This window comes from Macrococcus bovicus (genome assembly GCF_004359575.1).
In the GTDB taxonomy this organism is placed as follows: Bacteria; Bacillota; Bacilli; order Staphylococcales; family Staphylococcaceae; genus Macrococcus; species Macrococcus bovicus.
The window spans coordinates 281721-339391 of record NZ_SCWF01000001.1 but is presented as its reverse complement, the minus strand read 5'-3'; the positions used below and the strand labels follow the sequence as shown (position 1 = coordinate 339391).

55 protein-coding genes, 1 other RNA gene and 2 other annotated features (2 of these 58 cut by a window edge) are annotated in these 57671 nt (G+C 46.4%); of the genes, 53 read left to right on the top strand and 3 right to left on the bottom strand.

Features of this window, described 5'->3' with window-relative positions:
• The 49 genes from ERX55_RS01925 to ERX55_RS01685 form a co-directional block, all read left to right on the top strand.
• Positions 1-469, top strand: the 3' portion of a protein-coding gene (locus ERX55_RS01925; protein ID WP_133450888.1) for a hypothetical protein. The gene continues 188 nt to the left of window position 1, outside the view; the window shows 469 of its 657 coding nt (coding positions 189-657); the start codon falls outside the window, past its left edge; its stop codon occupies positions 467-469.
• A gap of 91 nt (positions 470-560) precedes the next feature.
• Positions 561-824 carry a hypothetical protein gene (locus ERX55_RS01920; protein ID WP_133450887.1) on the top strand — a complete coding sequence of 88 codons (264 nt, stop codon included), beginning with the start codon at positions 561-563 and terminating at the stop codon, positions 822-824.
• Between the two features lie 70 nt (positions 825-894).
• A complete protein-coding gene (locus ERX55_RS01915; protein WP_133450886.1) occupies positions 895-1767 on the top strand; it encodes a hypothetical protein in 873 nt (290 codons plus the stop codon).
• Positions 1768-2012: 245 nt separating this feature from the next.
• The gene (locus ERX55_RS01910) at positions 2013-2633 is read left to right on the top strand and encodes an NUDIX domain-containing protein (protein ID WP_133450885.1); all 621 of its coding nucleotides are present in this window, start codon (positions 2013-2015) and stop codon (positions 2631-2633) included.
• Entirely contained in the window at positions 2633-3583 is a 951-nt protein-coding gene (locus ERX55_RS01905) for a hypothetical protein (RefSeq protein WP_133450884.1), read from the top strand. Before ERX55_RS01910 ends, ERX55_RS01905 begins: the two co-directional genes overlap by 1 nt.
• Before the next feature lie 74 nt (positions 3584-3657).
• Entirely contained in the window at positions 3658-4941 is a 1284-nt protein-coding gene (gene tig, locus ERX55_RS01900) for a trigger factor (protein ID WP_133450883.1), read from the top strand.
• Between the two features lie 123 nt (positions 4942-5064).
• Positions 5065-6318: an ATP-dependent Clp protease ATP-binding subunit ClpX gene (gene clpX / locus ERX55_RS01895; RefSeq protein WP_133450882.1), complete on the top strand. Its 1254-nt coding sequence runs from the start codon at positions 5065-5067 to the stop codon at positions 6316-6318.
• Positions 6319-6371: 53 nt separating this feature from the next.
• Positions 6372-6959 (top strand): ribosome biogenesis GTP-binding protein YihA/YsxC, encoded by a 588-nt coding sequence (gene yihA / locus ERX55_RS01890; protein ID WP_133450881.1) that lies wholly within the window; start codon positions 6372-6374, stop codon positions 6957-6959.
• Between the two features lie 69 nt (positions 6960-7028).
• Positions 7029-8360: a glutamyl-tRNA reductase gene (gene hemA / locus ERX55_RS01885; RefSeq protein WP_133450880.1), complete on the top strand. Its 1332-nt coding sequence runs from the start codon at positions 7029-7031 to the stop codon at positions 8358-8360.
• 4 nt (positions 8361-8364) lie between these two features.
• Positions 8365-9198 (top strand): cytochrome C assembly family protein, encoded by an 834-nt coding sequence (locus tag ERX55_RS01880; protein ID WP_133450879.1) that lies wholly within the window; start codon positions 8365-8367, stop codon positions 9196-9198.
• Positions 9199-9208: 10 nt separating this feature from the next.
• A complete protein-coding gene (hemC, locus tag ERX55_RS01875; RefSeq protein ID WP_133450878.1) occupies positions 9209-10141 on the top strand; it encodes a hydroxymethylbilane synthase in 933 nt (310 codons plus the stop codon).
• The gene (locus ERX55_RS01870) at positions 10141-10818 is read left to right on the top strand and encodes a uroporphyrinogen-III synthase (RefSeq protein WP_133450877.1); all 678 of its coding nucleotides are present in this window, start codon (positions 10141-10143) and stop codon (positions 10816-10818) included. The genes hemC and ERX55_RS01870 overlap by 1 nt, the downstream gene beginning before the upstream one ends.
• The gene (gene hemB / locus ERX55_RS01865; RefSeq protein WP_133450876.1) at positions 10808-11788 is read left to right on the top strand and encodes a porphobilinogen synthase; all 981 of its coding nucleotides are present in this window, start codon (positions 10808-10810) and stop codon (positions 11786-11788) included. The genes ERX55_RS01870 and hemB overlap by 11 nt, the downstream gene beginning before the upstream one ends.
• Positions 11788-13062: a glutamate-1-semialdehyde 2,1-aminomutase gene (gene hemL, locus ERX55_RS01860; protein ID WP_133450875.1), complete on the top strand. Its 1275-nt coding sequence runs from the start codon at positions 11788-11790 to the stop codon at positions 13060-13062. The genes hemB and hemL overlap by 1 nt, the downstream gene beginning before the upstream one ends.
• 142 nt (positions 13063-13204) lie before the next feature.
• Positions 13205-13630 carry a hypothetical protein gene (locus ERX55_RS01855; protein WP_133450874.1) on the top strand — a complete coding sequence of 142 codons (426 nt, stop codon included), beginning with the start codon at positions 13205-13207 and terminating at the stop codon, positions 13628-13630.
• 278 nt (positions 13631-13908) lie between these two features.
• Positions 13909-14940, top strand: a complete 1032-nt coding sequence (locus ERX55_RS01850; RefSeq protein WP_243721426.1) for an AbrB family transcriptional regulator — start codon at positions 13909-13911, stop codon at positions 14938-14940.
• A 23-nt stretch (positions 14941-14963) separates the two neighbouring features.
• Positions 14964-15166: a binding site (T-box leader), on the top strand.
• A gap of 44 nt (positions 15167-15210) precedes the next feature.
• Positions 15211-17841, top strand: coding sequence for a valine--tRNA ligase (locus ERX55_RS01845; protein WP_133451060.1), 2631 nt, complete (start codon positions 15211-15213; stop codon positions 17839-17841).
• A gap of 8 nt (positions 17842-17849) precedes the next feature.
• The gene (locus ERX55_RS01840) at positions 17850-19112 is read left to right on the top strand and encodes a bifunctional folylpolyglutamate synthase/dihydrofolate synthase (RefSeq protein ID WP_133450873.1); all 1263 of its coding nucleotides are present in this window, start codon (positions 17850-17852) and stop codon (positions 19110-19112) included.
• A 106-nt stretch (positions 19113-19218) separates the two neighbouring features.
• Positions 19219-20598 carry a YfcC family protein gene (locus tag ERX55_RS01835; RefSeq protein WP_208001493.1) on the top strand — a complete coding sequence of 460 codons (1380 nt, stop codon included), beginning with the start codon at positions 19219-19221 and terminating at the stop codon, positions 20596-20598.
• Between the two features lie 709 nt (positions 20599-21307).
• Entirely contained in the window at positions 21308-21646 is a 339-nt protein-coding gene (locus ERX55_RS01830) for a PadR family transcriptional regulator (RefSeq protein WP_133450871.1), read from the top strand.
• The gene (locus ERX55_RS01825) at positions 21636-22403 is read left to right on the top strand and encodes a DUF1129 family protein (protein ID WP_133450870.1); all 768 of its coding nucleotides are present in this window, start codon (positions 21636-21638) and stop codon (positions 22401-22403) included. The genes ERX55_RS01830 and ERX55_RS01825 overlap by 11 nt, the downstream gene beginning before the upstream one ends.
• 162 nt (positions 22404-22565) lie before the next feature.
• The gene (locus ERX55_RS01820) at positions 22566-23426 is read left to right on the top strand and encodes an NAD(P)-dependent oxidoreductase (protein WP_133450869.1); all 861 of its coding nucleotides are present in this window, start codon (positions 22566-22568) and stop codon (positions 23424-23426) included.
• Positions 23427-23603: 177 nt separating this feature from the next.
• On the top strand, positions 23604-24302 hold the full coding sequence (locus tag ERX55_RS01815; RefSeq protein WP_133450868.1) for a prepilin peptidase: 699 nt from the start codon (positions 23604-23606) through the stop codon (positions 24300-24302).
• Entirely contained in the window at positions 24302-24970 is a 669-nt protein-coding gene (radC, locus tag ERX55_RS01810) for a RadC family protein (protein ID WP_279512545.1), read from the top strand. The genes ERX55_RS01815 and radC overlap by 1 nt, the downstream gene beginning before the upstream one ends.
• A gap of 269 nt (positions 24971-25239) precedes the next feature.
• A complete protein-coding gene (locus tag ERX55_RS01805; protein ID WP_133450866.1) occupies positions 25240-26979 on the top strand; it encodes an ABC transporter ATP-binding protein in 1740 nt (579 codons plus the stop codon).
• Complete coding sequence (locus ERX55_RS01800; RefSeq protein WP_133450865.1) at positions 26979-28718, top strand: ABC transporter ATP-binding protein; 1740 nt, start codon at positions 26979-26981, stop codon at positions 28716-28718. The genes ERX55_RS01805 and ERX55_RS01800 overlap by 1 nt, the downstream gene beginning before the upstream one ends.
• A gap of 204 nt (positions 28719-28922) precedes the next feature.
• Positions 28923-29768, top strand: coding sequence for a rod shape-determining protein MreC (gene mreC / locus ERX55_RS01795; RefSeq protein WP_133450864.1), 846 nt, complete (start codon positions 28923-28925; stop codon positions 29766-29768).
• On the top strand, positions 29768-30259 hold the full coding sequence (gene mreD, locus ERX55_RS01790) for a rod shape-determining protein MreD (RefSeq protein WP_133450863.1): 492 nt from the start codon (positions 29768-29770) through the stop codon (positions 30257-30259). The genes mreC and mreD overlap by 1 nt, the downstream gene beginning before the upstream one ends.
• A 51-nt stretch (positions 30260-30310) precedes the next feature.
• Positions 30311-30382: a sequence feature (ribosomal protein L21 leader region), on the top strand.
• Between the two features lie 14 nt (positions 30383-30396).
• Positions 30397-30705 (top strand): 50S ribosomal protein L21, encoded by a 309-nt coding sequence (rplU, locus tag ERX55_RS01785; RefSeq protein WP_133431692.1) that lies wholly within the window; start codon positions 30397-30399, stop codon positions 30703-30705.
• Positions 30705-31025 (top strand): ribosomal-processing cysteine protease Prp, encoded by a 321-nt coding sequence (locus ERX55_RS01780; protein ID WP_133450862.1) that lies wholly within the window; start codon positions 30705-30707, stop codon positions 31023-31025. Before rplU ends, ERX55_RS01780 begins: the two co-directional genes overlap by 1 nt.
• A 10-nt stretch (positions 31026-31035) precedes the next feature.
• A complete protein-coding gene (rpmA, locus tag ERX55_RS01775) occupies positions 31036-31320 on the top strand; it encodes a 50S ribosomal protein L27 (protein WP_133417306.1) in 285 nt (94 codons plus the stop codon).
• Between the two features lie 100 nt (positions 31321-31420).
• The gene (locus ERX55_RS01770; protein ID WP_133450861.1) at positions 31421-31822 is read left to right on the top strand and encodes a Spo0B domain-containing protein; all 402 of its coding nucleotides are present in this window, start codon (positions 31421-31423) and stop codon (positions 31820-31822) included.
• Between the two features lie 13 nt (positions 31823-31835).
• A complete protein-coding gene (gene obgE / locus ERX55_RS01765; RefSeq protein ID WP_133450860.1) occupies positions 31836-33125 on the top strand; it encodes a GTPase ObgE in 1290 nt (429 codons plus the stop codon).
• An 8-nt stretch (positions 33126-33133) separates the two neighbouring features.
• On the top strand, positions 33134-33580 hold the full coding sequence (locus ERX55_RS01760) for an ACT domain-containing protein (RefSeq protein WP_133450859.1): 447 nt from the start codon (positions 33134-33136) through the stop codon (positions 33578-33580).
• An 8-nt stretch (positions 33581-33588) separates the two neighbouring features.
• Positions 33589-34173, top strand: coding sequence for a Holliday junction branch migration protein RuvA (ruvA, locus tag ERX55_RS01755; RefSeq protein ID WP_133450858.1), 585 nt, complete (start codon positions 33589-33591; stop codon positions 34171-34173).
• A 12-nt stretch (positions 34174-34185) separates the two neighbouring features.
• Positions 34186-35199 (top strand): Holliday junction branch migration DNA helicase RuvB, encoded by a 1014-nt coding sequence (ruvB, locus tag ERX55_RS01750; RefSeq protein WP_133450857.1) that lies wholly within the window; start codon positions 34186-34188, stop codon positions 35197-35199.
• 1 nt (position 35200) lies between these two features.
• A complete protein-coding gene (gene queA, locus ERX55_RS01745; RefSeq protein WP_133450856.1) occupies positions 35201-36226 on the top strand; it encodes a tRNA preQ1(34) S-adenosylmethionine ribosyltransferase-isomerase QueA in 1026 nt (341 codons plus the stop codon).
• 11 nt (positions 36227-36237) lie between these two features.
• Positions 36238-37377, top strand: a complete 1140-nt coding sequence (gene tgt, locus ERX55_RS01740) for a tRNA guanosine(34) transglycosylase Tgt (protein ID WP_133450855.1) — start codon at positions 36238-36240, stop codon at positions 37375-37377.
• A gap of 10 nt (positions 37378-37387) precedes the next feature.
• Positions 37388-37663: a preprotein translocase subunit YajC gene (yajC, locus tag ERX55_RS01735; protein WP_133450854.1), complete on the top strand. Its 276-nt coding sequence runs from the start codon at positions 37388-37390 to the stop codon at positions 37661-37663.
• A 44-nt stretch (positions 37664-37707) separates the two neighbouring features.
• Entirely contained in the window at positions 37708-39999 is a 2292-nt protein-coding gene (gene secDF, locus ERX55_RS01730; RefSeq protein WP_133450853.1) for a protein translocase subunit SecDF, read from the top strand.
• Positions 40000-40099: 100 nt separating this feature from the next.
• On the top strand, positions 40100-42337 hold the full coding sequence (gene recJ, locus ERX55_RS01725; protein WP_133450852.1) for a single-stranded-DNA-specific exonuclease RecJ: 2238 nt from the start codon (positions 40100-40102) through the stop codon (positions 42335-42337).
• A gap of 15 nt (positions 42338-42352) precedes the next feature.
• Entirely contained in the window at positions 42353-42874 is a 522-nt protein-coding gene (locus ERX55_RS01720) for an adenine phosphoribosyltransferase (RefSeq protein ID WP_133450851.1), read from the top strand.
• 93 nt (positions 42875-42967) lie between these two features.
• Entirely contained in the window at positions 42968-45160 is a 2193-nt protein-coding gene (locus ERX55_RS01715) for a RelA/SpoT family protein (protein WP_133450850.1), read from the top strand.
• 9 nt (positions 45161-45169) lie between these two features.
• Positions 45170-45622, top strand: coding sequence for a D-aminoacyl-tRNA deacylase (gene dtd / locus ERX55_RS01710; protein ID WP_133450849.1), 453 nt, complete (start codon positions 45170-45172; stop codon positions 45620-45622).
• Complete coding sequence (locus ERX55_RS01705; protein WP_133450848.1) at positions 45619-46452, top strand: N-acetylmuramoyl-L-alanine amidase family protein; 834 nt, start codon at positions 45619-45621, stop codon at positions 46450-46452. The genes dtd and ERX55_RS01705 overlap by 4 nt, the downstream gene beginning before the upstream one ends.
• Before the next feature lie 290 nt (positions 46453-46742).
• Complete coding sequence (hisS, locus tag ERX55_RS01700; protein ID WP_133450847.1) at positions 46743-48005, top strand: histidine--tRNA ligase; 1263 nt, start codon at positions 46743-46745, stop codon at positions 48003-48005.
• The gene (gene aspS, locus ERX55_RS01695) at positions 48005-49780 is read left to right on the top strand and encodes an aspartate--tRNA ligase (RefSeq protein ID WP_133450846.1); all 1776 of its coding nucleotides are present in this window, start codon (positions 48005-48007) and stop codon (positions 49778-49780) included. Before hisS ends, aspS begins: the two co-directional genes overlap by 1 nt.
• A 42-nt stretch (positions 49781-49822) precedes the next feature.
• Positions 49823-50010, top strand: a non-coding RNA gene (gene ssrS, locus ERX55_RS01690) — 6S RNA.
• A gap of 96 nt (positions 50011-50106) precedes the next feature.
• Positions 50107-50880, top strand: coding sequence for a tRNA threonylcarbamoyladenosine dehydratase (locus tag ERX55_RS01685; RefSeq protein ID WP_133450845.1), 774 nt, complete (start codon positions 50107-50109; stop codon positions 50878-50880).
• A gap of 78 nt (positions 50881-50958) precedes the next feature.
• On the opposite strand, the gene ERX55_RS01680 is transcribed toward ERX55_RS01685, so the two are convergent.
• Positions 50959-52218 (bottom strand): replication-associated recombination protein A, encoded by a 1260-nt coding sequence (locus ERX55_RS01680; RefSeq protein WP_133450844.1) that lies wholly within the window; start codon positions 52216-52218, stop codon positions 50959-50961.
• A gap of 84 nt (positions 52219-52302) precedes the next feature.
• On the opposite strand from ERX55_RS01680, the gene cymR reads away from it, so the two are divergent.
• A complete protein-coding gene (gene cymR, locus ERX55_RS01675) occupies positions 52303-52722 on the top strand; it encodes a cysteine metabolism transcriptional regulator CymR (RefSeq protein WP_133450843.1) in 420 nt (139 codons plus the stop codon).
• A 28-nt stretch (positions 52723-52750) separates the two neighbouring features.
• Here the strand turns inward: cymR and ERX55_RS01670 are convergent, their stop codons facing one another.
• Positions 52751-53746, bottom strand: a complete 996-nt coding sequence (locus ERX55_RS01670) for an LLM class flavin-dependent oxidoreductase (RefSeq protein WP_133450842.1) — start codon at positions 53744-53746, stop codon at positions 52751-52753.
• A gap of 206 nt (positions 53747-53952) precedes the next feature.
• Positions 53953-54840 carry a nuclease-related domain-containing protein gene (locus ERX55_RS01665; RefSeq protein WP_133450841.1) on the bottom strand — a complete coding sequence of 296 codons (888 nt, stop codon included), beginning with the start codon at positions 54838-54840 and terminating at the stop codon, positions 53953-53955.
• A gap of 131 nt (positions 54841-54971) precedes the next feature.
• Here ERX55_RS01665 and ERX55_RS01660 point away from each other — a divergent pair, with 131 nt between their 5' ends.
• The 3 genes in view from ERX55_RS01660 to ERX55_RS01650 are tightly spaced (at most 50 nt apart) and all read left to right on the top strand, a layout consistent with a single transcriptional unit that may run on beyond the window.
• On the top strand, positions 54972-56117 hold the full coding sequence (locus tag ERX55_RS01660; protein WP_133450840.1) for a cysteine desulfurase family protein: 1146 nt from the start codon (positions 54972-54974) through the stop codon (positions 56115-56117).
• A 2-nt stretch (positions 56118-56119) separates the two neighbouring features.
• The gene (gene mnmA, locus ERX55_RS01655) at positions 56120-57232 is read left to right on the top strand and encodes a tRNA 2-thiouridine(34) synthase MnmA (RefSeq protein WP_133450839.1); all 1113 of its coding nucleotides are present in this window, start codon (positions 56120-56122) and stop codon (positions 57230-57232) included.
• Positions 57233-57282: 50 nt separating this feature from the next.
• A protein-coding gene (locus ERX55_RS01650) for a tetratricopeptide repeat protein (protein ID WP_208001498.1) crosses the window boundary here: on the top strand, positions 57283-57671 show its 5' portion. It continues 274 nt past the right edge of the window; the window shows 389 of its 663 coding nt (coding positions 1-389); it begins with the start codon at positions 57283-57285; the stop codon falls past the right edge of the window.

Below are 57671 nucleotides of genomic sequence, written 5' to 3'. Positions count from 1 at the left end.
GATCACTTTAACTGCAATCGAAGAAGGTACAGTACAATCACAGGAGACGTTTAAGGACTTCGCAGCACTCAAACAGCACTTACTCACTACTGATTACTTTAGTTGGATTAATGACGACGAGCCGGACCGAGAGCTGCCAGACTTTAAAGATGTCAAGACGCTTGAAGAAGTACAGGCTATTCTTGATGAGTACGATTACAGCTGGTGGACGCTTACCACTGATAAAGTTAACGTATGGATTAAGTGGACAGGCAAAACAACTGACGGCCGTAAAGCCTATACTGCAGAGGCGCAGACATACAAGGATTTATATGCAGAGATTAATGACAAGTATGGTTACGGAAATATTATAGACGAAGAGTATGAGGACGCAGATCGTAGCAAGTGGACCGAAGAAGATTACAAAGAAGCAATTGAAGAGAGCAGAAGCGAAGCATACTATCACGATTTTGAAATTACAGTAGATTAAAAGATAGCCACCTTAAATGGGTGGCTTTTTACATAAACTTATAACAATCAACAGTTGTTTACATATATAATAACTTAAAGGGGAGATGAAGATGCGACTAAGTTACGATTACAATGATCTGATTCACGAGCTACACGCTGATGTTAAAGAGGGATTAATTGATGGTAATGGCACGATACGTGTTGAAAGAGGAGAGACTATTATAACCGGTCATAAGTCCTATGCACCAGTGATTGATTATTTTTATGACACTGACGACATTGAGCATCTGGAGGAAGTGGATCAAGAACGTATACAGACCATCAAAGTAAACGAACTGATGATTGAGATGTTAAAGATGAATGATATAATTTAAGCTACCTATCAAAAAGAGATAGGTAGCTTATTTAGTTTCTGATATAGTTGATTAAAAAGTGGAGGAGTCAATGAAAATATCTAAGTATGAGCAATGGCTAATTTTAGGTAGCTTATTGTATGTCATTTATTTCGGAAGTATATTGATTATCTGTTTTCCTGGTAAAGTAATTGAAATTGTAGCTGCAATGATTGGTTTATTAAGTGTTGTTTCAACGGGTTATGGTGCTTATCTTGGGGCAAAAATTGCTGGGGATAATGCAACAAAATTAATGAAAGAACAAGTAATAATGTCAGATTTAAACGCAAAAACTAATAAAAATTTAGAGTTTTTAAACGAATTTCAGGTATTTACAAAAAATCCACTTTTAAATGTAAATCCCTCTGACAATTTTCTTGGAAAAAAATTAATGTCATATGAGTTCTTTATGAGAGAAAATGTAAATTTAAATTCAAGATTGATTGAACTTAATAGTAAAGACTATGACGTTTCTTCAATTATTAAGTTTCCATTTGAATCTTGGTTAAAAATTTCTAATACGATTTATAATCAAATTAGTAGAATAGATAAAATGATTCCGATTATATTAAGTAATTACATTTTGCAAAAGGAAAAAATAAATAAAGAATTATATATCATTGAGACCGCTGAATTAAGCTTGTCTAACTTGACTTTAGCTATGGAAGAAAATAAAGTACTAGAATTTAGATACCATATCCTGTATAAACCAAAAAAACCTTTTGACTTAAAAAGGTATTACAATAGAGATTGTATAATAAACATTGATTCTAAGGATTTATATAATCATTACGAAAATGAGTTGTATAATGTAATAAAAGAATATTTGAAGTTATTGGTAATATTCTTAAAACATTATGAAAAAATGAAGTTTAAAGAACCTACTGACTTAATTAAGTATAGTTCTGAGTACTACTCGTTATAACTTCCTAAATAGGTCTATTTGACTTATAACTCTATCTTCTTTATCATTAGTAACTGTGTTTCCGGAGCGTTTGGTCAAGTTACAGACAAGAAACGCTCAAAACCGCGTCCTGACTGGGCTGAAATCGCCCTCCCAGGACGCTAACAAAAGGAAATGTGAAACTTCACATTTCCTTTTTTATTTGTCTACTGACAGCATTTCGTATAAACTTTAGATATTATTAAAAAACAGACAGGGGCAGAATGATGAATAAATATGATGAACAGATTATTGTGGTTGATCGCGAATCTATATTTAGCCACGAAAAAAATGCCTTTAATGGTTTTATTACGATAGAAGATCAGCGTGCACTTGAGATCTTTGAGACGTTATCAAAATATGAAGTCAGACGTCGCGGGGATATGGAGGAAACGCCTGAATATAAACAGCTTATCTCTTATTGTGTTCTCGAGAATGAAGAAGGCGAGATCTTGGTCTACAAGCGTCTGACAGGCGGAGGAGAGGAACGTCTGCACGGCTTAAGCTCTATCGGTGTTGGCGGGCATATGAATCAGCTGGCAGGCGACGACATTGAACGCATCCTGATTGAAAATGCCCGGCGTGAACTCGAAGAAGAAGTAGGGCTTACGGATATTCCGGACAGCGATCTTGAACTGATCGGGCTCATCAATGATGACGGTCATGAGGTAGGACGTGTCCATATCGGTCTTGTCTTCAAAATCTGTGTCAATCGCGCTGATGTGCGAGCGGTTGAAACGGACACACTTTCTATTCAATGGGTGGATAAAAATAGATTGATGGATGTCCCGGCATATGAAACATGGAGCCGCCTCATTATTGAAGCAATGTACACGCCAGGCCATTAATGACTGACATCATTCCTTTTCCGGGTCTGCCGGACAAACTGAATCGTCAGCTGCAGACATTTCTGGCACAAGAAGAATTTGAGCAGGCCTATGATACAATCACTGAACTGGAGCGCCATGTAGAACTGAATCATCGCCAGCAGCTGCAGAAGCTGGAGGTTCTCTATGCCCTTGAGTCCTTTCTGGAACTGCGCGAAGAAGCGAGCATCCTGCTGAATATGGGCCATCCGAGCTATGAAGTGACCGTCTATTATTTCCTGCTCAGTCTCTATGAGCTGGGCCAGTACCAGACAGTGATTGAACTGATTGATTCTCTGCGTACAGAAGAAGTGGATCATCGACTGAAAATGAAGCTTCTGCCACTCTATGACCAGGCCCGACATCGTAAAAATATGCGTGACCGTCAGACGGCGGATGAACTCTCAGATTTCACGGACTGGACTGCGGCGCGTCAGGTACATTTTATTCATCAGCTGATAGCGGATGAAAATATGACCTATAGCGGGACTTTCCTTGAACTTCTGAAATCACCGCTGCACCCTGTTGTCCAGACCGCCCTTATCCAATATATCCGGCTGGCCGGTGAAAGAGAGATCATTCACTTGAGCAAACTTGAGACGACTGTCTCATTCCTGTCGTCTGAAGTCGTGCCGCTTGAGCGCTATTTTCTTATGCAGGATGTTCTGCCGCTTGTCAGAGAGTGGTTTGAGTCCAATATGCCGGATATGATACCAGCCATTGACTCATGGCTGGAGCGCCAGGCACTGGTTCTTTATCCGCTGAACTTCACTAGCGGGGAGCAGATGATCGAGACGGAGGTCATCGCAGACTGCTATATTCATTTCGCTCTCTCGATGTTCCAGCTGGCGGACATCTACCCGCTCGTCCAGACAGAGGAGCATGCCCGGGTGCTGGCCCTGATCGATGAGGCAGTGAAATATGAACTTTAAGACTTAGTATTGTTGTACAACACTAAGATTATGCTATAATAAATGAGTTGAAAAAATTCTGGAGGTTATCACACATGACAGCAAAATGGGAAAAACAAGAAGGGAATGTAGGCGTCTTAACGGTTACAGTTCCTGCTGAAGAAGTAAAATCAGGATTAGATAAAGCATTCAAAAAAGTAGTTAAGCAAGTTAATGTACCAGGTTTCCGTAAAGGTAAAATGCCTCGTCCATTATTTGAACAACGCTTTGGCGTAGAATCTTTATATCAGGATGCACTTGACTTCATCTTACCGGATGCATATGCAAACGCAGTAGAAGAAGCAGGTATCAATCCGGTCGATCGTCCTGAAATCGATATCGAACAAATGGAAAAAGACAAAGAACTGATCTTCACAGCTAAAGTGACAGTAGAACCAGAAGTTAAGCTGGGAGACTACAAAGGTCTTGAAGTTGAAGCACAGGATACTGAATTATCAGATGAAGAATTCCAAAGCGCTTTAGATGCTGAACTTTCTCGTAAAGCTGAATTAACAGTTAAAGAAGACGGTGAAGTTGCTGAAGGTGATGTTGTTAACTTAGACTTCGATGGCTATGTCAACGATGAACAGTTCGAAGGCGGTAAAGCTGAAGGTTACGATCTTGAAATCGGTTCAGGTCAGTTCATCCCAGGTTTCGAAGAACAGTTAGTCGGCACTAAAGTCGGTGAAGAAAAAGATGTGAACGTAAAATTCCCTGAAGAATACCACGCTGAAGAATTAGCGGGTAAAGATGCAGTATTCAAAGTAAAAATCAACGAAATCAAGACGAAGGAAGTTCCTGAGCTTGATGACGAGTTAGCGAAAGAATTAGATGCATCAGCTGAATCAGCAGATGCATACAAAGAGAAATTCCGTAGCGACTTAGCTGAACAGAAGAAAGTTCAGGCTGAAAATATGCTGAAAGAAGAGCTTATCAACTTAGCGACAGACAACGCTGAAATCGATATCCCACAAGCAATGATCGACACTGAACTGGGTCGTATGATGCAGGAATTCGAACAACGTATCGCACAGCAAGGTCTGAACTTAGACCTTTACTACCAGTTCTCAGGTCAGACTGAAGAACAGTTGAAAGAAAGCATGTCAGAAGATGCGGCGAAACGTGTGAAAACAAACTTGACGCTTGCAGCTATCGCTAACGCTGAAAACATCGAAATCTCAGATGAAGATGTTGAAGCAGAACTCACTAAAATGAGCGAACAGTTCGGTTTATCAGTAGAAGATATCCGTGCTGCTTTAGGTAACGCTGAAGTATTAAAAGATGATCTTCGCATCCAAAAAGCAATCGACGTATTAGTAGCAGAATCAAAAACAAAATAAGGTTCTGACAACCATAATAACGGAAGAGAATCTGTAGCTTTTACTACAGATTCTCTTTCAGTTTAATCATTTGCATTCGCTCAGACACTTTAGTATATTTTTGATTAAGATAGGGGTGTAGAAATGTTTAAATTTGATGAAGATGAAAACAATTTAAAATGTTCGTTCTGCGGCAAAGACCAGGATCAGGTCAAGAAACTAGTCGCAGGCAGCGGCGTTTATATATGTAATGAATGTATCGAGCTCTGCTCAGAAATCGTAGAAGAAGAACTGCGGACGACTGAGACAGAGGAACTCACAGAAGTGCCTAAACCTAAAGAGATGCTTGCACTGCTCGATGAATATGTCATCGGTCAGACAAAAGCCAAGAAAGCCCTTGCGGTAGCGGTCTATAACCACTACAAGCGTATTGTTCAGCCGGCAGCATCAGAAGAAGATAGTGTCGAACTGCAGAAAAGTAACATCGCACTTATCGGTCCGACGGGTAGCGGTAAGACGCTACTTGCGCAGACGCTTGCCCGTTCACTGAACGTGCCGTTTGCGATTGCAGATGCAACGAGTCTGACTGAAGCAGGCTATGTAGGTGAAGATGTAGAGAATATCCTGCTGCGTCTGATCCAGGCTGCTGACTTCGATATCGAGCGCGCTGAAAAAGGGATTATCTATGTCGATGAGATTGATAAGATTGCCCGTAAATCAGAGAATACTTCGATTACACGGGACGTTTCGGGTGAAGGTGTACAGCAGGCGCTCTTAAAGATTCTTGAAGGCACTGTTGCTTCAGTGCCGCCTCAAGGTGGACGTAAACATCCTAACCAGGAGTTCATTCAGATTGATACGACGAATATTCTTTTCATTCTGGGTGGTGCTTTTGACGGTATCGATGAAGTCATCAAACGCCGTCTCGGTGAGAAAGTCATCGGTTTCACGGGTACCAAGGACCGTGATTTTGATGAATCGACACTGCTGTCACAGATCAAGCCTGAGGATTTACAGGCCTATGGTCTGATTCCTGAATTTATCGGCCGTATTCCAGTGGTCGCTAATCTAGAGCAGCTGGATGTAGACGCACTGAAAAACATCCTGACTCAGCCGAAGAACGCATTAGTCAAGCAGTTCAGAAAGATGCTTGAACTGGACGGTGTGGAGCTGGAATTCACGGATGAGGCGTTAACAGCGATCAGTGAACTGGCGATTGAACGTAAAACAGGGGCTCGCGGTCTGCGCTCTATTATTGAGGAGAGCATGATGGATATTATGTTTGATATCCCATCAGAAGACAAGGTGAAGAAAGTGGTCATCACTGAAGAGACAATCCGTGAATCAGTGGGACCTGAACTCTATGACGAGAACAGCGAACGTATTAAAACAGCTTAATGGACAAGCCTCATGGGTTAAGACCTGTGGGGCTTTTTTGAAGGAGGAGCAATATGAATATCAATCCAAATAATGTGGAGATTCTGATCAGTGCTGTCAGGCCGGAACAGTATCCTGATACCGGCCTTAAGGAAATCGCACTTGCCGGTCGTTCCAATGTCGGTAAGTCATCATTCATCAATACGATGATCAACCGGAAAAGTATGGCGAGAATTTCCTCGAAGCCCGGCAAGACGCAGACCCTGAACTTCTTTAACATCGATGAGCAGCTGGTGTTTGTCGATGTGCCGGGATACGGCTATGCCAAAGTCTCGAAGACTGAGCGGGAACGCTGGGGTAAGATGATTGAAACCTATTTAACGACACGCGAAAATCTGGCAGCAGTCATCCAGCTTGTCGATATCCGCCATGAACCCTCGCAGGATGACGTACTGATGTATGACTTTCTGAAGCATTACGATATACCGACGATTATCATCGCGACAAAGGAAGATAAGATTCCAAAAGGGAAAATCCAGAAGCATCTGAAAATCATCAGACAGGCCTTGGAGATCGATCAGAACGATACATTGATCAGCTACTCCTCATTATCTAAGGAAAAGAACCCGGTCATCTGGCAGGCCATTGAACGTTATTTATAAACACATCCTGTTACAGCGGGGCGAGTTAGTGCTATAATAGGAGTAATGGCTATATTGGGGGCGACAGAAATGCATATTGTTGTGGTGAGTGTCAATCACAGAACAGCAGACGTCAGCTTACGGGAACAGCTGACTTTTTCAGAAATGAATATTGAACAGGCACATTCAGCACTGATTAATCAGAAATCAGTACTGGAGGGTGTCATCGTATCGACTTGCAACCGGACAGAAGTCTATGCAGTGGTCGATCAGATTCATACAGGACGTTACTATGTGAAAGCATTCCTTGCTGAGTGGTTTGATGTGTCTATGGAGACCGTCAAAAGTGTGACAAGTGTTAAAGTTGATGATGAAGCAGTGAGACATTTATATAGAGTGACAGCTGGCCTTGATTCGATCGTCTTAGGTGAGACACAGATTCTCGGGCAGATCCGTGACAGTTTCCTCCTGGCACAGAGTGAAGGAACGACGGGCACTATTTTTAATAAGCTGTTTAAAGAAGCGGTTACTCTGGCAAAACGTGCGCATTCTGAAACAGATATCTCTTCCAAGGCGGTCTCAGTTTCGTATGCGGCAGTTGAACTGTCGAAGAAAATACTGGGTTCTCTGCAAGGCAAACGCATTCTGATTATCGGTGCGGGTGAGATGGCAGAGCTTGCGCTTGAAAATCTGGCGGGCAGCGGTGCCAAGGATATCACCGTGATGAACCGGACGGTAGAAAAAGCAGAAACATTAGCAGGCCGTTTCGGTGGCAGACATCTGCTGATGGAAGAACTTCAGTGTGCACTTCTTGAGAATGATATCGTTATCTCTTCGACAAGTGCACGTGATTATATTATTACAGCGGACATGATGGCTCACGTCATGAATTTACGTCCTGCTCATCCGCTGGTGCTGATAGATATCGCTGTACCCCGTGATATTGATCCGGCAGTCGGCGAACTGGACCTTGTCTTCAACTATGATGTCGATGACTTGAAAGGTCTGGTTGATGCCAATCTCGCTGAACGTGAAAAAGCCGCTGATAAGATCACAGGTATGATAGAGACAGCAATCATCCAGTTCCTTGACTGGGTCAATATGCTCGGCGTGGTTCCGGTCATCACTGCATTGCGTGAGAAAGCACTGCGCATCCAGGAGACGACGATGGACAGCATCGACCGTAAGATGCCGGACTTGTCTGAACGTGACCGCAAAGTGATTTCCAAGCATATGAAGAGTATCATCAATCAGATGCTGAAAGATCCGATTCAGCAGGCGAAGGAACTGAGCGGTAGTGCCAATCGCGAAGAGCAGCTGCAGTTTTTCCAGGAAATCTTCAACATTACAAACGAAGTAGAAACACATAGACGCTTAGACAGTAAACCGATGCAAGGACAGCTGGAACCAGGAAATGGGTGATTAGATGTCTGAGTTACTGACAGTCAGAATTAATGAGGCAATACTCTTCATTTACATGATGAGTATTGCCTGTTATTTGATAGATTTTATCGACAAGAATAACCGTATCAAGAAAATAGGTTTTGTGCTCCTGATCGTTGTGCTGGTGATGCAGACCTTGATGATCGGTCAGTTCTATCTGACAACTGGCCGTTTTCCGGTGCAGACGATTACAGAAGGCTTCTATTTCTTTACGTGGCTGATCATCATCGCCTCGATCGTTATGTCAGAGACGACCCGGACTGAATTCTTAGGGTTTATGATGAACTTGATCGGCTTCATCTTTATGTCGATCCATACGTTTCAGCCGGTGGAATATCAGTCTCATACCACAGTCTCGCATATGATGAACGAGCTGCTGATGGTACACGTGACGCTGGCAATAGCGGCGTACGTGACTTTTCTAATCGCTGCGATACAGGCCGGGCTTTATCTCTATCAGATGCGCAATCTGAAAAATAAGAGATTCACCCAGAAGTTCTTCAGGATGAATGATCTTGCCTCTATCAGCCGCTCCGTCAATCATTTCAGCATCATCGGCTTTATCCTGCTGCTTATCTCACTGGTGCTCGGTGTCCAGTGGGGACTGATACTGATCGGGCCATCCATCTGGCTGGACAGTAAAGTAGTCGGTTCAGCGATTGTGCTCTTGATATACGGGATTTATATTTATTTCTTCACATACAAAAAAATGAAGTTGAACAGACTGATGGAAATCAATATCATGTTCTTTCTGATCTGTATGGTCAATTATCTGATCATCAGCAGATATTCAGAGTTTCATCAGCTGATTAATTAGGAGGATTATTATGGTGAAAATCGTAGTGGGAACGAGAAGAAGTCAACTGGCTTTAACGCAAAGCAAGCAGTTCACAGATTCTCTGCAGGCGAAGTTTCCTGAGCTGGAAATTGAGTTCAAGGAAATCGTCACACAAGGAGATAAAATCGTCGATGTACAGCTCTCTAAAGTGGGAGGGAAAGGACTGTTCGTCAAAGAGATTGAACAGGCTCTGCTCAACAAGGAGATCGATATTGCGATTCACTCACTGAAAGATGTCCCTAGTGTCCTGCCGGAAGGATTGATACTCGGCTGTATTCCAGACCGTGAAGATCCTCGAGATGCCTTTATCTCTAAAAATCATACGAAACTCAAAGACTTACCGGCAGGCAGTGTGGTCGGTACGAGTTCACTCCGCCGCGGCGCTCAGATTCTGAATCAGTATCCGCATCTGAAAATTGAGTGGATACGGGGTAATATCGATACGCGTCTGAACAAGCTGAAGAACGATGCCTACGACGCGATCATTCTTGCGGCAGCCGGTCTGAAACGCATGGGCTGGAATGCAGACACGGTGACGGAATATCTTGAGCCTGAAGTCATGCTGCCGGCGATCGGGCAGGGTGCGCTGGGAATCGAATGCCGTGCAGACGATGAAGTTGTCCTCAACATATTGAAAGCCGTGCATAATGACGATGTGGCACGCTGCACACAAGTTGAACGCGATTTTCTGCGCCTGATGGACGGCAGCTGTCAAGTACCGATTGCGGGACACGCAGTTGTTGAGAACGATGAAATACACTTCCGCGGACTCATCATGTCACCGGACGGCAGACAGCGTTTTGCGAGCGATATCCGCAGTAACGATACGGCGTCAATGGGTGAAGAGGCGGCGGCTGAAATGAAAGAAAACGGTGCTTATGCGATTATTGAGGCATTAAATATAGAAGGAAGTCGATCATAATGAAGCCAGTTGTAGTGATGACTGATAGTGGACAAACACAGACAGACGAAGTTGAGCTCGTTCATATACCGCTTATCGGTATAGAAGTGCTCCCCGTACGCAGTGACTATCATCAGCACTATGACTGGCTTATTTTTACGAGTCAGAACGCGGTGGAGCTGTTCAGTCAGCTTTATGACATCACAGCAGATCACATCGCGGCGATAGGTGTTAAGACGCAGGCAGCCCTTGAAGAGCAGGGCTATACGGTAGACTACCTTCCAAGCGAGTATAATCAGGAGTCATTCATCGCTGAAGCGGGGCGTCGCTTTGATAACAAGCGAATCTGTCTCCCCGCCAGTACGCAGGCCAGGCCGGCACTGAGCCGGTTTCTCGGCACTCGTGGTCAAGTGGACCGTATTGATCTGTACAGGCCGGCGCCTTCTCGTTCGGCTGCAGAACAGATTCATGCTATGATTGAAGCGCAGAAAGTAGACGTTCTGACTTTTATGAGTCCGTCAGCTGTAGATGCGTATTACAGTTTATACGCGCCTGTTGAGATTACAGTGGTCGCAATCGGTCCTGTGACACGTAACAGGCTGTCCGACTACGGACAAGAATGTGTGATGCCTGAAGAAGCGACTAAAGAACAGATGATTATCAAAATACTGGAAATGAGGGAACAGAATGAATTTTGACCGACATAGACGTTTAAGAAGTTCAGCAGTGATGCGTGATATGGTGAGAGAGACTACTTTATCCAAGAAAGATCTCATCTATCCGATCTTTGTGATTGAACAGGATAATATCAGAAATGAAGTCCCATCCATGCCTGGTGTCTATCAACTGAGCTTGAATATGCTGCATGAAGAGCTGAAGACGACGTACGATGCGGGCATCAGAGCAGTGATGTTCTTCGGTATCCCGAATGAAAAGGATGCCTGCGGAACGGGTGCCTTTATCGATGATGGTATCATCCAGAAAGCCACACGATTATCGAAGGAACTTTATCCGGATATGCTTGTACTCGCTGATACGTGTCTCTGTGAGTATACCGATCATGGTCACTGCGGTGTGCTGGACGACCATGGCCATGTCCTCAATGATGAAACGTTGCCGCTGCTTGTCAAGACAGCAGTATCACAGGCGAAAGCAGGAGCAGATATCATTGCACCGAGCAATATGATGGATGGTTTTGTGCAGGCGATTCGGGCGGGGCTCGATGAAGCAGGCTTCTATCATATACCGATCATGAGTTACGGCATCAAATATGCCTCTGCTTTCTATGGCCCGTTCCGTGATGCAGCAGAGAGTACGCCTGGTCAGGGCGACCGTAAAGGTTACCAGATGGATCCGGCCAACCGCTTAGAAGCGATGCGTGAACTGGAAAGTGATCTTGCGGAAGGCTGTGACATGATGATTGTCAAACCGGCCCTGAGCTATCTTGACATCATCCGTGACGTCCGCAACCATTCAAATATACCGGTCGTGGCCTATAATGTCAGCGGGGAATACGCGATGACTAAAGCAGCTGCACTTAACGGCTGGATTGATGAGGAACGTATCGTCATGGAACAGATGATTTCAATGAAGCGCGCGGGCGCAGATATGATCATCACCTATTTCGCAAAAGATATCTGTCATTACTTAGATAAAGGAGTATACTAATGAGATCAGAGCAAGCATTCAAAGAAGCAGTGAAAGTGATGCCGGGTGGCGTCAACAGCCCGGTGCGTGCATTTAAGAGTGTGGATATGGATCCGATATTCATGGACCACGGTAAAGGTTCTAAAATCTATGATATAGACGGCAATGAATATATTGACTATGTACTCAGCTGGGGTCCCCTGATTTTAGGGCATGCGGATGATAAGGTGACAGCAGAACTGGCAAAAGCCATCCAGAAAGGAACGAGTTTCGGCGCGCCGACAGAACTTGAAACGAAGATGGCTGAGCTCGTGATTGAACGTGTGCCGTCAATCGAGATGGTACGGATGGTCTCAAGCGGTACTGAAGCGACGCTTGCGGCACTCCGTCTAGCGCGTGGCTATACAGGGCGTAACAAGATCCTGAAATTTATCGGTTGCTATCATGGTCATAGCGACAGTTTACTCATTAAAGCAGGTTCAGGTGTGGCGACTCTAGGTCTGCCTGACTCACCGGGCGTGCCTAAAGGGACCGCTGAAAATACCATTACCGTGCATTACAATGACTTAGAAGCGGTTAAGACTGCATTCGAGAAATTCGGCGATGATATTGCCTGTGTGATAGTAGAGCCTGTGGCAGGTAATATGGGCGTGGTGCCGCCGGGAGAAGGTTTTCTCCAAGGACTGCGGGACATCACAAATGAATATGGTTCACTGCTGATCTTTGATGAGGTGATGACAGGCTTCCGGGTAGGCTACAACTGTGCCCAAGGTTACTTCAATGTGACGCCGGATTTAACTTGCTTGGGGAAAGTGATCGGCGGAGGTCTGCCGGTAGGCGCATTTGGCGGACGGAAAGACATCATGGAGCACATCGCGCCGGCAGGTGATATTTATCAGGCCGGGACATTAAGTGGTAATCCGCTCGCGATGACAGGGGGCTATTATACGCTGAGTCAGTTAACGCCAGACAGTTATGCGCATTTCAATCAATTAGGCGATCAGCTGGAAGCAGGACTCACAGAAATATTTGCCAAGCACGGTGTGCCTATTACGATTAACCGCGCGGGCAGTATGATCGGCTACTTCCTGAATGAGGAAAAAGTAACGAATTTTGAAGTTGCATCTAGATCAGATCTTAAATTATTTGCGGCCATGTATAAAGAAATGGCGGCACAGGGCGTCTTCTTGCCACCGTCACAATTTGAAGGGATGTTCCTGTCAACCCAGCATACTGCTGAAGATATTGACAAAACGTTAGACGCATTCGATAAAGCGCTAAGTGCCGTCAAATAAGGGTTTTAGCCTACTCTGATTATACGAAATATAAAATTATCAATATTTTTTGACGATTTATGTTTATAACTCTGCATTCAGGCAATATTATTCATGTAAATAAAATTTACAAAAAAACATAACCTATGTGGAGGTAAGTCAAATGGCTAATAACAACAATAACAGAAATGACAAAGATGTTATCTATGATTCAGAGCGTGATCGTCACGTAACACACACAGTGGACAGCACTACTCATCGTGATGGTGTAGCTGGAGACCGTGTTAAAGAAACAACTACAACTCGTGAAACTCGCCATGTTGCTCACGAAGAACCTAAAAAGAAAAGTCCATGGCCATGGTTAATTCCATTATTACTTCTTCTTTTAGCTATTCCATTCTTATTAAATCTTTGTAACAATGATAAAGATGACAAAAAAGAAGAAAACAAAACAGAAGAAACTACAACTGAAAATGCAACTACTGAAGAAGCGACTACTGAAGAAACAACTACAGAAGAAGCTACAACTGAAGCAAACGCTGGTGGTTTTGACTTAGCTTCAATCATCAACTTTGATTTAGCTGCATAATAACAGTTAACCGTGAACATTGTTCACGGTTTTTTTTGATTTTAAGGATATAAAAATGACAGTTTCTGTAGAGAAACTGTCATTTTACTAGAAGATAAATTTTACTAGAAGATAAAGTTAAGAATAAGATTGAGAATGATAGTGAGAATAATAGATGCGATGATAGAGAACATGCATCCTGTCGTCCCGCCGAAGTATCTGATCACTTTTTTGCCCTCCCTTTCGTTATAATGAATTATACCCGTTTCTATAGTCTTAAACATAGGAGGTGAGAGGAGTTGTTATTATTAATCATTTTTTTGGCGGTGCTGTTCGGGTTATGCCTGATGATGATACATATGATTCTTCCCTGGCTGTTCGGACCGATGATCGCTGCAGCGGCCATCAGCAAAATAAGTGGCAGAACAATCATATGGCCGAAATCGCTGGCAGATTCAGGTCTATTTATTTTAGGGGCGCAGATCGGGACCACTTTTACCTTGCAGGTCCTGACAGATATCCGCAAGGACTTGTTCCATATCATCCTGCTGAATATCCTCATCATTGGTGCAGCTATTCTGCTGTCGTTCATCTACAGAAAAATGACGCGCTGCAGCTATGAGACAGCATTGCTCAGTGCTGTGCCCGGGGCGCTGAGTCAGATGATCGTCATGGCCGAGGAGAATAAACGGGCGGATCTTCTTGCCGTTACCTTGTCACAGACCTCGCGTCTGTTGTTTGTAGTGATGATTGTCCCGTTTATTGCATCGTTCGGCAGAGGCGGAAATACAGGGGGCGTGATGCACAGTGACGCCATTTTTCAGGTGCTGTCCTTTGACCGTCTTTTATTCATCATCAGTTTGACGGGTTTATTCTTTCTGCTGCTCCGGCGTATTCATTTTCCGGTTCCCCAGCTGCTGGCGCCCATCTTTATCGTTTCAGGATGGAATATAGCGACAGGGGTCAGTTTTTCCATCCCTTATGTCTGGATTGCAGCCGCTCAGCTGTTATTTGGGGTCCGCATCGGCCTGCAGCTGGTGGAGTTATCCAGCAGTCTGTCGCTGAGACTCTTTTTCGGTATCGCTGTCCAGAACATCCTGCTGATCTTAGTGACCTTCATCGCTGCTGTATTGATGACGGGCCATCCCTTTAACGATGTCTTTTTAAGTCTGGCACCAGGCGGTATGGCTCAGATTATTATCGTTGCAATGGAGACAGGCGGCAATATTGCCATGATATCCAGCTATCATATCTTCCGTATTTTCTTTATTCTTCTGATCGTTGCACCCTTGATGCAGGTTATGCTGAAGCGATTTGACAAGACAATTTAAATCCGCTAATATGAGATTATTCAATAAGGTTTCGGGAAGAGTAGGTCCGTGATGACTGGAAAGAGAGCATAGGGTTGGTGAAACTATGCAGCATCTAAGACTGAAGGTAGCCCGCATATGGTCTTATACTGAACGCGAGTAGGTATAAGCGTGTACGAGCGTTAATCGTTTGAGTGCAGCTGCGGCTGAATTTAGGTGGTACCACGAGATTATTCCCGTCCTATTCTTATAGGGCGGTTTTTTTATTGAGTAAAATTGATTACTGGAGGTATTTTGATGGATACTAAATATAATCCCAAGTTAGTGGAAGAAGGACGCTACCAAAAGTGGCTGGATGCAGAACTGTTCAAGGCAGAAGATAATGATGACAAGCAACCCTTTACGATTGTGATTCCGCCGCCGAACGTCACAGGTAAGCTGCATATCGGTCATGCATGGGATACGACTTTACAGGATATCATCACACGTATGAAGCGTATGCAAGGCTATAATACACTTTACCTGCCCGGGATGGACCATGCAGGGATCGCGACACAGGCAAAAGTAGAGGCGAAGTTAAGAGAAGAAGGCATCAGCCGACACGATATCGGCCGTGCGAAATTCTTGGAACATACGATGGCGTGGAAAGAGGAATATGCGGAGACTATCCGTTCTCAATGGGCGAAGATGGGACTCGGCTTAGACTATTCACGTGAGCGTTTCACACTGGACGAAGGCTTAAGCGACGCCGTCAAACGAGTCTTTGTCGATATGTACAACAAAGGTCTGATCTACCGCGGCGAACGTATCATCAACTGGGACCCTGCAGCACGTACAGCGCTCAGTGATATCGAGGTCGTGCACGAAGAAGTTGAAGGTGCGTTCTACCATATGAACTATCCGCTGACAGATGGTTCAGGCGTCATTGAGATTGCGACTACACGGCCGGAGACGATGCTCGGGGATACAGCGGTCGTCGTTCATCCGGAAGACGAACGCTACAAGGAGATGATCGGCAAGACAGTCCTGCTGCCTATTTTAGAACGTGAGATTCCGATCATCGGTGATGACTACGTTGAAATGGACTTCGGTACGGGTGCGATGAAAGTAACACCTGCCCATGACCCGAATGACTTTGAAATCGGGAACCGTCATGATCTGCCGCGTATCAACGTTATGAACGAAGACGGTACGATGAATGACAAGGCAGGTAAATACGCAGGTCTTGACCGCTTTGACTGCCGGAAGCAGCTCGTTAAGGACCTTGAAGACAGTGGCATTTTAGTTAAAATTGAAAAACACGTCCATCAGGTCGGTCACTCAGAACGGAGTGGTGCAGTCGTTGAGCCTTATCTGTCCACACAGTGGTTCGTTAAGATGGCCCCTCTCGCTGAACAGGCCCTTAACAACCAGGAGACAGATGACCGCATTGATTTTGTGCCGCCACGCTTTGAGAATACCTTTAACCGCTGGATGGAAGGCATCCATGACTGGTGTATCTCCCGTCAGCTGTGGTGGGGGCATCAGATTCCTGCCTGGTACCATAAGGAAACAGGTGAAGTATACGTCGGTGAGACAGCACCTGAAGACAGCGAGAACTGGGTACAGGACGAAGATGTACTCGACACCTGGTTCTCAAGTGCACTCTGGCCGTTCTCAACGCTCGGCTGGCCGGATACAGATGCCGCAGATTTCAAGCGTTTCTATCCGACCAATGTGCTTGTCACAGGCTATGACATCATCTTCTTCTGGGTGGCGCGAATGATCTTCCAGGGACTTGAATTTACAGACCGTCGTCCATTCAATGAAGTGCTGATTCACGGCTTAGTACGTGCTGAAGACGGCCGCAAGATGAGTAAATCACTCGGCAACGGTGTAGACCCGATGGATGTCATCGATGAGTACGGTGCCGATGCACTGCGCTATTTCCTTGCGACCGGTTCAACACCAGGTCAGGATTTACGTTATTCCACAGAGAAAGTAGAAGCCAACTGGAACTTTATCAATAAAATCTGGAATGCCTCTCGCTTCAGTCTCATGAATATCGGTGACGACTTCACAGTAGAGGATATTCATCTGGACGGTAAGAAATCAGTAGCGGATAAATGGATTCTGACACGTCTGAATGAAACAATCGAAGAAGTGACACGTCTAGCTGATAAATATGAATTCGGTGAAGTCGGCCGCAGTCTCTACAACTTTATCTGGGATGATTTCTGTGACTGGTATATTGAGATGAGTAAGATTCCGATGAACGGCGACGATGCAGAGGCTAAGCAGATGACGCGTTCAGTCCTTGCTTATACGCTGGATCAGATTATGCGCATGATGCATCCATTTATGCCGTTTGTCACGGAAGCAATCTGGCAGAACCTGCCGCATGAAGGGGAATCCATCGTGACAGCAAGCTGGCCGGTTGTGCGTCCAGAACTATCGGATGCTGCCTCTAAACACGAGATGGAGCAGCTTATGGAGATTATCCGTGCGGTGCGGACATCACGTAATGAAGTGAATACACCGATGTCTAAGGCCATTCCGATGCTGATTAAAGCCAACAACGATGACCATCTGAACCACATCGAGGCGAACCGTCACTACCTTGAACGCTTCTGTAACCCGTCGACACTGGAAATCTCACTGTCACCGGACGTGCCTGAGAAAGCGATGACGACAGCCGTCTACGGAGCAGAAGTCATTCTGCCGCTTGAAGGTTTGATTGACATGGACAAAGAACGTGAACGTCTGACTAAAGAACTTGAAAAATGGCAGAAAGAACTCGACCGTGTCAACGGGAAACTTGCCAATGAGAAGTTCGTATCAAAGGCACCTGAGAAAGTCATCAATGAAGAGAAAGAAAAGCAGGCCCTATATACAGAGCGCTATAATGCAGTGAAAGAAAGACTTGAACAGTTGAAAGCGTAGGGATGATGATGGACTATTTAGAGAGTTTATACTGGATACACGAACGGACAAAGTTTGGCATTAAACCAGGTGTCAGACGCATGGAATGGATGCTTGAGCGCATGGGTAACCCGGAGAGAAATATTAAAGGTATCCATGTCGTCGGCACGAACGGCAAAGGTTCGACTGTCAGCTATCTGAAAAACGCATTGATGGCGAATGGCTATGAAGTGGGAACCTTCACTTCACCGTATATTGAAACATTTAATGAACGGATCAGTCTGAATGGCAGCCCGATTACTGATGATGAGATTGTGACACTTGTAGAAAAAGTGAAACCGGTCAGTGAAGCATTGGCAGAAGAGACAGACTTGGGTCCTGCTACGGAATTCGAAGTGATGACGATGATGATGTTTGTCTATTTTGGTGAGGTTCATCCTGTCGATTTCGCCGTGATAGAAGCAGGCCTCGGAGCCAAGCACGATTCAACGAATGTGTTTCAGCCGATTATGACCTTACTGACCAGCATCGGTCTCGATCATACGAATATTATGGGTGATACTTATTTAGATATCGCACGAGAAAAAGCAGGCGTCATCAAACCGGGCGTCACGCTGGTCTATGCAATTAAAAACGACGATGCGAAGCAATATGTCAATGAAGCGGTAGCAGAAGCAGGTGCTAAAGGCATTAAGCTGGACCGGGATATTCAGTGTGTCTCGGCAGGTGAAGAGTTCACTTTCCGTTATAAAGATTATGAACTGGAAGACATCCGTCTGAAGATGCTCGGTCATCATCAGCAGGAGAATGCATCACTTGCCATTGCAGCGCTGATTGATATGTACGAGCAGGGCATGCTGCATCTCGATTTCAATAAAATGGTGTCGGCGATTGAAGAGACCACCTGGACTGGACGAATTGAAACAGTGCAGGAGGAACCGACCATCATCCTCGACGGTGCACATAACCGTGAATCCATCGACGTACTCGTTGAGACGATGAAGACGTATTACAGCGACCGCAGAATCGATGTCTTATTTTCAGCGATCGATGGTAAGCCGATCGGCAGTATGCTCTATTCACTGGAAGCAATCGCTGATCGGTTCTACGTCACTGAATTTGATTTTCCGAAAGCATTGCCGGTCGATACCCTTTATGAATCCGTTGAGCATGACCAGAAGATGAAAATCAAGGATTACGGTGAATTCATCAAGAATTACAATGGAGACCTTCTACTCGTAACAGGCAGTCTCTACTTTATCAGTGCAGTGAAAGCTTATCTTAAAAAATAAATTTAGGGGGATACCAGGCGGAAGCCTGGTATTTTCTTTATATTATTTAAATATTCAGAATTAGGGAAAAGGGAAAGGATAAGAGACAAAGGGGTTGGTTTTTAAGATGAAAAAGACTTTGAAGATGCCGCATACATATGCACTGCTGTTAATTCTAGTAGCCTTTGCCTGTGTCATGACTTATATCATTCCGGCAGGTATTTATGACAGGGAGAATGTGGACGGAAGAAAGCAGGTTGTTAATGATTCATATCATCATGTAGCTCAGCAGCCGGTAAGTCCGATAGAGATATTCAGGGCAGTACCGACTGGACTTGTAGAAGCAGGGGAGATTGTATTCTATATCTTTTTGGTTGGTGGTGCATTCGGGATTATACATAGAACAGGAGCCATCAATGCAGGTGTAGGCGCCATGATGGAGAAAGTCGGCAAAAAGGGGAATATGCTGATACCTGTCACGATGATTGTCTTCAGTATACTGGGTTTTTCCATAGGGCTTAGTGAGGAAGCGATTGTTTTTGTACCAATCGGTATTCTGCTTGCCAAAGCACTTGGTTATGATGCGATGGTCGGGACTGCCATGATTATACTTGGTAGTGGCATCGGTTTTCTAGGCGGCATGATCAATCTGTTTACGGTAGGAATTGCGCAGAAAATAGCCGAGATACCATTATTTTCAGGGATTATTTTCAGAACGATTGTCTACTTGATTGTCCTGTTAACAGGCATTCTCTACGTGCTGAATTATGCAAAAAAAGTAAAGAAAGATAAGAATCATAGCTTAATTGCTGCAGATATGCGTGCAGCAAATGATGCACGCTTTGAGGAACAGATTAAAGGGATTGAAGCCTTCACATTGAGACATGCGCTGATTCTGTTATGCCTCGCTGTCGCGGTCATCTTCAATGTATACGGCATCTTTAAATTTGAGTGGTTTCTCATGCAGATGAGTGCTAACTTCTTGATCATGGGCATTATTGCAGGGCTCATCGGCGGACTCGGTCTGAACGGGACATTTGATGCACTGATTGAAGGCATGAAGGATATTTTGTACGGTGCTATTATCGTCGGATTCGCGAGGGCAATCGTCCTGGTGCTGGAATCAGGGAAAATCATTGATACAATTGTGCACCATATGACAGCTGTTATTGATCACTTGCCTGCAGTATTTTCAGTCATTGCTATGTTTGTGACACAGCTATTCCTGAATTTCTTTATACCATCTGGTTCAGGTCAGGCCATGACGACAATGCCGATTATGGTACCTGTCTCTGACTTGCTGGGTGTTAATCGACAATTAGCTGTATTGGCATTCCAGTACGGAGATGCCATCAGTAACAATATCATTCCGACATCAGCTTCATTGATGGGTGCACTCGCCGTTGCACGTATTCCATATACGACATGGATTAAGTTTGTATGGAAAATCGTCACAATATGGGCAGTCATCTGTATCGGAGCAATGATTATTTATATGAATATATAAGTGAGTGAGCGGAGACTACTAAAGTCTCTGTTTTTTTTGGGGATGAGTGTGAGAACCTGAGAAACGGGAGCAGAAGAGTGAGTAACGTCCCGCAAAAGGGATCTGCGGGACGATACGCTTGGGAAACGGGAGCAGGAGAGTGAGAAACGTCCCGCAAAAGGGATCTGCGGGACGATACGCTCGGGAAACGGGAGCAGGAGAGTGAGAAACGTCCCGCAAAGTGGATCTGCGGGACGATACGCTCGGGAAACGGGAGCAGGAGAGTGAGAAACGTCCCGCAAAAGGGATCTGCGGGACGATACGCTCGGGAAACGGGAGCAGGAGAGTGAGAAACGTCCCGCAAAGTGGATCTGCGGGACGATACGCTCGGGAAACGGGAGCAGGAGAGTGAGAAACGTCCCGCAAAAGGGATCTGCGGGACGATACGCTCGGGAAACGGGAGCAGGAGAGTGAGAAACGTCCCGCAAAGTGGATCTGCGGGACGATACGCTCGGGAAACGGGAGCAGGAGAGTGAGAAACGTCCCGCAAAGTGGATCTGCGGGACGATACGCTCGGGAAACGGGAGCAGGAGAGTGAGAAACGTCCCGCAAAAGGCATCTGCGGGACGATACATATCAAAGTCTCACTCTCATTTTATAAAAGATAGTTGATTTTATTCTTATCATGTACTATAGTAGATTACAAGATAGTTATGAGGGGGCATGGATTGTGGCGGTGTATGATCAGATGATGAAGGGACTGCTGGACGGGGCTATTCTGGGATTGATTGCCCAGGGTGAGACCTATGGTTACGAAATTTTAGAGAAGCTGAAATTGAATGACTTTCCGGAAATCAGTGACGGCAGTATTTATCCCGTATTGCTCAGGCTGGATAAAAAAGGCTATGTGACCACACGGATGGTCAAGTCGGATAATGGGGGGCCGAAGCGGAAGTACTATACCATCACAGCAAGTGGAGTGGAGCAGCTGATTATTTTCAAGCGGAAATGGACAGCTTTGAATCATGGCATGAACAATTTAATGAGGAGTGTGGAAGATGTTAAGTAAAAAATCAGAGCAGTTTTTAAACAGTGTCAGAATGGAACTGATGAAACAGGGTAAGAAAGATGAAGATATCGAAGCGGTGACTGATGAATTAAGAGATCATCTGACTCAGGCTGAAAAACGTGGAAAGAGTGTGGAGAGTATCACAGGGGGTTCGCCGGATGCATACATCAATTCAATCTCGAAGGAAATGCCCTTTGACCATTCATTCATTAAGACAATGATCGGCGCATTGTTCGCAATCCTGGCATTCTTTACTATCCCGAGGCTCGTTGCAGGCCAGTTTGAGATGTCAGTCGAACGGTTGATCTTCTACGGTATATTAATAGTCATCTTGCTGCCTCTGGAATTCTGGTTACTGATGACGATGTTAAAGAAATACGGTCATACGAGACAAGGTTATTTTGCGCCTCTTCTGATTGCATTTTTAGGCTTTGCTGTTATTTTAGCGGGGGAGTTCTATCTACGTGCCAATGAAGGAGCATCCATCATCAACTTAGATATGCATATGAGTCTATGGCTGGGGCTGATTCTGCTGCTTCTTTTCATCGGTTTCTGCGCGATGCATAAAGCGTGGTTCTATATCGGTGTCATGGTCTATCTTGTATTGCCGGATCTAGTCGCTCGGATCTTGACGGACCAACCCGCCGGCAGTAAAGAATTCGTCAACATTTCATCATCCATCTTTCTCATGCTGAGTGTCGTCGCATTAGTCGGAGCTATGGCCTTCTATTCCAGATTTAAGAAAAATAGCCATTAAGTCATGAATCATCAGCGTGTCAATAGGAGGAAACTTCCTGAGATAAGTAGTACACTCATAATGACTGCTAAATGGAGCTGGACGGGACGATGAATTTTAAAGGCATAATAAGTTCTCTCTTCTTCTATCATTGCAGATATTGTAACACAGGGGGTATGATTCATGAAAATTGGTTTTATCGGGACCGGCGTCATGGGCGCGAGCATGGCAGGTTATCTGACAGGGGATCTGTATGTATATAATCGCACGAAGCATAAAGCACGGGGACTTCTTGATAAGGGTGCTATCTGGTGCGACAGTCCTGCTGCATTGGTGCAGGAGGTCGACATCGTTTTCACGATGCTGGGGTATCCGGATGATGTGCGCGAGATGTATTTAGGGGAGACAGGTTTAATCGCGAATGGTAAGAGCGGTCAGATCATGATTGACTGTACGACGTCAAGCCCGGAACTTGCAGCTCGGATTGCAGAGGAAGCTCTAGAGAAAGGCATCGCCATACTGGATGCACCTGTCAGCGGTGGTGACATCGGTGCAAAAAATGGTACCCTTTCCACGATGGTCGGTGGCGACGCTGCAGCATTTCTGACAGTAGAGCCGCTGCTTCAAGCTTTCAGTAGCAGCGTCAGTTACTTCGGTCTCGCCGGCAGTGGTCAGCACACGAAGATGGCGAATCAGATTGCGATAGCATCCGGCATGATCGGTGTGGCCGAGAGCCTTCACTATGCTAAGTCAGCGGGTCTTGATGTGGAGCGTGTACTTGAGACGATTGCTAAAGGCGCAGCCGGCAGCTGGTCACTTTCTAATTTAGCCCCGCGTATGCTGTCCGGTGATTTCAAACCCGGCTTTTATACGCATCATTTCCTGAAGGACATGAAAATAGCGCTGCAGGAAGCGGAGAAGATGGAGATCAAACTTCCCGGCCTCGCGTTAGCGTACAGCCTTTATGAGGCGTTATCCGACGACGAGAAAATGGAGGACGGCACCCATACGATCATTCATTATTATGAAAATGATAAAGAGTAGACGATGTCTGCTCTTTTTTGCTGTTTTTCTTTAAATGAGGTGACTTTGCTGCAGAATTTCATCAAAGTGAGTGTTTTGATGAAAAACTGCAGGCATTGCTGGCCCTTTTTATCTTTTTCTGCTTTTTTACACGGAGCAGTCTATCCTTTAAAGTGAAGTTAAGAAAAGAGGTGACTTATGGTTGTAGCAGTACTCGGCAGTTTCATCGGCTCTTTTATGCTCTGTCTCACTTATTATGAAGGTTCTTTATTCAGGCGCTCACAGTGTGACAGCTGTCATGCTGAGCTGTCATGGTATGAATTAATGCCGCTCGTCAGTTTTATCATACAAAACGGGAGATGCCGCAGATGTGGAAACCGGATACCGGTTTATATCTTTCTGACAGAGCTGCTGTTTTTCGTGCTCTTTTTTCTTTTCATTTCAGAGAGCAGTTCAGCGCTGTATGCCGCCTGTATCTCATTTCTGGTTCCGCTCGCAATTTATGATATTTATCATTTCAAAGTGCCTGATCATATGCTCCTGCTATTCGCCTGCGTTCTACTGATGATTTGTTTTCCGCTCTTGCTGGACAGCCGGCATTTAATCTCTTCAGGCATGCTGATCATGCTGCTTCATCTATTTTATCTGCTGACCGGTAGTATCGGTTACGGTGATATCAAGCTGCTGTCCTTATTTGCTCTCTTTCTGCCGCTTACCTATTTTCTGCTGATCTTTATGCTCACTTATTTCATCGGAGGTATGGCTGTCATCTGCTTCTTGTTCTACAAGCATAATCTCAGAAAAATACCGCTTATCCCTTTTATCACAGCTAGTACGCTGCTCGTATTCAAATTCTACGATGAACTTTATACTATATACTTTGGAGGATTTCTATAATGCTAGCGATGTTAAAACAAGATCAGCCGCGTGAACGGCTGATGACGTACGGGCCGGAACAGCTGACCAATCAGGAGCTTCTTGCCATCATCATCAATACAGGCAGTAAGGATGAGTCTGTCCTGGAAGTTGCCAACAAGCTGCTGATGTCTATGGGCAATATTCGGGACATGCGCTACTTGACACTGCAGGAGTTGCGGGAAATCAAGGGCATCGGAGAGAAGAAGGCGGTGACGATGCTCGCCATGATAGAACTCGCGGTCAGAATGCATACACATTCTCTTGAAGACCGCGTGAAGATCAAATCCCCGCAGTGTGTCGCTGACCTGCTGATGGAACGCCTGCGTTACTATACCCAGGAGCATTTTATCGCCCTTTATTTGAACACGAAGAATGTCGTGATCCATGAGCAGGTCATCTTTAAAGGTTCACTCAATGCGTCGATTGTTCATCCGCGCGAGGTATTCAGAGAAGCGGTCAGACGTTCTGCTGCCAGTATTATTGTCTGTCATAACCATCCCTCCGGTGATCCGACGCCTTCTGTAGAGGATATCGAGGCGACGAAGCGCCTGATCAACTGCGGTACGTTATTTGGCATCGAGCTGCTGGATCATATTATTATCGGGGACGGTGTTTTCGTCAGTATTAAGGAGAAGGGACTGTTGTAAATTTTTTGTGAAGTATTTCGGAAAACGAAAAAAAGTGTTGTCAGTTTAAATTATTTGAATTATGATAATATTGAAAATAAGAAAAGGAGGAGATTAATATGCGCAATGAATATCCGCGTCTGTCATTACAAATTAATTTGTCCTCCTCGTATGAGTCACACTAATTAAGACAGAGGAGGAGTTTCTCTTCTGTTGTTGAGCACATGCTTTCCATTAGGGGAGGTATGTGCTTTTTGTGTTTCTATGAGGAGTTAAGAAGGAGGATTTACATGTTTGATGTACTATTTAAATTAAGCTGGTTTTTCAAGCAGGAGAAGAAACGCTATTTAGTCGCAGTTCTTCTCTTACTGATAGCGAACGTCGTGGAGATTCTGCCGCCGTGGCTGATCGGTAAGACGATTGATGCCATTACGCTCGGCAGTCTTACACCCGCACGCTTTTATGAGATAATCGCCGCATTCGTTGCGCTGATTATCATCGGCTATCTGATCAATTATGTCTGGAGATTTCTGCTCTTCAACGGTTCTCAGCTTCTCGAGAGTCTGATGAGAAGGAAACTGATGGCGAAATTTCTCTCCATGAGTCCCGGCTATTATGAAAAAAACCGTACAGGTGACCTGATGGCTCGGGCAACAAATGATTTGAGTGCCATCCGGCAGACTGTCGGATTCGGTATACTCACACTGATTGATAGTACGACGTATCTGGTGACCATCATACTGATGATGGGTTTTGCTATCTCATGGAAGCTGACGCTTTTTGCGATGCTGCCGTTGCCGCTTCTCGCCATTATCGAGCAGCGTCTAGGTAAGATGATCCATAAACGCTATACCATCAGTCAGGATGCCTTCGGGGATATGAATGATGATGTCCTGGAGTCGATTGAAGGGATCCGAGTGACACGGGCATTTGCACAGGAAGACAATCTGAACCGACGTTTCAGTAGAATGACGACGGACGTCGTGGATAAGTTTATGGCAGTCGAAAAGCTGGATGCATTGTTTAAGCCGCTGACGATTATCGTGACGATGATCAGCTTTATCATCGCTCTCGGTTACGGCAGTGTACTCGTCAATCGTGGCGAGATCTCAATCGGTGATTTAATTGCCTTCAATGTCTATCTCAATATGATGGTATGGCCGATGTTTGCCATTGGTCTGCTCTTCAACATTATGCAGCGCGGGAATGCCTCACTCGACCGTGTGATGGAAGTCCTGGAGGCCGATGACGTCATGGCGGACTCGGTTGATTCACTTGTTGCACCTGATCACCATGTGTCATTCGATGCTGTCCACTTCCAATATCCCTCAAGTGAACAGGTCAATTTAAAAGCGGTCAATATTGAACTTGGTGTCGGAGAAACGCTCGGTATTGTCGGACCGACAGGTAGCGGCAAGACTACCCTGATCCGTCAGATTTTAAAAGAGTATCCAGTCGGTGAGGGCCGGATCACACTCGGAGGTGTTCAAATCGGTCAGCTGACTAAACGTCAGGTCCGCGAAAAAATCGGTTACGTCTCACAGGAAAACATTTTATTTTCACGCTCAGTCAGAGACAATATCCTGTTCGGCCGGCCGGATGCCAGTGAAGAAGAGATTGCGCGTGCAATAGAGCTCGCGAGTTTCACTGAAGATGTTAAACGCCTGCCGCAGGGTCTGGATACACTGGTCGGTGAAAAAGGGATTGCCATCTCCGGTGGTCAGAAACAACGGATTTCAATCGCACGTGCCATGATTAAAAATCCGGATATTCTGATCCTTGATGACTCCCTGTCAGCAGTCGATGCTAAAACAGAGACAGCGATCATCGAACACATACAGCAGTCCCGCAGTGGAAAGACGACCATCATTTCAACGCATCGTCTGTCTGCTGTCCAGCATGCTGATCTGATCGTTGTGCTTGATAACGGCGAAATTATCCAGCAGGGTACGCATGCATCACTTATCAGACAACCGGGCTGGTACCTGGAGCAGTTCAACCGTCAGCAACTGAGAGAGGAGGAGAAGTAATGTCTAATTCAAAACGATTGCTACATGAAGCACTTAAGTTCAAGAAGCTCTTTCTCATCGGCTTTCTTTTCCTGGCAGGTGCTGTTGTAGCTGAACTGATCGGCCCAGTGATTGCGATGAAGATCATAGATGACCATGTGAGAGAGGCAGCGGGTACCATTGATCTCGCACCCATCATGCAGCTGCTTGGTATCTATGCGGTCATCGCGCTTGTCAATGCCGTATTCAGTTACTATCAGACGCTGTATTTCCAGAATGCAGGCTCCAATGTCATCATGAATCTCAGAAATAAGCTGTTCAGACATATGCAGAAGCTGCCGATCAAGTATTTCGATACACTGCCGGCGGGTAAAGTGGTGGCGAGAATCACGAACGATACGCAGACAATCTTAGAGCTGTTTACTGTGCTGCTGCCGACCTATTTGTCCGGTTTTGTTAATATTATTGCGATTATCGTCGCTATTTTCTTCTTCAACTGGAAAGTGGGACTAGCAGCGTTCCTTGTCGTGCCGTTGCTCATCGGCTGGCTGGTGGTCTACCGCAGACTGTCTGATGAATACAATCAGGTGACACGTGAAAAGAACAGTGATATGAATGCGATGCTGAATGAATCGATCAACGGTATGACGATTATTCAGGCGTTCAATCAGGAAGAGAAGATTCAGCAGGAATTCAATGAACTGAATGATGATTACTTGCGGAACTATTCCCGTATTATTCAGCTGGACTCACTGACCAGCCATAATCTAATGGGCACCATTCGTTCCGTGATCTTTGCGGTGATGATCTATGTGTTCGGTTCTACATTTCTGAGCGGCGAAACTGCCTTGACTGCCGGTATGATGTATATCATTGTTGAATATCTGACCCGACTGTTCAATCCGATGTATAACCTTGTCAATAATTTGAGCGTCCTCGAACAGGCGCGCGTCTCTGCAGACCGTGTCTATGAGATGCTCGACGAACCGGCTGAAGTCCCGGAGGACCACACCATCACTCAGTTAGCGGGTGATGTCGTCTTTGAAGATGTGTCATTCGCCTACAAAGAAGGCGAGTATGTCTTGACGGACATCAATATTCATGCTCGCCGGGGTGAGACAGTCGCGCTCGTCGGCCATACCGGCTCAGGAAAAAGCTCGATCATGAACCTCCTCTTCAGATTCTATGATCCCACTAAGGGACGGATTCTGATGGATGGTGTCGATGCTAAGTCGGTTACGAAAGCTTCACTCCGCAGTCATATGGGGATTGTTCTGCAGGACCCGTATCTATACAGCGGGACCATTCTCAGCAATATCACGCTTAATGATGAACGGATTTCACGCGAGCGCGCAGAAGCAGCACTCAAAGCGGTCGGGGGGTCAAGAGTTCTTGATACACTGGAAAACGGCATCGATTCCCCGGTGGTGGAAAAAGGGAATACATTATCCAGCGGCCAGCGTCAGCTGATTTCATTCGCACGCGCGCTGGCCTTTGATCCGGCTATCCTGATACTGGACGAGGCGACCGCAAGTATTGACTCAGAAACGGAGTCGGTCATTCAGCAGGCGATGGATGTCCTGAAAGCGGGCAGAACGACATTTATTATTGCGCACCGGCTGTCCACCATTAAAAATGCGGATCAGATTATCGTGCTGGATAAAGGCAGAATTATTGAACGCGGGACTCATCGGACACTTCTTCAGTCCGGTGGTCAATATGCCAAGATGTATCAGCTTCAGTCTGCCAATAGTCAGTAAATCATGTTATATTAGAAGTAATTGCCGAAGGGCAATTACTTTTTTTTGATGCCGCCTTCTGTCGCAAGGTGAATCCGCAGCGCAGCAGGGGCTGACGAATAAGACACTGCAAACTTTCAACCGTTGAAATTGTTAAAAATAGCTTCGGTTAAAATCAAAATATGATATTCTTTAACTATTATTTAAAGTGGTGAGGTGTTCAGGTTGCCCGATTTTTATAAACGCAACAGGCTTGTCTTTATTTTATTCGGTATCATTGTTTTTATTATGCTGGTCGGCTTGTCGCTCAGAGAGCACGAAACAACAGTGCCAGAACAGATAGCAGGGGATTCTGCAGCAGTCGGACAGCGCATTGTCAGCTATCCGATGCTCTTCATCGGCCAGAATCTCAGTAATATGGTGCATATGTGGGATGCCGTAGAAGAGAATAAGACGCTGCGGGCGAAGATACGAGGATTTAATCAGCTTGAAGCGGATAACTACCGTCTTGAGAAAGAGAACGCGGAGCTGAGAAGTTTGATGAAAACAGAAAGTATTGCGAGCTATGATCCGCAGATGGCTACTATTATCGCTCGCAATATTGATGGCTGGATGAATACGTTCGTGATCAATAAAGGACAGACGTCCGGGGTCAAGGAGAACATGGCGGTCATTACGAATGAAGGCCTGATCGGCCGAATAAAAAAAGCGAATGCATATTCCAGTCAGGTCGAACTGATTTCTTCCAGCGCGAAAGCGAGCAAAATCAGTGTGACGCTGCAGAATAGCGGCAGTGAAGTCTTCGGCATGATCGATCAGTATGATGACAGCAAGGATCTGCTCGTCATTGATGATATTGAGAACAATATCAAGCTGAAGGTCGGTACAAATGTGGTGACGAGCGGACTCGGCGGCCAGTTTCCGAAAGGGATTGTCATCGGTAAAGTGAAAAAAATTGAGAATGATGAATTTGGTCTGAGTCAGATCGCCTATGTTGAGACGGCTGCCAGTCTGAAAGACCTGACTCATGTCTATATAGCGATGAAAAGTCCGGCGGCAGGTGGCAAGTGATGCAATATCTTATTATTGCAGGTATTGCAGTCGTACTGTTCTATCTGGATACATTGATCAATAGTCTCATGCCTGTCGGTTCGTTTTTTTTCACCAGTCATCTGCTGTTTATTTATCTGCTGATTCTATCCGTCTATAGGCATTCATCAGTCGCTATGACGATGGCAGTGGTCTTCGGGGTCATCTCTGATATCTATTTATCGACCATCTACGGCATTTACACATTCGGTTACATGGCATGCGTCATGCTGATGAGTCGTCTGTTTAATGTTTTCTATAAAGACACAGCGGTCATGATCAGTCTGCTGATAGGGTTTGTCCTTTTTTTTGAAGTCATCTTCTATGCAGTCTACCGCATTCTTTATTCCACTTCACATGGACTGATTTATTTTGTTTTTCATCATGGCCTCCCTTCTGCAGTCATTAATTTCGTCCTGATCTATGTGCTGTTCCCGACTGTGCTGAAAATATTGAATCGCAGTGATGATTAGTATTGACTTCAAATGTGTAAGGTGTTACTATAATCAAGTTGAGTAGTTTATAGCTACATACAACCGCTCGGATAGAGGTTGAAGTGCTCCGGCCACCTGTATACGGCGTGACTTAAAATATATTAGGAGGTGCAAGTATGTTTGCTATTATCGAAACTGGTGGAAAACAATTAAAAGTAGAACAAGGTCAAGAAATCTGGGTTGAAAAATTAAACGCAGAAGAAGGCGCTACATTTACTTTTGATAAAGTTCTGATGGTTGGCGGAGAATCTGTTAAAGTGGGTTCACCTGTAGTTGAAGGCGCTACTGTCACTGCGAAAGTTGAAAAACACGGCCGTGGTAAAAAAGTAACTGTATTCAAATACAAACCTAAAAAGAACTACAAACGTAAACAAGGTCATCGTCAGCCTTACACTAAATTAACAATCGAAGCGATCAACGCTTAATGATTCATGTCACGATTGCTGTAAATGATGATGGCAGAGTCACTGACTTTGAAATGACAGGTCATGCAGACTCAGCTCCACATGGACAGGATTTGGTGTGTGCAGGTGCTTCAGCTGTCGTTTTTGGCAGTATGAATGCAGTGCTTGGACTGACAGATGAAAGACCCGATATTGATTACGCACACGACGGTGGCTTTTTCAAGGCGCGTGTGGTAGATTTGAATAACAATGAAGCGCAACTGATCCTGCAGGCGATGATTGTCTCACTCGAGACGATTGAAGCTGAATATGGTCAGTTCATCCAACTAAATTATAAGTGAGGTGTAACTCATGTTAAAATTAAACTTACAGTTCTTCGCATCGAAAAAAGGGGTAGGTTCTACACGTAACGGTCGTGACTCTGAATCAAAACGTTTAGGTGCTAAACGTGCTGATGGTCAATTCGTAACAGGCGGTTCAATTTTATACCGTCAACGCGGTACTAAAATCTTCCCTGGTGAAAACGTAGGTCGTGGCGGCGATGACACATTATTCGCTAAAATCGACGGCGTTGTTAAGTTCGAACGTTTCGGACGTGACAAAAAGAAAGTTTCAGTATACGCTGAAGCAAAATAATAAAGATTCAAGCACTAGACACTGTTCTAGTGCTTTTCTTTTTTGATGTTACTGTTCGTCCCATATAGACAGACGTGTTATAATGGGATGAGGTGGTTTGATGAAAGAACTCGATCTTTATTTAAGGGCGAAGCATGATCTCAGCAACCAGCTGCAGCTGCTCAGCATTTACTGTGAACTGGAAGATTACAGCAAAGTACAGTCAGTCGTTCAGGACTGGAGCGAGCAGTTACAGCGTGAACAGCTTTTCATCCAGCTCAGCTGGCCGCAGTTCGTCAACACAGTGGTTCATCATAAACTGACAACAGACTTCAGATTTGATTTTCAGGTTGAAACGACAGGTAACGGTTCGCAGGATGCATGGCTGTCCGCCCAGTTTACAGCCTGGATAGAACAGGCAGAGGGCCAGCAGATCATCATTACGATTCAAGAAGAAGCAGAGCGGTATCATTTGACATTCAGTGTTGACGATGCTGCGACTGACTATTATATAGAGAAATAAAAGAGGTGTTTAAATGTTTGTCGATCAGGTCAAAATTAATTTAAAAGCGGGGGACGGCGGAAATGGTATCGTCGCTTATCGTCGTGAGAAATATGTACCTTTAGGGGGCCCGGCTGGAGGAGATGGCGGCAAAGGGGCGTCAGTGGTATTTGAAGTGGATGAGGGTTTAAGAACGCTGCTTGACTTCCGTTTTCAGCGTATGTTTAAAGCTGAGAAAGGGGAGAACGGTCAGTCCAGCAATATGCACGGCCGCGGGGCGAAAGACTTAATCCTGAAAGTACCCCCAGGCACGATCATCAAGAATGCAGAAAACGGTGAAGTGATCGCTGACCTCGTCATGCATGAGCAGCGCGCTGTCGTCGCTAAAGGTGGACGTGGTGGACGTGGCAACTCGCGTTTTGCGACAGCCGCCAATCCGGCGCCTGAATTCAGTGAGAACGGTGAGCCGGGTGAAGAACTTGAAGTCATCCTTGAACTGAAATTGATGGCAGATGTGGGACTGGTCGGGTTCCCGAGCGTCGGGAAATCCACTTTATTATCAATCGTCTCTAAAGCGAAACCGAAGATCGGTGCCTATCATTTCACCACAATCAAACCGAACCTCGGAGTCGTGCAGACTAAAGATAACCGTAGCTTTGTGATGGCGGATTTACCCGGGCTGATTGAAGGCGCGTCTGAAGGCGTAGGCCTCGGTCACCAGTTCCTGCGTCACGTTGAACGGACACGCGTCATCATTCATATGATTGATATGGGACGCACTGACGGTCGTGACCCATACGAAGACTATCTGACCATTAACCGTGAGCTGAAGAACTATAATGAAAAACTGGCTAAGCGACCACAGATCGTTGTGGCGAACAAAATGGATATGCTCGGGGCAGAGGACAACCTGGCTCTCTTCAAGGAAGAAGTCGGTGAAGAGCTTGAGATCATTGAACTGAGTGCCGCAACCTATCAGAATATCGATCAGCTGCTCTACCGGGTGGCCGATCTGTTAGACGAGACAGCAGATATGGACTTTGATGCAGATGAAGAAGATACAGGTATTCACCGTGTCCTCTATAAACACGAGAAGTCAGTGGATCATTTCGAGATTACGCGTGACGATGACGGCGCCTATGTAGTCAGCGGTAATTCTATCGAGCGAATCTTCAAGATGACGGACTTCAACCGTGATGCGGCAGTCAGACGTTTCGCGCGTCAGATGCGTTCGATGGGAATCGATGATGCGCTTCGTGAACGCGGCGCTAAAAATGGAGATATCGTCCGCATTCTCGGGGGCGAATTCGAATTCGTTGAGTAGGTGATGAAATGAGCGATGGACAGAAGTATTATTTGATCAGGGAAGATGTCCTGCCGGAATCAGTCAAAAAAACACTCAAAGTAAAAAAACTGCTGGAACGTGAGCCGCAGATATCGATATTTGAGGCTGTTAAACGCTATGATCTCTCACGCAGTGCCTATTATAAGTTCAAGGATACGATTTTTCCCGTCGAAGATCAGACGAGAGAACGCAATATAACGCTTCTCGTCCACGTCGATGACAATGTAGGACTGCTCTACCGTATACTTGAATGTATTGCGGCAGAAAAAGGCTCTGTATTGACAATCCACCAGAGTCTGCCGATCATGGAGAAGGCAACGATCACGATTTCGCTGAATGCGAGAGAGATGCAACTCACAATCAATGAACTGCTTGAGAAGCTGAAACAGATTGACGGTGTCAATCAGGTGCAGCTGCTCGGTATGAATATGTAGGAGGCACTATGTACGCTTATTTACAAGGTCAACTGACACAGATCACACCCACACATGTCGTCATGGACATCGGGGGCGTCGGCTATGAGTGTCATACACCGAATCCTTATCGTCTGCAGAAATACCTGCATAAAGAGACCCGGCTTTATACGCAGCTGATTGTCCGTGAAGATGCGCATACGTTATATGGTTTCATCAGTGCAGAGGAGAAAAGTCTCTTTCTGTCACTCAACAAAGTGACGGGCATCGGTCCGAAATCGGCTCTGGCCATCCTTGCGACGAGCACACCTGATGAAATCAGACGGGCTATTGAAGAAGAAAATGAAGCTTACCTCATCAAGTTTCCGGGCATCGGCAAAAAAACCGCACGTCAGATTATTCTCGACTTAAAGGGCAAACTCATCATTACAGATGAATCAGCACTTTTCGAGGAATTCTCTGACACCGGTGCAGTTTCAGAAGCCTTACTCGCACTTGAAGCACTGGGCTATTCCAAACGGGAACTGACGAAGGTTGAGAAAATACTGAAAGCTGAAAAAATAGAGCAAGTAGACGACAATATTAAAAGAGGACTACAGATTTTAGTTTCTTAAGGAAGTGGCTATATGGATGAACGTATGATGGATGACCACCTGATGAATGATGTTGAAGCGGAGACCGAACTGAGTCTGCGACCGCATTACCTTCATCAATATATCGGTCAGCCTAAGCTGAAGAATAATCTGGAGATTTTTATTCAGGCGGCGAAACTCCGCGAGGAAGCATTGGATCATGTCCTGCTATACGGCCCTCCAGGTCTCGGTAAGACGACGCTCGCCAATATTATCGCGAATGAGATGGAGGTCAATATCCGCACGACGTCCGGTCCTTCAATTGAACGCCCCGGCGACCTGGCCGCTATTCTTTCGTCGCTGAATGCAGGCGATGTCCTGTTTATCGATGAGATTCACAGACTGTCACGTGTCGTTGAGGAAATTCTTTATCCGGCGATGGAAGATTTCTGTCTGGATATCGTGGTCGGTAAAGGGGAGGAAGCGCGCAGTATCCGTATTGATCTGCCGCCTTTCACTTTGGTGGGCGCCACGACGCGTGCAGGTAGTCTGTCTGCACCTTTGAGAGACCGATTCGGCGTGCATTTAAGGCTGGATTACTATGACGAAGAGAGCCTGAAGGAGATCATCACGCGTACGGCCGCTGTTTTTGCTACAGAGATTGATGATGAATCAGCTGGAGAGATTGCCAGCCGTAGCCGGGGTACGCCGCGTATTGCGAATCGTCTGCTTAGACGTGTGCGGGACTTTGCGCAGGTGCAGGGTTCGGATATGATTCATATTGAGACGACGAGACAGTCACTGGATATGCTGCAGGTCGATCAGCATGGTCTCGATCACATCGACCACAAAATTATGACGGCAATCATTGAACGCTATAACGGCGGACCGGTAGGCCTTGATACGATTGCTGTCAGTATAGGCGAAGAACGTGTGACGTTAGAAGATGTCTACGAACCTTTCCTGATTCAAAAAGGTTTTCTGGAACGGACAACACGCGGCCGTGCGGCCACGCCGTTCGCTTATGAACATTTTAATTATCCGTATCGTAACGAAAAGAGGAAATAACGTGAATGTAAATGATTTTGATTTTGAACTGCCGGAAGAACTGATCGCGCAGACGCCGCTTCTTGACCGGACTTCGAGCCGTCTGATGACCTTGAATAAGGAAACGGGTGCTGTCAGTCACGAACATTTTTCTGATATTATCAGTCATCTGAATGCAGGTGACACTTTAGTGCTGAACGACACCAAGGTCATGCCGGCCAGACTATACGGCATCAAAGAAGAAACAGGCGCTAAAGTCGAGATGCTGCTGCTGAAACAAATGACGGACAATGACTGGGAGGTCCTGATAAAGCCTGCTAAACGTGTCACAGTAGGAACAGTCGTCAGTTTCGGTGACGGAAAACTGACAGCAGTCTGTAAGGAGCTCCTGCCTCAAGGCGGGCGCATCATGACGCTTCAGTATAACGGAATCCTGCAGGAGCGGCTTGAGGAACTGGGTGAAATGCCGCTGCCGCCGTATATAAAGGAACAGCTTGAAGACCAGTCCCGCTATCAGACCGTCTATGCCAAAGCAGTCGGCTCAGCTGCGGCACCGACAGCTGGCCTCCATTTTACAGAGGACCTGCTTGAAAAGATTGCTGCTAAAGGTGTGAATATCGCCTATATCACCTTACATGTCGGGCTCGGTACATTCAGGCCTGTCAGTGTCGAAGAGATAGAAGACCATGATATGCACAGTGAATATTACGAGATGTCGCAGCAGACTGCAGATATCTTGAATGAGACACGGGAGAACGGCGGCCGCATTATTACGGTCGGCACGACTTCCACCCGGACACTTGAGACGATTGCATCGCTGCATGCTGATTTCACTGAGACTTCAGGATGGACGGATATCTTCATTTATCCCGGCTATGAGTTCAAAGGGATAGATGCGATGATCACTAACTTCCATCTGCCGAAATCGACGCTGATGATGCTGATATCAAGTCTTGCGACAAGGGAGTACGTCCTGAATGCCTATGCAGAAGCCGTCAAAGAAAAGTATCGCTTCTTCAGTTTTGGCGATGCGATGTTTATTTATTAAAGGAGAATATTATGCCAGCAGTAACTTATGAACATATTAAAACTTGTAAACAATCAGGGGCGCGTCTAGGGATCGTCCATACCCCGCATGGTTCTTTTGAGACACCGATGTTTATGCCTGTCGGTACACAGGCGACTGTTAAAACAGTAAGTCCGGAAGAACTGCATGCGATGAATGCAAAAATCATCTTGAGCAACACCTATCATCTCTGGCTGCGTCCGGGAAGTGATATTATCCGTGAAGCAGGTGGACTGCATCAGTTTATGAACTGGGACGGACCGATATTAACAGATTCGGGCGGCTTCCAGGTCTTCAGTTTAAGCGATATGCGTAAGATCGAAGAAGAAGGGGTTCATTTCAGACATCATCTGAATGGTTCTAAGTTGTTCCTGAGCCCTGAGAAAGCGATGCAGATCCAGAACGATCTCGGTTCTGACATCATGATGGCGTTTGACGAATGCCCGCCGATGCCCGCTGAATATCAGTACGTCAAAGATTCAATAGAAAGAACCTCTCGCTGGGCTGAACGCTGTCTGAAGGCACACAACCGACCTGAAGATCAGGCGCTGTTCGGCATCATCCAGGGGGGCGAATATGAAGACTTGCGTACGCAAAGTGCGAAGGACCTCGTGTCACTTGATTTTCCGGGCTATGCAATCGGCGGACTGTCTGTCGGTGAACCTAAGCCTATCATGTATCGCATGCTTGAACATACCACTCCGCTGATGCCGTTCAATAAACCCCGCTATCTGATGGGTGTCGGTTCACCTGATGCCTTGATTGAAGGCGCGATACGCGGCATTGATATGTTCGACTGCGTCCTGCCGACACGTATCGCACGCAATGGCACCTGCATGACTTCAAAAGGCCGTGTAGTGGTGAAAAATGCGAAGTACGAACGGGATTTCACGCCGCTTGATGAGAACTGTGACTGCTACACCTGCAAAAACTATACGAAGGCTTATATCAGACATCTGATCAAGGCAGATGAGACATTCGGTATCCGTCTGACCTCTATTCATAACCTGCATTTTCTCTTGAATATGATGGAACAGGTGCGTGAAGCGATTCGTAACGACCGCCTGCTGGACTTTAAAGAGGAATTCTTTGAGAGCTATGGCCTGAACGTCGAAAATCCAAAAAACTTCTAGGAGAATAAAGATGAACGAAAACTTACAGATGATTTTAGTCAATATTCTGCCGCTGCTGGCCATCATTGTGATCGGTTATTTTGCGATGGTCAGACCGCAGCAGAAAAGAAATGAAAAACAGAATCTGCTGATCAACGGTCTCAAGAAAGGAGACCGGGTGGTGACAATCGGTGGCATCCACGGCACCGTTAAAGCAACTGATACCCAGACGGTGACGTTACTGGTCGGACGGAACCAGGAGCTGACTTTTGATAAGCAGGCCATCAAAGATAAACGTCCTTCTTAATCTATGATATGATGATGTCAGTATTTATATAAAGAGGTGAAATTGTGAAAAAGAGAAGTAGAATCGTTGCTTTTCTGCTGCTTGCTATTCTATTGTTCAGCTTAATCGGTGGCACCGTGCAGAAAGTGATGAAAGACGTCAATCTTGGGCTCGACCTGCAAGGTGGGTTTGAAGTGCTGTATCAGGTCAAACCACTTGATAAAGGTGACAAGATTGATGAAGAGGCTGTTAAAGCGACCAGTAAAACATTAGAATCCCGTGTCAATGTGCTCGGTGTATCGGAGCCGAAAATTCAGATTGAAGAAGGCAACCGTATCCGGGTTCAGCTGGCGGGTGTCAAGAATCAGAATGAAGCCCGTAAAATTCTATCGACCAGTGCGAACTTAACGATTCGCGATGCGAACGATAAGCTTCTCCTGTCCGGAAAGGATTTAGTTCAAGGGGGCGCAAAGCAAGGCTTCAAGCAAGACACGAATGAAGCCGCCGTTTCACTTAAACTTAAATCTGCCAGCAAGTTCAGGGAAGTCACTGAAAAAGTCTCGAAGATGACACCGAATGTCATGGTCATCTGGATGGACTTTGAGGAAGGGAAAGACAGCTATAAGAAAGAACTGCAACGCGAGCAGGAAGGTAAGCAGCCGAAATATGTCAGCGCTGCTTCAGTGGAACAGCCGATCAATTCTGAAAATGTTGAAATCTCAGGTGGTTTCGCAGGTCAGGACGGCTTGCTGCGTGCCAAGCAGATCGCTGACTTACTGAACTCAGGGTCATTACCTGTCAAGCTTGATGAAGTGTATTCTACTTCTGTAGGCGCTCAGTTCGGACAGGATGCTTTACACAAGACCTTATTAGCCTCAGCAGTAGGGGTCGGTCTGATCTTCTTATTCATGCTCTTCTACTACAGACTGCCGGGCCTGATTGCGGTCATCACGTTATCAGCATATATTTACTTGACCATGCTGGCGTTTAACATGATTAACGGCGTTCTGACTCTGCCGGGTATTGCGGCGCTCGTGCTGGGTGTCGGGATGGCAGTTGACGCCAATATCATCATGTACGAACGAATTAAAGATGAGCTGAGGATCGGGCGCAGTCTGAAACAGGCTTACCAGAAAGGGTCACAGTCGTCATTTCTGACTATCTTTGATGCCAACATCACGACTGTCCTGGCAGCGCTTGTTCTTTTCTTCTTTGGGGTCAGCAGTGTCAAAGGTTTCGCGACGATGCTTCTGCTCGCCATCCTGATGAGTTTCATCACCTCAGTCTTCTTTACAAGGCTGCTGATGGCTCTGGTCGTCAACTCCAATTTCTTTAACAAGCACTTCAGCCTCTTCGGTATCAGTCCGAAACATCGTCATGACTTGTCTGAAGGCTATGATATTCACGATCTACACACAGTCTGGGACCGCATTGATTTCATGAAACTCGCAAAGCCATTACTGATGCTCTCGCTTGCTTCGATTATACTGGGCGTGATTGCACTGTCAGTATTCAAGCTGAACCTGGGGATTGACTTCACGCAAGGATCTCGTGTCGATGTGAAGAGTGAACAGGCTATCAATGTGGAGACGCTGGAGAAGGACCTGCAGACCATTGATCTAGCGGATGGCACCATTACACTGTCCGGAGCCGATAAAAAGACTGCGGTCGTCCAGTATAAAGAACCTCTGACAAAAACACAGATTGATGACCTGAAGAATGTGATCGATGATAAGTATGGCTTTGAGCCGAACGTCAATACAGTATCACCGGTCATCGGTAAGGAACTGGCTAAGAATGCGATGCTTGCGACACTTATCGCATCGATCGGCATCATCATTTATGTGACATTACGTTTCGAGTGGCGCATGGGTCTGACTTCTGTTCTAGCCCTGCTGCATGACGCTTTTCTGATTATTGCCGTCTTCAGCTTGATCAGACTGGAAGTGGATATGACCTTTATCGCAGCTGTACTGACGATTATCGGTTACTCAATCAATGACACCATCGTCACGTTTGACCGTGTGCGGGAGAATCTGCATAAGATCAAAGTCATCACCGCACCGGAACAGATAGACAGAATTGTCAACAGCTCTATCAGACAGACAATGACGCGTTCGATCAACACCGTACTGACCGTTATCATTGTGGTCGTCGCCCTGATTTTCCTCGGTGCTCCGAGCATCTTTAACTTCTCGGTCGCGCTCTTGATCGGTTTAGTGTCAGGGGTCTTCAGCTCAATCTTTATAGCTGTGCCGTTATGGGGCATCTTGAAGAAGCGTCAGCTTAAAGCGAGCGGCGGACAACTGACTGTCTATACGGAAAAACCTAAAAACGATGAGAAGATTTACGTCTAATCTTCTCTGATCAGCAGACCTTCCTCAGGTCTGCTTTTTCTATTGAATTTCATTTTTAATGGGAAACAGGTATAATATAACGGTTAGGAGGATGACCTGGATGGCTAAACAATGGCTCTTAAAAGAAAAAAAGGCGGAACTGGATTCTGCGCTTGCTAAAGAATTCAAAATACCGCCTCTGCTTAAGGAGGTACTTGAGGCACGTTACATCACCACTCGGGAGGAGCTCGAGACTTGGTTTGATGAGAGCGACTTGGCCGACCCTTTTCTGATGTATGATATGGAGAAGGCAGTTTCAAGGATAAAGCGTGCTGTGGAAGAAATGGAACCGATCATGGTCTATGGTGACTACGATGCTGACGGTGTGACAAGTGTGACCATTCTGATGGTAGCACTTGAGGAAATCGGCGCCATGGCCGACTTCTATATCCCGAACCGCTTTACAGAAGGTTACGGCCCGAATGCCGAGGCATTCCGCTCTTTTGCCGATGATGGGGTCGGACTTATCATTACAGTCGATAATGGGGTGAAGGGCCATCATGAAGTGGAGGTGGCTAAGGAGCTGGGCATCGATGTCATTATTACAGACCACCATGAAATAGGTGAGTCACTGCCGGATGCCTATGCGGTGATTCACCCCGCTCATCCAGACGGTAACTATCCTTGTCCTTATCTTGCCGGTGCCGGTGTGAGTCTGAAGCTTGCAACGGCACTGACCGGCAGAACTGAGCCGAGCCTGATCGGCTTTGCTGCGATCGGCACGGTCAGTGACCTGGTGCCCCTGACCGGAGAGAATAGATGGCTCGTCAAGAAGGGGCTGGAGGCGCTGAATCAGTCATTACCGGTCGGTGTCCGTGCATTGCTTTCTCAGGCCTCTCATCAAGGTGAGGTGACAGAAGAGACGATCGGTTTTATCATCGGTCCGCGCCTGAACGCAGTCGGTCGGCTGGAAGATGCACGACCCGCTGCCGAACTCTTAATGGAGCAGGACCCGGCCTATGCAGCCGAGCTCGCTGGAAGTGTTGATGCCTATAACATCAAGCGTAAGACTGTCGTGCAGGACATCACTGAAGAAGCACTCGCACAGGCAGCGGACAAAGTGGCGCAGGGGCTTAATTTTCTCGTGATTACCGGCGTGAACTGGAACGAAGGTGTACTGGGTATTGTCGCTTCCAGGATTGTCGAACAGTATTACAGGCCCACTATTGTCCTGAACCTCGGGGCTGATTATGCGAAGGGCTCTGCCAGAAGCATCGTCCAGGTGTCGATGTTTGATTATCTGACCGCGCAGGAAGCACTGCTCTCTAAATTTGGCGGCCACCATATGGCGGCAGGGCTGACGATGCCGCGGGAAAATATCGCTCAACTAGAACAGGCACTGAATGACCTGATTGAAGAAGAAGGGGAGCTGCAGCCGATTCTTGAAGTGGATGCGGAAGTCGGTATGGGCGATGTGACGGCTGATGCTATCAGGCAGCTGGACAAACTGAGACCCTTTGGCACAGGCAATCCACAGCCCATCTTTAAACTGAGTGATCTGACGGTTACGCAGACCAAGGCCATTGGACAGCAGGGGGCCCATATGAAGATGATGCTCGATGACTCATTGACAGCTTTGAAATGGTCAGGCGGCCACTATGTTCATGACTATCCGGTTGATACAGTCGTGGATGTCTGCGGCAAATTTCAGTTGAATGAATGGAATGGTCATGTCACACCTCAGATGATTCTCGAGGATGTCAGAACAGATAATGTGCGCTACATCGATTATCGCAATCAGCATGCCAGCCGTTTTGCCTTTCTGAAGGATGAGGACGTGATCTATCTTATCAATCCGAATCGTCCGAGACAGAATGAACATTATTTTTACTATGGCGATAATCTGTCAGGGCATGATAAAATTGTGCTGAGAGATCTGCCGGAGGATTTAACCGCCTTCAGTGAATCGATGAAATCTGCAACTGCCAAACAGATTTATGTGATCTTTCATTCAGCAGTACAAGTCTACTTTGACGGGATGCCGAGTCTGGATAAGTTCAGGCAGCTTTATAAAATCTTGTTCAAAGGACCGGTCAACCTAGTCCAGCAAGGGGTCTCCATCTGTCAGACGCTCGGCGTATCACCTGATTCGCTGAAGTTCATGATAGAAGTCCTGAAGGAGCGGGGGCTGGTGCATGAAGAGGGCGGCCTTCTTGTCGTCAACAAGGAAGCGGGAAAAGTAGATATGCAGGCTTCACCTGTCTACAGAGCACGTCATGCCCAGCTGGCACGTGAGCAACAACTGCTTTATTCTTCATTTGATAGTATCAAGAATCTAATTAATGACAAAATGTTCTAGTCACAGGAGGCTACTATGGATTTAAAAGAGTATATTTCAGAAGTAAAGGATTGGCCGATTCCGGGCGTCAATTTCAAGGATATCACCACTATCATGGATAATGGAGAAGCATACCGCTATGCGACCGATCAGATTGTTGCCTATGCGAAGGACAAGCAGGTCGACCTTGTCGTCGGGCCTGAAGCACGCGGCTTCATCATCGGCTGCCCGGTCAGCTATGCGATGGGTATCGGCTTTGCACCGGTCAGAAAAGAAGGCAAACTGCCGCGTGAAGTCATTCGATATGAATATGACCTTGAATACGGGTCAAATGTGCTGACGATGCACCGCGATGCTATCAAACCAGGTCAGCGTGTACTCATCACAGATGATCTGCTGGCGACAGGCGGTACAATCGAAGCGACTATCAAGCTCGTTGAGGAGCTCGGCGGCATTGTTGCGGGTATTGCCTTCATCATCGACCTGAAGTATTTGAACGGGATGGAGAAACTTAAGGGCTATGATGTTCTGTCTCTAGTCTCGTATGACGAAGAATAATGCGGCGGGAGCTGCTTTATTCTTTTTTGTTTATATTTATTTCTACTATGTTTTATAGTATGATAAAAACACTATAAAAAGTGAGGTGATAGCGTGAATAACGAATATCCATATACAGCTGATGATGTACTTGCGATGACGCGCAGTTATCTGTCTGAAGAAGATTATCAGTTTGTTGTCAAAAGCTATCAACTTGCAGAAAAAGCGCATGAAGGCCAGTTCCGGAAGAATGGGCTGCCCTATATCATGCACCCGATTCAAGTTGCAGGTATTCTCGCTGAAATGAAGCTCGATGCACCTACTATTGTCGCCGGTTTTCTGCATGATGTAGTAGAGGACACACCCTATACCTACGAAAATCTGCAGACGATGTTCAATACAGAAGTGGCCACGATAGTCGATGGCGTGACGAAGCTTGAAAAAGTCAAGTACCGCTCAAAAGCAGAGCAGCAGGCTGAAAATCACCGCAAACTGTTCATTGCCATCGCGAAAGATGTGCGGGTCATTTTAGTCAAGCTTGCAGACCGTCTGCACAATATGCGGACGCTTAAAGCGATGCCTCATGAAAAACAGGTCAGAATCGCGAAGGAGACACTGGAAATCTACGCACCGCTGGCAAACCGTCTTGGGATCAGTACCATCAAATGGGAGCTCGAGGATATCTCTCTGCGTTATATCGACAGCATCCAGTATTTCCGCATCGTCCATCTGATGAAGAAAAAACGCAGCGAACGGGAAGAATATATACATAATGCGATAGAAAATATTCAGCATGAAATGGAGATCACGGATATTCATGGTGAGATCTCGGGTCGGCCGAAACATATCTATAGTATCTATCGCAAGATGGTCAAGCAGAAGAAACAGTTCGACCAGATCTTCGACTTACTCGCTATCCGGGTCATAGTGGACTCTATCAAGGACTGCTATGCTGTCTTAGGGCTGGTCCACACGCTCTGGAAACCGATGCCGGGCCGCTTCAAGGACTATATCGCTATGCCGAAACCGAACATGTACCAGTCGCTGCATACGACAGTTGTCGGACCTAACGGGGATCCACTTGAAATTCAGATCCGGACGAAAGAGATGCATGAGATTGCGGAGCACGGGGTTGCGGCACACTGGGCTTATAAGGAAGGGAAGCAGCTGGTCAATCCTGATGAAGCGAAGTCACTCAGCAAGATGGGCTGGATCGAAGAGATTGAGGAAGCGGATTCAACTTCTCTTGATGCGGAAGCATTTATGGAATCGCTGAAGTATGATCTTCAGAGCGATAAAGTGTACGTCTTCACGCCTGAAAGTGACGTCGTCGAGCTGCCGATCGGTGCAGTGCCGATTGATTTTGCCTATGCGGTGCATAGTGAAGTCGGCAACAAGATGATCGGCGCCAAAGTGAACGGCAAGATAGTGCCGATTGACTATGAGCTGCACACGGGCGATATCATAGAAATTCGGACCTCCAAGCATTCATATGGTCCGAGTCGGGACTGGCTGAAGATCGTCAAGTCATCGAGCGCTAAAAGCAAGATTCGCAGCTTCTTCAAGAAACAGGACCGTTCAAGCAATATTGAAAAAGGCAAGTTCATGATTGAGGCAGAAATCAAGGAGCAGAACTACCGTCTCGATGAAGTCCTTACTGAAGAGAATCTGAACATGCTGAAGGATAAATATAATTTCAGCCATACCGACGATATGTATGCCGCAGTAGGTTTCGGCGGGCTTACCGCATCTAATGTAGTCGCCAAGTTATCCGAAAAGATTCGCATCAAACGTAAAGAACTGGCGCTGAACCAGGTGCAGGAAGTCAATAAATCCCTATCCTCAAAACCGTCTATTCAGACCGAATCCGGTGTGTATGTTGAAGGCATGGATAACATGCTGATCAAACTATCGAAATGCTGCAATCCGATTCCGGGCGATGAAATTGTGGGTTATATCACAAAAGGACATGGTGTCAAAGTGCATCGTACAGAGTGCCCGAATATCAAGGATGAGACAGAACGTCTGATTGATGTCAACTGGGTTGCAGCCATCAACCAGAATCAGACCTATCAGGTTGATCTCGAAGTGACGGCCTATGACCATAACGGACTGCTCAACGAAGTGCTCCATGCGGTGAACTCAACAAACGTCTCCCTTGTCCACGTGCATGGTCGTGCAGACATCGATAAGCATGTGAGGATCAATATCGGGATTATGGTCAAGAATGTAGCAGAACTTCAGAGAGTAGTGGATCGTATTAAACAGTTGAGCGATATTTATACGGTCAGCCGAATCTGGAATTAGAGGTGGCATATGAAAGTAGTATTACAGCGAGTGAGTCGCGCATCTGTAACGACTGATGAACATTTTGAAGCAATAGAACAAGGTTTTCTTCTCCTGGTCGGCATCGGGGAGGAGACAGTTGAGGCGGATTTAACGGCAATGGCTAAAAAAATCAGTACTGCACGTCTGTTTGAAGATGACATGGGTAAGATGAACCGTTCGATACAGGATGTTGCTGGCAGCATCCTGTCTATTTCGCAGTTCACTTTATATGCAGATGTCCGTAAAGGCAACCGGCCGAGTTTCACTAAGGCGCGGACACCTGATGAAGCAAGCAAGATGTATGACCAGTTCAATGAGCTGCTGCGCCGGGAGAACTTGACGGTTAAAACAGGTATATTTGGTGCAGATATGGCCATAGAACTCATCAACGATGGCCCTGTGACCCTTATTTATGAGAGCCGGGACGGCAAGATTCAATGAAGCGGAACCGATTAATTCTCTTAGCTGCGCTGTTGGCAGGTATTCTTATGGCGCTGCTGATATTCTGGTTTGCAGCAGGCCGGTCAGGTGAGCGGACGTCTCTTAAGATGATTGAGGATGGTGAGCTGCGGACCGGTCCTCAGGCATCATATCCCGTCGTCTTTGATGTTGAGAAAGGCGACAGACTTAAAATCATCAAGCATGAAGGCAAATGGTACTATGTAGGCGATAAGAAGAAGAAAGGCTGGATAGCCGGCTGGCATACCGACCTTAATATCGCCCCCGATACAGTGGCGACCGAGCACCCCTTTAAAAACAAGACGATTATTCTTGATCCCGGACATGGGGGCTCTGACCAAGGTGCGAGCAGTCAGACAGGTACGCTGGAGAAAGATGTGACGCTGAAAACGGCGCTGATGCTGCGGGATAAGCTGAAAAAAGAAGGCGCCAAGGTCGTGATGACACGGTCAACAGATGAATTTGTCAGTCTGGACGACCGTAAAGGGACCGGTGATCTCTTTGTCAGCCTCCACAGTGATGCTCTGAGTGACAAAGCACCGCACGGACTGACGGTCTATTACAGCCATGAATCACAGAAGGTGCTGGCAGATACCCTGCATTTTTCCATCAAGAAAAAAGCACTGTTATCCGATCGTGGTGTCAGACAGGAAAAATTTCAGGTGATCGATCAGACCAGAATGCCGGCGGTACTCCTGGAGCTGGGCTACATCAGTAATCCGACAGATGAAAAGATGATGACTGACCCGCTCTATCGTCAGATTGTCACGACTTCTATCGTCGATGGCCTGAGAAATTACTTTGTCTATTAACTTGACTTTAATGCGGTGACGAAGTACTATGAATTTAACTGAAGATATGACCGCGTGAATCTATCAAGGTCTTTCCGTTTATTACTAGAGACATCTATGGTGCTGAAATTAGATGATTAAACGACTGACTGTGAACAATAGATGAGGTCGTTCTATGAAAGTAGAGCCGTCAGACAAACGATACTTGTCCTGAGAGTGGATACTTCGGTATCAATTAGGGTGGCAACACGGTCGATTCGTCCCTTATGCATGATGCATAAGGGGCTTTTTCTATTTTAAGGAGGATTATAATGATTAACATTCCGAGAGGGACACAGGATATTCTGCCTGCAGAAACACCGAAATGGCAATACATTGAACGCCGCTTAGTGGAAATCGCTAAAAGCTATAATTACAAAGAAATTCGCACGCCGATTTTTGAGTCTACTGATCTTTTCGCACGAGGCGTCGGTGATTCGACAGATATCGTCCAAAAAGAGATGTATACTTTCACGGATAAAGGGGACCGCAGTATGACGCTTCGTCCGGAAGGGACAGCGGCAGTGGTCAGAAGTTATATCGAAAATAAGATGCACGGCCAGGCCAATCAGCCGGTCAAACTCTTCTATAACGGGCCGATGTTCCGTTATGAACGTAAACAGAAAGGGCGCTACCGTCAGTTCGTCCAGTTTGGTGTCGAAGTCATCGGTGCAGAGAATCCCGCAGTGGATGCGGAAGTGCTGCATATGCTCTATCATATCTATTCCTCTTTCGGCCTGAAGTCGCTGAAGCTCGTCATCAACTCAATCGGTGATATGGAATCACGCCAGGAATATAAGGCGGCACTGGTTGAACATTTCACGCCGCACATCGGTGCCTTCTGTCAGGACTGTCAGAACCGCCTCCATACCAACCCGATGCGGATACTGGACTGTAAAGTGGACCGTGAGCAGCCGGCTGTTAAGTCAGCACCCAAGATCACGGATTATCTGAATGACTACTCAAAACAATACTATGAAGCGGTCAAAGGTCATCTCGATCGCCTCGGCATCCCGTATGTTGAAGATGCTAATTTAGTCCGCGGACTGGATTATTATACGCATACGGCATTTGAGATGATGAGTGAAGCTGAAGGGTTCGGCGCGATCACCACCCTTTCAGGTGGAGGACGTTATAACGGTCTCCTCGAAATGCTCGATGGACCGAGTGAAACAGGGATCGGTTTTGCTCTCAGTATTGAGCGTCTGCTTCTTGCGCTTGAGGCGGAAGGGATAGAGCTCGATGTCGATGAGCAGCTTGACCTCTTTATTGTCACCATGCCGGAAACAGTGAATGAAGCGGTTAAGCTGCTTGCTGAATTACGTACAGGCGGCATCCGGGCCGATATGGATTATCTGGACCGCAAGATGAAGGCACAGATGAAGCAGGCTGACCGTCTGAACGTGAAATATACATTTGTATTAGGCGGCGATGAACTGGCATCCGGTACTGTCAAATTGAAGGATATGTCATCGGGTGAAGTGGCAGATGTTAAAATTGAGGAACTGACCTCTTATTTGAAGGAGAGAAAATAATGGAGAAACGTACAACATACTGTGGGCTTGTCACAGAGGAATATATTGGACAGGAAATCGTATTACAGGGCTGGGTACAGAAACGCCGTGACCTCGGTGGACTGATTTTCATCGATCTGCGGGACCGTGAAGGCATCGTACAGATAGTTTTCAACCCGGATTTCTCAAAAGAAGCCCTTGAAGCGGCTGAGACACTGCGCTCTGAATATGTCGTAGAAGTGCGTGGCCAGGTGACGGCCCGCGATGCAGCGGTCATCAATCCGAAGATCAAGACTGGTAAAATTGAAGTGCAGGTGACAGCCATCAACATCATCAATAAAGCGGTGACGCCTCCTTTCCAGATTGAATCAGAAGTGGATGTCGCTGAAGATGTGCGTCTGAAATATCGTTATCTGGACTTACGCCGTGCGCCGCTTGCTGAAACGTTCCGCATGCGTCACCAGATCACGCGTGCGGTAAGAAACTACCTCGATGAGTCAGGCTTCTATGAAGTGGAGACACCTGTACTGACGAAGTCGACGCCAGAAGGGGCGCGGGACTATCTTGTTCCTTCTCGTGTGCATGAGGGTGAGTTCTATGCACTGCCACAGTCCCCGCAGATCTTTAAGCAGCTCTTAATGATCGGCGGCTTTGATAAATACTATCAGATCGTCAAATGTTTCCGCGATGAAGACTTACGTGCTGACCGTCAGCCTGAGTTCACACAGATAGACATCGAGATGAGTTTCGTTGATCAGGAAGATGTGATCGCCATGAACGAAGGCATGATGGCCCGTATCATGAAAGACGTTAAAGGCATCGACGTCCAGCTGCCGTTCCCGCGTATGACTTACGAAGAGGCGATGCGTGACTATGGTATCGATAAACCCGATACACGTTTTGACATGAAGCTGACGACATTGAATGACCTGGCTACGCATATGGACTTTAAAGTCTTCAAGGATGCTGTTCAGAACGGCGGAGCGGTCAAAGCGCTTGTCGTGAAAGAAGCGGCAGAGCAGTATTCTCGTAAAGATATCGATGCCCTGCAGGACTTTGCCAAGATTTACGGCGCAAAAGGGCTGGCGTGGGTCAAAGTAACAGCGGAAGGTCTGAACGGTCCGATCGCTAAATTCTTTGATGAAACCACAACGGCTGAACTTCTGGAGACCACACATGCCGAAGCGGGCGACTTAGTGTTATTCGTCGCGGATAAACTGGATGTAGTCAATGCCGCACTGGCGAACTTACGTAATAAACTAGGCAAAGAGCTCGGTCTGATCGATGACAATCAGTTCAATTTCCTCTGGGTCACAGACTGGCCGCTCTTTGAATATGATGAAGAAGCGGGCCGCTATTTCGCAGCCCATCACCCGTTCACTGCCCCTAAGAAAGAACATGTGGATATGCTGATGACGGATAAGGACAAAGTGCAGGCCAATGCTTATGACATCGTCCTGAACGGTTATGAGCTGGGCGGCGGTTCTATCCGTATCCATGACCAGGAAATGCAGGCGAAGATGTTTGAAGCGCTCGGCTTTTCAGAAGAAGAAGCAGAGAAACAGTTCGGCTTCCTTATGAATGCTTTCAAATACGGTGCGCCTCCTCATGGTGGTATTGCACTCGGTCTTGACCGAATGGTGATGCTGCTCGCTGGACGCACTAATCTGCGTGACGTCATCGCCTTTCCTAAGACGGCTTCTGCGACATGCTTACTGACAGATGCTCCGAGTGCGGTTGATACGGCACAGCTGGAGGAACTTAATCTCAAATTAAATCTGCAGGAAGATAAATAAGTTGCAATCCTGAATAAAAGTGCTATTATAGAGTCATAAGATGAATATCTGAAGAGTTCGACATTTGTTTTTCTATTTTGACCTAACACTTTTGATTAGGGAGCCAGATAGGTTTTCATGCTGAGCACACGCCTCTCCTGGAGGACGTGCAAGGTAAGAAACGGGGCACCCACCTGTTTATAGCAGGCCAAAATAATCAACTTAATAATGACGGCTCAGTTGGATATTATCGATTTACAGGACTTCGGTCCTGTATTTTTTTATGCATATATATGAGTGATATGGTAGGATATAGAGACGAAATATTAATGAAAGAGTGGGATAGAATGAAACATCAGTTTTCAAGAAATGAACTGGCATATGGGACAGAAGGCCTTGATCTCCTGAAGAGTAAGACCGTTGCCATTCTAGGTGTCGGCGGTGTCGGCTCATTTGCGGCAGAGGCCTTGGCCAGAACGAACATCGGCCATATTATTCTGATTGATAAGGATGATGTGGATATCACGAATGTCAACCGTCAGCTGCATGCTTTGACGACAACAGTGGGTCAGTCGAAAGTGACGTTGATGGAAGAACGTATCAAGCTGATCAATCCAGACTGTCAAGTCACACCGATGCATATGTTCTATACAGAAGAGACTTACGAGGAGCTTTTCAGTTATCCTATTGACTACATCGTTGACGCTTCTGATACCATCGTCTACAAGGTTCACCTGATGAAGGAATGTCTGAAGCGAGGCATCAAAATCATTTCGAGTATGGGCGCAGCGAACAAAACCGACCCTACCCGCTTTAAGATTGCTGATATCTCTAAGACCCATACAGATCCAATGGCGAAAGTCATCCGTACACGACTGAAGAAGGAGCGGATCACAAAAGGCATTCCGGTCGTCTTTTCTGATGAAAGCCCGATCGTGATTCGTGAGGACGTGAAGCGTTATGTCGGTAATCCGGATGCAGCGATTCGTAAGGCGCAGATGCCGCCGTCCTCCAATGCATTTGTGCCTAGTGTGGTCGGTCTGATCTGTGCGAGTTATGTGGTCAATGATATTTTAAAAGACATTCCGGTGACACGCGTTAAAGATAAAGGCCAACAATAAACTTGAGGACTTAATTTTATTCAAGAACTGGCATGGGCCTCTTGATAAAGGCTGCCTAATGAAAAAAAGTGACAGCTGTCACTTTTTTTTCTGTCTGACAATATTATCGTAAATCTGTTTGAACTGCTGCTCGGATTTACTGGTCTCTCTGGGCTCGTAATAGGTCTTATTCTTCAGCTTGTCGGGCAGATACTGCTGCTGAACATAGCCGCCCTCGTAGTTGTGAGGATATAAGTAACCGGTAGCATTGCCGAGGTCTTTCGCACCTTGATAATGGCCGTCCTTCAGATGTTTCGGGATATCACCAGACAGACCTTTACGGACATCACTGAGCGCGCGGTCTATGGCTGTGATAGCTGAATTGGATTTCGGGCTCAGACAGAGTTCTATGACTGCCTGCGAGAGTGGAATGCGGGCCTCCGGAAAACCGAGCCGTTCTGCCGCCTCTATTGCAGCAAGGGTTCTGGAAGCAGCCTGGGGAGAGGCGAGCCCGATATCTTCAAAGCTGATGACGAGCAGCCGTCTTGCGATGGTCGGCAGGTCGCCACCTTCAATCAGTCGTGCGAGATAGTGGAGTGCTGCATCGACATCACTCCCCCGGATAGATTTCTGAAATGCACTCATCACATCATAATGAAAGTCGCCGTCTTTATCGAAGTTAAAGGACGATTTCTGGAGACAATCTTCAGCGTCCTGGCGTGTGATATGAATCGGTTCATCAGCAGACAGCACAGCAAGCTCGAGAGCGTTCAGACTGGCTCGGACATCGCCGCCGGGTGCCTGGACAAAATGGTCGAGCGCGGCGTCATCTATCTGAAGGTCCTTATGGCCGAAGCCGTTTTCTTTGTCGGTCAGTGCACGGTTGAGTGCGCTGCGTATATCCTCCGGTGTCAAAGCGGTCAGTTCAAATATCTGTGTGCGTGACCGGATGGCGGGGTTGATGGCATGATAAGGGTTGGAAGTGGTGGCACCGATTAAAATAATTCTGCCATTCTCCAGGTGAGGGAGAAGAAAATCCTGCTTAGCTTTATCCAGCCGGTGAATTTCGTCGAGCAGGAGGATGACCTGGCCGGACATCTTTGCTTCTTCTGCCACTATCTGCAAATCTTTTTTAGTATCCGTCACCGCATTCAGCTGACGGAACTTGGCCGCGGTCGAGCCGGCAATGGCCCGTGCGATACTGGTCTTACCGGTACCAGGCGGTCCGTAAAGAATCATGGAAGATAGTCTTCTGGCGTCGACCATTCTTCTGATGATTCCTTTATCACCGACCAGATGTTGCTGACCGATGACATCGTCGATATTCTGAGGTCTCATTCTATAGGCTAATGGTTCCATAACGTGCCTCCTTTATATAAATATTACCTTATTTTGAGATGAGATGTGTTAAAATTGATTGTGAGAGGAAAAGGAGTAAGATGCATGAAAATTTCTACAAAAGGTCGATACGGCCTGACATTGATGATCAGCCTGGCCAAGCGGTACGGTGAGGGTGCCATCTCGTTGAAAACTATCGCAGAAGAAAATGAGTTAAGTGACCTTTACCTGGAACAGCTGGTCGGTCCGCTCCGCAATGCCGGCCTGATCCGCAGCATTAGAGGCGCAAAAGGAGGCTACCAGCTGATGAAAGCACCATCTGACATTACAGCAGGTGATGTGATCAGACTGCTGGAAGGGCCGATTACGCTTGTTGAGACGCTGGAAGATGAACCACCTGCCCAGCAGCAGCTGTGGATCAAGATTCGTGATGCGGTAAAAGAGGTGCTGGATAGTACAACGCTTGAAGATTTGATGAACCACCGCGCTGAAGAAATGATAGAGGGTTATATGTACTATATTTAAAAAAACGGCTCAGTTCTGAGCCGTTTTTTTATGAAGTGATTTCTTTTAAGATCTGGTAGCTGCGCTTCAGTTTGTCTTGATCATAAATATAGGAGACGGCGATGATTTCATCGACCTGATATTCTTGCTGGAAGGCTTCGAACTGCCGTTTAATGGTTGCTTTCGAACCGATCAGACTCGTGGTGGTCCGTGACATGGCCATCAGTTTTTCCTGCGGACTCCAGATGGCATCGAGTTGATCAGTCGGGGGCTGCATCGGCTGTCTGGCATTTCTGATGATACTGAGGAACATCAGATGCATGCTGGAAGAGAGAAACTCCGCTTCCTCGTCTGTTTCAGCGGCAATGACATTCATTCCTACCATGACATAGGGCTCAGCCAGATATTTGGACGGAGTAAAGAGATTGCGATAAATGGCAATGGCTTCCCGCATCTGTTCAGGCGCAAAATGAGAGGCAAAGACGTAAGGCAGGCCCATACGTGCAGCGAGATGCGCGGAATCTGTTGATGAGCCGAGGATGAAGACGGGTACATTCGTATCAGCACCCGGATAGGCTCTGACATATCCCTGTGTCTCCTCAGGTCCGAAATACTGGAGAAGAGAAGCGACATCATCCGGGAAAGTATGGACAGAATCGTGCTGGCTACGACGAAGTGCACTCGCTGTCAGCATATCAGTGCCGGGTGCGCGACCCAGACCGAGGTTTAAGCGGTTCGGGAAGAGAGTCTCCATCGTGCCGAACTGTTCAGCGACCACGAGGGGCGCGTGATTGGGCAGCATGATCCCTCCTGCACCCACCTGGATAGACTGTGTATGATTCAGCACCTGGTTGATTAAAATGACAGTGGCAGAGCTCGCAAGGTTCGGTGTATTATGATGCTCCGCAATCCAGAATCGATTGTAGCCGAGCTCCTCAACGTACTGCGCCAGGTCAACCACATTGTCAATGGCTTGCTTCGCATCTTCACCTGCTCTGATAGGTGCTAGATTGAGAACTGAAACGGGAACATTGATTGTATGCATGTTTTATCCTTCTTTCTGAAAATGGCTAAGACAATTTTAGCATTTAGAGGGTGGTAGACGTTATAGATATGCTTATGGGTGAGCTGTCGCGCAGAATGACTTTTCATTTGGCGCGAGGCTGGGCTCACACGCTTATTGACTTTTCATTTGGCGCGAGGCTGGGCTCACACGCTTATTGACTTTTCATTTGGCGCGAGAGTCCGGTTTCAATCCTTTATCCTTCTGATCAACTCTTCCATGTGCAGCAACTGAAACTCTGTACGATGGATTCTACATAATATCCCGGTTTCAACTAACTGACCGATACATGTCTGCAGCGTTCGCAGGCTGATCAGTTCACCAGTAAAAGTCATTATGTCTTTAATCTGAAAGTTTGTTCTATCATATAGCAGGCAGTAGTAAATGATATGCGCTTTAACCACTTCTGATGTAGAGGCAGAATACTGACACTTCGTACACAAAACAGTTTTCCTTGTCCTTTTCACCTCCAGTGAAAAACACTTCAGGCAGTGAAGGCCAGACGCCAATTCTTTAGTGTCCAGTTCTATTTTGTCAAAAGGAGACACCCGCATTCTGTCTCTATCAATCATATCCCTTAACACTAAATCCGCTCTAAACAGATTCTCACTCATATAACGCACCAGTTTACCTGGTGTCATAAAAGGGTCATCCTGCTTAAGTCCATAAACATGACTCGCTATATTTGTCCAGACGATAAACCCCCAGACAGGCACTCTGAACCCGCGTTGCCTCAAATATTTCTCCATCAGCCCACGAGTACGTTCAAGCTGATAGAAAGGATTTGAAGCTTGCTGACCATCATTGAAATACCAGATATTCTCACGGATTACATAGTCGCTGGAATGATGTTTCACCTCCAGAACAGTCACCCGTCCTGCGGCAATAACTATAAAATCCAGCTGAATAACCGACCCGTCAATCTCCAAAGTCACGTCCTCTAACACCATCTTTTCATCGATCAGCTCTCTCACCATCTTTTCGCCTGATATACCTTTACGCTCTCTTTCAAGCTGGCGTACATCTGTTTCAGCGCGGCTATGTAAGAGCTCCAGCATTAAAAGTTTCCGTTTCAAAAAACACCTCCATTCAATAATCGTTAAGAATCCACGGAATTATTTATTAATTTTTGTAAAGTTTCATAATGTGGTAATTTCATTCAAACGATGCTAATATAGAGTATTGAAAAAAAGGAGGTCTTCTTGAGATGGAAGTTTATGCAGATTATTCAGCAACAACACCTGTAGCACCCGAAGTCAGTGCGGCGATGATGGAAGTATATGAGAACACTTATGGCAATCCATCATCCATTCATAAGACGGGGCGGGCGGCACGTCATATCGTCGACAGTGCACGACGTGAAATGGCTGGCTTACTGAATGCAGAGCCGAAGGAAATCATGTTCACGAGCGGTGCGACAGAATCGAATAACACTGCGATCAAAGGGACCGCTTATAAACGCCAGCATCTCGGCAGACATCTCATCACCTCGCAGATCGAGCATCATTCAGTCCTCCATGTCTTTCAGCATCTGGAGAAGGAGGGATTCGACGTCACTTATCTGCCCGTCAATGATTACGGTGAAGTGAATATCGACTCATTAGAGCAGGCGCTCAGACCGGATACGATTCTTGTCTCTATCATGTTCGGTAACAATGAAGTAGGGTCTATACAGCAGATCGACGAAATCTCGGGACTTCTGAAAGACCATCAGGCGTATTTTCATACAGATGCAGTCCAGACAGCTGGCCATCTGCCGCTTGATGTGAAAGAACTGGGCATCGACCTTCTCAGTCTGACCGCACATAAATTTTACGGCCCAAAAGGCATCGGTCTTCTCTATATCAAACAGGGGACAGAACTTGAATTTCAGCAGCTGGGCGGTTCCCAGGAAACGAAGCGCCGCGCAGGTACTGAGAATGTGCCCCTGATCAAAGGAATGGCGACGGCCCTTGCGCTTGCCGCAGCAGACATGGATGCACGGAATGTCAGACTGATGCAGCTGAAGGAATATTTCCTGAACGCACTGCAGGAGCGCACTATCCCCTTTGAAATGAACGGCAACAAGAATATGCAGCTGCCGCATATCACAAATCTGTACTTTCCGTTCAGCGACGTTGAGATCATGCTGACGTTGCTTGATATGGCAGGGGTCTATGTCTCCAGCGGGTCAGCCTGTACGGCAGGCTCGATTGAACCCTCACACGTGCTGACCGCTATGTTCGGAGAAGATAAACGGACGAAACAGTCGATCCGTTTCAGTTTCAGCTATGCGATGAAGGAGGAGGAAATCGACTATATCGCCGATCAGCTCCTTAAAATATACGAAATGAATAAAGAAAGAAGCGAATAAACATGACAAATGAAAACACAAAAGTCGTCGTCGGTATGTCCGGCGGTGTCGATAGCTCAGTGACCGCACTGCTTCTGAAACAGCAAGGCTACGATGTTATCGGTATTTTTATGAAAAACTGGGATGATACGGATGAAAATGGTGTCTGTACAGCGACGGAAGACTATGAAGATGTGATCGCCGTCTGCAATCAGATCGGTATCCCGTATTATGCCGTCAACTTTGAAAAAGAGTACTGGGACAAAGTATTTACTTACTTCCTGGATGAATATAAGAAGGGACGCACTCCTAACCCGGACGTGATGTGCAACAAAGAAATCAAGTTCAAGGCGTTCCTCGACCATGCCTTAAAGCTCGGCGCAGATTACGTGGCGACCGGTCATTATGCCCAGATCAGACGTCATGATGACGGACATGTGGAAATGTTGCGGGGGAAAGATTCAAACAAGGATCAGACTTATTTCCTGAACCAGTTATCACAGGACCAGCTGAAGCACGTCATGTTCCCGCTCGGACATCTGGAAAAGTCTGAGGTCCGTCGTATTGCCGCAGAAAATGATCTGGCGACAGCAAAGAAAAAGGATTCGACAGGCATCTGTTTCATCGGTGAACGTAATTTCAAGGATTTCCTCAGTCAGTATCTGCCTGCACAGAGCGGCCGCATGGTGACACTGAGCGGCGAACCGATGGGTGAACATGCAGGTCTGATGTATTATACGATCGGCCAGCGTCACGGTCTAGGTATAGGGGGCGACGGTGACCCGTGGTTTGTGGCGGGTAAGAATCTTGAAGAAAATGTTCTCTACGTCGAACAAGGATTCCATCATGATTCACTGTACAGTGATTACTTGATCGCCTCTGATTTCAGTTTTGTCAATGCTGTGGATTTCACAACGCCGCTTGAATGCACGGCGAAATTCAGATATCGTCAGCAGGATACGAAAGTGACAGTGGAGAAGATTTCAGCTACTCAGCTGAAGGTCACATTCGCAGAACCCGTACGGGCTATCACGCCTGGTCAGGCAGTTGTCTTCTATCAGGACGCCGTCTGTCTCGGTGGGGCAACAATTGATGAGGTCTATAAACATTCAGGGCAGCTCACATATGTCATATAAAGAAGACGAAAGTCTTCTTTTTTTGATATAATGGCAGGAAAATGGAGGGTATTATGAACGACGGAATATTAGTAGAACTGATCAAAAGCAAACAATACGACAAAGCACTGGAACTGCTGTTTAAGGCGATAGATGAAGAACCGGCAGAAGCCAATCATTATATCAATGCAGGCACCATTCTCGCGGATGCCAACAAGCTGGAAGAAGCGGAACGCTTCTTCCAGAAGGCGCTGACGTTGGACGAGACGCATGGGGGCGCTTATTATGGACTGGCCAATATCTACTTCAACCATGAACGCTATCAGGAAGCGGCGACACTGTATCAGAAAGCCGTGGCGCATGGACTGGAGGATGCAGATACGTTCTATATGCTCGGTATGTCGTTTGTCAATCTGGGTGATTTTAAGACAGCGATGCCTTATTTGATGCGTAGCTATGA

Coding starts and splice junctions, on each gene's coding strand:
- ERX55_RS01920 (WP_133450887.1), top strand. CDS start 561: ATGCGACTAAGTTACGATTACAATGATCTGATTCACGAGCTACACGCT.
- ERX55_RS01915 (WP_133450886.1), top strand. CDS start 895: ATGAAAATATCTAAGTATGAGCAATGGCTAATTTTAGGTAGCTTATTG.
- ERX55_RS01910 (WP_133450885.1), top strand. CDS start 2,013: ATGAATAAATATGATGAACAGATTATTGTGGTTGATCGCGAATCTATA.
- ERX55_RS01905 (WP_133450884.1), top strand. CDS start 2,633: ATGACTGACATCATTCCTTTTCCGGGTCTGCCGGACAAACTGAATCGT.
- tig (WP_133450883.1), top strand. CDS start 3,658: ATGACAGCAAAATGGGAAAAACAAGAAGGGAATGTAGGCGTCTTAACG.
- clpX (WP_133450882.1), top strand. CDS start 5,065: ATGTTTAAATTTGATGAAGATGAAAACAATTTAAAATGTTCGTTCTGC.
- yihA (WP_133450881.1), top strand. CDS start 6,372: ATGAATATCAATCCAAATAATGTGGAGATTCTGATCAGTGCTGTCAGG.
- hemA (WP_133450880.1), top strand. CDS start 7,029: ATGCATATTGTTGTGGTGAGTGTCAATCACAGAACAGCAGACGTCAGC.
- ERX55_RS01880 (WP_133450879.1), top strand. CDS start 8,365: ATGTCTGAGTTACTGACAGTCAGAATTAATGAGGCAATACTCTTCATT.
- hemC (WP_133450878.1), top strand. CDS start 9,209: ATGGTGAAAATCGTAGTGGGAACGAGAAGAAGTCAACTGGCTTTAACG.
- ERX55_RS01870 (WP_133450877.1), top strand. CDS start 10,141: ATGAAGCCAGTTGTAGTGATGACTGATAGTGGACAAACACAGACAGAC.
- hemB (WP_133450876.1), top strand. CDS start 10,808: ATGAATTTTGACCGACATAGACGTTTAAGAAGTTCAGCAGTGATGCGT.
- hemL (WP_133450875.1), top strand. CDS start 11,788: ATGAGATCAGAGCAAGCATTCAAAGAAGCAGTGAAAGTGATGCCGGGT.
- ERX55_RS01855 (WP_133450874.1), top strand. CDS start 13,205: ATGGCTAATAACAACAATAACAGAAATGACAAAGATGTTATCTATGAT.
- ERX55_RS01840 (WP_133450873.1), top strand. CDS start 17,850: ATGGACTATTTAGAGAGTTTATACTGGATACACGAACGGACAAAGTTT.
- ERX55_RS01835 (WP_208001493.1), top strand. CDS start 19,219: ATGAAAAAGACTTTGAAGATGCCGCATACATATGCACTGCTGTTAATT.
- ERX55_RS01825 (WP_133450870.1), top strand. CDS start 21,636: ATGTTAAGTAAAAAATCAGAGCAGTTTTTAAACAGTGTCAGAATGGAA.
- ERX55_RS01820 (WP_133450869.1), top strand. CDS start 22,566: ATGAAAATTGGTTTTATCGGGACCGGCGTCATGGGCGCGAGCATGGCA.
- ERX55_RS01815 (WP_133450868.1), top strand. CDS start 23,604: ATGGTTGTAGCAGTACTCGGCAGTTTCATCGGCTCTTTTATGCTCTGT.
- radC (WP_279512545.1), top strand. CDS start 24,302: ATGCTAGCGATGTTAAAACAAGATCAGCCGCGTGAACGGCTGATGACG.
- ERX55_RS01805 (WP_133450866.1), top strand. CDS start 25,240: ATGTTTGATGTACTATTTAAATTAAGCTGGTTTTTCAAGCAGGAGAAG.
- ERX55_RS01800 (WP_133450865.1), top strand. CDS start 26,979: ATGTCTAATTCAAAACGATTGCTACATGAAGCACTTAAGTTCAAGAAG.
- mreD (WP_133450863.1), top strand. CDS start 29,768: ATGCAATATCTTATTATTGCAGGTATTGCAGTCGTACTGTTCTATCTG.
- rplU (WP_133431692.1), top strand. CDS start 30,397: ATGTTTGCTATTATCGAAACTGGTGGAAAACAATTAAAAGTAGAACAA.
- ERX55_RS01780 (WP_133450862.1), top strand. CDS start 30,705: ATGATTCATGTCACGATTGCTGTAAATGATGATGGCAGAGTCACTGAC.
- rpmA (WP_133417306.1), top strand. CDS start 31,036: ATGTTAAAATTAAACTTACAGTTCTTCGCATCGAAAAAAGGGGTAGGT.
- ERX55_RS01770 (WP_133450861.1), top strand. CDS start 31,421: ATGAAAGAACTCGATCTTTATTTAAGGGCGAAGCATGATCTCAGCAAC.
- obgE (WP_133450860.1), top strand. CDS start 31,836: ATGTTTGTCGATCAGGTCAAAATTAATTTAAAAGCGGGGGACGGCGGA.
- ERX55_RS01760 (WP_133450859.1), top strand. CDS start 33,134: ATGAGCGATGGACAGAAGTATTATTTGATCAGGGAAGATGTCCTGCCG.
- ruvA (WP_133450858.1), top strand. CDS start 33,589: ATGTACGCTTATTTACAAGGTCAACTGACACAGATCACACCCACACAT.
- ruvB (WP_133450857.1), top strand. CDS start 34,186: ATGGATGAACGTATGATGGATGACCACCTGATGAATGATGTTGAAGCG.
- tgt (WP_133450855.1), top strand. CDS start 36,238: ATGCCAGCAGTAACTTATGAACATATTAAAACTTGTAAACAATCAGGG.
- yajC (WP_133450854.1), top strand. CDS start 37,388: ATGAACGAAAACTTACAGATGATTTTAGTCAATATTCTGCCGCTGCTG.
- recJ (WP_133450852.1), top strand. CDS start 40,100: ATGGCTAAACAATGGCTCTTAAAAGAAAAAAAGGCGGAACTGGATTCT.
- ERX55_RS01720 (WP_133450851.1), top strand. CDS start 42,353: ATGGATTTAAAAGAGTATATTTCAGAAGTAAAGGATTGGCCGATTCCG.
- dtd (WP_133450849.1), top strand. CDS start 45,170: ATGAAAGTAGTATTACAGCGAGTGAGTCGCGCATCTGTAACGACTGAT.
- ERX55_RS01705 (WP_133450848.1), top strand. CDS start 45,619: ATGAAGCGGAACCGATTAATTCTCTTAGCTGCGCTGTTGGCAGGTATT.
- hisS (WP_133450847.1), top strand. CDS start 46,743: ATGATTAACATTCCGAGAGGGACACAGGATATTCTGCCTGCAGAAACA.
- aspS (WP_133450846.1), top strand. CDS start 48,005: ATGGAGAAACGTACAACATACTGTGGGCTTGTCACAGAGGAATATATT.
- ERX55_RS01685 (WP_133450845.1), top strand. CDS start 50,107: ATGAAACATCAGTTTTCAAGAAATGAACTGGCATATGGGACAGAAGGC.
- ERX55_RS01680 (WP_133450844.1), bottom strand. CDS start 52,218: ATGGAACCATTAGCCTATAGAATGAGACCTCAGAATATCGACGATGTC.
- cymR (WP_133450843.1), top strand. CDS start 52,303: ATGAAAATTTCTACAAAAGGTCGATACGGCCTGACATTGATGATCAGC.
- ERX55_RS01670 (WP_133450842.1), bottom strand. CDS start 53,746: ATGCATACAATCAATGTTCCCGTTTCAGTTCTCAATCTAGCACCTATC.
- ERX55_RS01660 (WP_133450840.1), top strand. CDS start 54,972: ATGGAAGTTTATGCAGATTATTCAGCAACAACACCTGTAGCACCCGAA.
- mnmA (WP_133450839.1), top strand. CDS start 56,120: ATGACAAATGAAAACACAAAAGTCGTCGTCGGTATGTCCGGCGGTGTC.